Here is a 55,909-nt window from a genome sequence, read left to right on the forward strand (position 1 = left end):
TAACGGCCACAAACATCGCCAGCAGATGCTGACAGGCGGCAAACAAGGTCTGCGCCAGCGGCGGACGGTCTTCAAGACGGTAAATCAGTTCACTGTTTTGCGTCTGCGCAATCGGTTGCGCATCCTGCTGTTCAATGGCGTTAACGGACATCTGCTGCAAACCCCTGGAGGAAAAGCGGGCATTTTAGCCGAGTGGATGAGAAAAGCAAACGATTGCTAACAAAAAACGTTGATAAATTCACCCGTCCAGGACGGCTTTTTCTGTCCTGATGCGGCAAAGTTCATTACACTCCTGCTCCCGATTGCGCTTATAACACGCAAACGTTACAGGAAAACGCGCATGTTGATGGAGCACGTGCCTTAAAAGGAGCCCACTATGATTCATCTCAATACGTTGTCGACCCTCGTTGCGGCAACTCTCGTTTTACTGCTTGGCCGTAAACTGGTTCACAGCGTTCCCTTCCTCAGAAAATACACCATCCCGGAGCCCGTTGCGGGCGGATTGCTGGCCGCCATCGCGCTGCTGGTGCTGAAAAAAAGCATGGGCTGGGAAATCAACTTTGATATGACCTTAAAAGACCCGCTGATGCTGGCCTTTTTCGCCACTATCGGCCTGAACGCCAACCTCTCCAGCCTGCGGGCAGGCGGGAAGGTGCTTGGGGTGTTCTTAATTGTGGTGGTCGGTCTGCTGGTGATGCAGAACGCCATCGGCATCGGCATGGCGTCGCTGCTGGGGCTGGACCCACTGATGGGCCTGCTGGCCGGTTCGATTACCCTGTCGGGCGGTCACGGTACCGGCGCGGCCTGGAGCAAGCTGTTTGTTGAACGCTATGGCTTCCAGAATGCCACCGAAGTGGCAATGGCCTGCGCCACCTTCGGGCTGGTGTTGGGCGGCCTGATCGGCGGACCGGTCGCGCGCTTTCTGGTGAAGCGCTCCACCAACCCGAATGGCTGCCCGGACGATGAGTTGACGCCATCGGCATTTGAAAAGCCGGACGTCGGACGCATGATCACCTCCCTGGTGCTGATTGAAACCATCGCCCTGATCGCCATCTGCCTGACGGTGGGCAAGGTGATTGCGCAATTGCTGGCTGGCACCGTGCTGGAGCTGCCGGTCTTTGTCTGCGTATTGTTTGTGGGGGTGATCCTCAGCAACGGCCTGGCCCTGATGGGCTTTTATCGCGTCTTTGAGCGGGCGGTGTCGGTGTTGGGCAACGTCTGCCTGTCGCTGTTCCTGGCGATGGCGCTGATGAGCCTGAAGCTGTGGGAGCTGGCCTCGCTTGCGCTGCCAATGCTGGCGATCCTGATCGTGCAGGCCCTGTTTATGGCGCTGTACGCCATGTTCGTTACCTGGCGGATGATGGGTAAAAACTACGATGCGGCGGTGCTGGCGGCCGGCCATTGCGGCTTTGGTCTGGGGGCCACGCCGACGGCGATCGCCAACATGCAGGCCATTACCGAGCGTTTCGGTCCGTCGCATATGGCGTTTCTGGTGGTGCCGATGGTGGGGGCGTTCTTTATTGATATCGTCAACGCGATCGTGATTAAGCTCTATCTGATGCTGCCTATCTTCGGCTGATCAGGCGTTCGAGTAACGCCCGGTCTCTGGCATCCAGCGATCGATTAACGCTGCCGCCTGTTCGGGGTAGCGTTCATGAATATGGCGTGCCAGACGCTGAACTTCGGGGATCATGCCCTGATCGCGCATCAAATCTGCTACTTTAAACTCGGCGTTACCGGTCTGACGGGTGCCGAGCAACTCTCCCGGCCCACGGATCTCCAGATCCTGTTGCGCAATCACAAAGCCGTCATTGCTGTCGCGTAACACCTGCAAACGTTTTTGCGCTGTTTTCGACAGCGGGGCTTTATAGAGCAATACGCAGTGCGAGGCCACCGCGCCACGTCCGACGCGGCCACGCAGCTGGTGCAGCTGCGCCAGACCCAGACGTTCCGGGTTTTCGATGATCATCAGGCTGGCGTTAGGCACGTCCACCCCCACTTCAATCACCGTGGTGGCAATCAGCAGATGCAGTTCGCCCTGCTTGAAGGCCTGCATCACCGCCTGTTTTTCCGCAGGTTTCATCCGGCCATGCACCAGCCCGACGTTCAGCTCCGGCAGGGCCAGCTTTAACTCTTCCCACGTGGCTTCTGCCGCCTGTGCTTCCAGCAGATCGGACTCTTCAATCAGGGTACAGACCCAGTAGGCCTGACGCCCTTCCTGCAGGCAGGCGTTGCGCACGCGATCGATGATGTCGCTGCGGCGCGTATCCGGGATGGCGACAGTGGTTACCGGCGTACGGCCCGGGGGCAGCTCGTCGATAACGGAGGTGTCTAGATCGGCATAGGCGGTCATCGCCAGGGTACGGGGAATGGGCGTGGCGGTCATGATCAGCTGGTGCGGATGATAACCCTGCTGGAGACCTTTCTCCCACAGCGCCAGACGCTGATGCACACCAAAACGGTGCTGCTCATCAATGATCACCAGTGCCAGACCGTGGAACTGCACTTGCTCCTGGAAGATGGCATGGGTGCCGACAATCATCTGCACCTGACCGCTGGCAATGGCTTCCTGCTGCGCCTGTCGCGCTTTGCCTTTTTGCTTACCGGCAAGCCAGCCCACCTCCACGCCCAGCGGCGCAAACCAGGCGCGGAAATTGTTGGCGTGCTGCTCGGCCAGCAGTTCGGTAGGCGCCATCAGGGCGACCTGTCTGCCGTGGGCAATGGCGCGTAATGCGGCCAGGGCGGCCACCAGCGTTTTGCCCGAGCCTACGTCGCCCTGCACCAGGCGCATCATCGGCACGTCCAGCGCCATATCATGCTCGATCTCGGCGGTGACGCGGGCCTGCGCCCCGGTGGGTTTAAACGGCAGCGAGGCCAGAAGCCTCTCTTTTAATTCATTACGGGCCGGGAGCGGCAGGGCGTGAAAACGCTGTGCCCCGGCGCGCAGCGCCAGCATGCTCAGGTTGTGCGCCAGTAGCTCTTCGAGAATAAGACGTCGCTGCGCCGGGTGTTGCCCGCTCTCTAAATCGCTCAACAGCAGTGAGGGCGGCGGGCGATGGAGAGTACGCAACGCATCCGGCAGGCTCATCATCCCCTGCGCCAGCTCCGGCGGCAGAAGTTCGGCAATGGCACAGGTGTCCAGCAGCTCCAGCGCCTGATCGGTCAGCTTGCGCAGCGTCGCCTGCTTAACGCCTTCGGTGGTCGGGTAGACCGGCGTCAGCGTCTCCTGCATCTCCGGCGTGCTGAGATCGCCCTGCACGCGGTACTCCGGGTGGATCATCTCCGCGCCATATTTCCCGCGTTTGGCTTCGCCATAGGCCAGCACCCGTCGTCCAGTGGCGAGGCTGTTTTTCATTGCCGCATTGAAGTTAAAAAAGCGCATCGTCAGGATGCCGGAGCCGTCGCTGATCTGGCAGGTCATCATCCGGCGACCGCCGAAGGTGATGTTGCAGTTCAGGACTTCGCCTTCAACGGTGGCGTAAATGCCAGGCAGGAGTTCACCAATCTGATAAAGCTGAGTGCGGTCTTCGTAACGCAGGGGGAGGTGCAGGAGGAGATCCTGCACGGTATGCAGGCCAATTTTCGCCAGTTTGCTGCTCTGGGCTGCGCCAACACCCGTCAGGGAATTGAGCGGCACAGCATCCAGCAGACGGCCCTGCATAATTTACTTCGCCGCCTGCATCGTCGCCCACCACGTCGCATCGGCTTCAATCTCGCCCTGCAGATTCACGTGGGGGTACGGTAATTTTTTCTGCTTCGCCACTCTGGCCAGCACCGGATAACCGCCTTCAAACAGCAGGCGCTGCTGCTCATCGTCCGGCAGCATGCTGTTCTCGCGTTTGTACATCCCGGCATTTTGCCGCTGACGCTGGGCTTCATACAGAATGAGGGCGGAGGCCACGGAGACGTTCAGCGACTGCACCATGCCGATCATCGGAATGATGATGTCCTGATCCGCCAGATCTAAGGCTTCCTGAGTGATCCCCGTCTTCTCCTGACCCATCAGAATGCAGGTCGGGCGGGTGTAATCAATTTCACGGAAATCGACGGCTTTGTCGGAAAGGTGGGTCGCCAGAATCTGCATGCCTCGCCCTTTCAGATGCGAAATGGCTTCGCCAATAGTGTTGTGGGCTTTGACCTGTACCCAGCTGTTGCTGCCTGCGGCAGCCGAGGCCATAGGACGCATCCGCGTCCCCTTCCAGACGGCGTGCACTTCATGCACGCCGACGGCATCAGCGGTACGGACGATAGCAGCAACGTTATGAGGTTTATGCACCTGCTCCATGCACACCGTCAGATCGGGCTGACGCCTGGCAAGCATTTCGCAGATCCGGGCATAACGCGTTGAATTCATAAAACTAGTTTCGGTTACGGGTGACTTTAATGACGTCAGCCATCACGCGGATTTTACGCATGATATTCGCCAGATGCACACGGTCCCGCGCGGTCAGACGAATAAAGGCGCTGTAGACACGGCCATCCTTCTCTTCGGTATTCAGGCTATGAATATTGGAAGAGGCGGTATTGATCGCCGCGGTCAGGTTCGCCAGCGCGCCCTGGTGGTTGAACATATCTACCTTGATCTCGGTGATAAATTCCTGCTCGGTCTCTTTATCCCACTCGACCGCCATAAACTTCTCTGGCTCTTTCTGATAGCCGCGGATGTTACGACAGGATTCGTGATGGATAACCAGACCTTTACCCGGGCTGACGTGGGCGATAATTGGATCGCCAGGGATAGGGCGGCAGCACTTGGCAAAGGTGATCAGTACGCCGTCGGCGCCCTTGATCGGCAGGTGCCCATGGCTGGTTGATGACGGCTGCGGCACAGAGGTTTCGCCCTGCTGCAGGTTCTTCGCCACCACCACGCTCATCGCGTTGCCAAGACCGATCTCTGCCAGCAGGTCATCAAGCGAGGCGAGCTTCATACGCTCCAGCTCGTGCTGAATGCTCTCTTTCGGGATTTCAGCCAGCTTGCGGCTGCCACCCAACGCGTGGTTGAGCAGACGGCGACCCAGGCTGACGGAGTCATCGCGTTTGAGGTTCTTCAGCAGCTGACGGATCTTGGCGCGCGCTTTCGAGCTCACGACGAAGTTGAGCCACGCCGCGTTCGGACGCGCGCCTGGGGCAGTAATGATTTCCACCGTCTGGCCGCTGGTCAATGGCTGTGACAGCGGGTAAGGCTGCCTGTCGACACGTGCCCCCACGCAGGCATGACCGATATCGGTATGCACGGCGTAGGCGAAGTCGACCGGCGTGGCACCAGCAGGCAGCTCGACAATGCGCCCTTCTGGTGTGAAAACGTAAATCTCATCCGGGAAGAGATCGGATTTAACGCTCTCGATAAATTCAAACGAGCTACCGGCGCTCTGCTGCAGCTCCAGCAGGCTCTGCATCCAGCGCTGGGCGCGGATTTGCGCGGTAGTGCTGGTTTCGCCGTGCTCTTTGTAGGCCCAGTGCGCGGCAACACCCATCTCCGCCATCTGATCCATATCTTCGGTACGAATTTGCACCTCAACCGGCACGCCGTGCGGGCCAATCATCGAGGTGTGCAGAGACTGATATCCGTTCGCTTTTGGAATGGCGATATAGTCTTTCATTCGGCCCGGACGCGGCTTGTAGAGGCTGTGCATCTGACCGAGCACGCGATAACAGGTGTCGGCGTCATGAACGATCACGCGGAAGGCGTAGATATCCATGATCGAGTGAAAACGCTGCTCTTTAAGCACCATTTTGCAGTAGATGGAGTACAAATGCTTTTCGCGACCGCTGACGCGACAGGGAATACCGGCTTCCTGCAAACGCCCTTCGATTTCCGAGAGGATCTTCTGAATCATCTCCTTACGGTTGCCACGCGCGGCTTTCACCACCTCTTTGATCACACGGAAGCGGTTCGGGTACAACGCTTCAAAACCCAGCTCTTCCAGCTCGGTTTTAATGTGATGAATACCTAAACGGTGCGCCAGTGGGCTGTAGATTTCGAGGGTTTCACGGGCAATACGGCGACGTTTGTCCGGGCGAAGCGAGCCCAGCGTGCGCATATTGTGGGTACGGTCGGCAAGTTTGATCAGAATGACGCGGATATCCTGCACCATCGCCATGATCATCTTGCGAAAGTTTTCGGCCTGCGCCTCTTTCTTGTCGCGGAAATTCAGCTTGTCAAGCTTAGAGACCCCTTCCACCAGTTCGGCAACGCTTTTGCCAAACAGCTGTTCCATATCCTGGTAGGTGGCAGGGGTGTCTTCGATCACGTCATGCAGCAGGGCGGCCATCAGTGTTTCATAGTCGAGTTTCATCTCGGCCAGAATACAGGCCACCGCTACCGGGTGCGTGATATAGGGTTCACCGCTTGAACGTGTCTGACCCTCGTGAGCGTCACGTGCAACGAGATACGCCTGCTGGAGACGTTTAATCTGATCTACCGGCAGGTAGGTTTGAATCAGTTGATTCAGGCTTTCAAACAGATACAAGGGCGACCCGCAGGTTTAATTAACGACGACCTTCAGCAATGGCGGTAACGGCCTGCAGTTCTGCGGCTTCCTGCTCTTGCTGCTCCTGGCGCTCACGAACATCGAGGATCTGGCTGTTGATCAGGCCTTCTTCGATTTCGCGCAGTGCGATAACGGTAGTTTTATCGTTTTCTTCCGGTACCAGTGGATCTTTACCGCCTGACTGCATCTGACGAGCGCGACGCGCGGCGACCAGCACCAGGTCAAAACGGTTACCAATTTTCTCTACAGCGTCCTGAACAGTTACGCGTGCCATACTTAAAATGCTCCACAGATGAAGAAATGACTGGGCATGATACTGAATGTGGGTTCAGTCTGCCAACAGTTTGGTGATTAATGCGTCATGTCGCTGCTTCTGGCGGCTCATACGCAGACGTTCGGCGCGAAGGATAGTTTTGAGATCGCTCAGGGCGGCGTCAAAATCATCATTCACAATCAGGTAATCATATTCGGCGTAATGGCTCATTTCCGCAACTGCCTGGGCCATACGTTTTGCGATAACCTCTTCGCTATCCTGGCCGCGGCCACGGAGACGGCGATCCAGCTCATCTTTCGATGGCGGCAAAATAAAAATGCTGCGTGAATCGGGCATTTTCTGGCGAATCTGCTGCGCGCCCTGCCAGTCGATATCCAGGAATACGTTTACGCCGGTCGACAGCACTTGCTCGATGGTTTCACGCGAGGTGCCGTAATAGTTACCGAAGACCTCAGCGTGTTCAAGAAACGCATCTCTGCCAATCATCGTTCTGAATTCATCGTGATCGACAAAGAAATAGTGTTCACCGTGTACTTCACCCGGACGCGGCGCGCGCGTGGTGTGAGAAACAGAAACCTGCGTATCGTACAACGGTTGGGTTTTTAACAGCGCCTGAATCAGGCTGGATTTACCCGCGCCACTTGGGGCAGAAACAATATAAAGCGTGCCTTGAGCCATGAGAGTCTTTGTATGTTGATAGCGTTGAAGTCCTACATACGGGCTTATTATACACGTCGCCGCTTCGTGACGTAGCCTTTGTCACACTTTTTCCGCATTCCGGTTGATTTTTGCGTACCTTTTTCCGGTTTTATGGGGCGTTTGCTGCAACAAAGATTTAATTCTGAGATTGCCTCGTAAAGTCGTTTTTTGCCTCTCGCCTGCGGCTGTGCTTCGCGTTATACCCCCTGCAAAACAGGGAGGAGTGACGATGTGGCGATATTTTAGCGTGCTGTTAGCAATCTGGAGCAGTGCCGGTCAGGCGATATGCCCGGTCTGGTCGCCTACCCAGGCAGAGCAGGAGATAGCCAGGCTCAGCGCGCAAATAGCACGCTGGGATAAGGCGTACTGGCAACAGGGCACCAGCGACGTCAACGACGAAGTCTATGACCAGCTGGCGGCAAGGCTTAAACAGTGGCGGCACTGCTTTGGCGACGAACAGGCGGCAGACGTATCGGTGGCTGCGGGTGGTTCGGTCAGGCACCCGGTCGGCCACACTGGAGTCGCGAAGATAGCCGATAAAACAGCGCTCCGCCAGTGGATGCAGTCGCGTCGCGATCTCTGGATCCAGCCAAAAGTGGATGGTGTGGCGGTCACGCTGGTCTACCGCCAGGGTCAACTGGTGCAGGCCACCAGCCGTGGCGACGGACTTAAAGGCGAAGACTGGACGGAGAAAGTAAAACGCATCGCCTCGGTTCCCGGGCAGGTAAAAGGCCCGCTTGCCAACAGCGTGTTGCAGGGGGAGCTCTTTTTACTGCGCGATAACCATATCCAGAAGCAGATGGGTGGGATGAATGCGCGGGCAAAAGTCGCCGGGACGATGATGCGACACGATACCGGCGCAGGGCTGGATAAGATCGGTATTTTCATCTGGGCATGGCCGGACGGCCCCGCCTCGATGCCTGAACGGCTACAGGCATTAACCCAGGCAGGGTTCACCCTTACCGGGTTATGGACGCATAAAGTCAGTTCGCTGGAGTCAGCAGAAAAAATACGCGAACGCTGGTTTACATCGCCCCTGCCGTTTGTGACCGATGGGGTCATCATCCGCTCGGCGCAGGAGCCTCCGGGTCACCGCTGGCTTCCCGGCGAGGGCAGTTGGGTCGTGGCGTGGAAATATGCGCCGGTCGCCCGGGTTGCCGAAGTTCGGGCCATCAATTTCACCGTGGGGCGTACCGGCAGGATCGCGGTGGTTGCCATCCTGGAGCCCGTACAGCTTGATGATAAGCAGGTGCAGCGCGTAAACCTCGGGTCAGTGGGACGCTGGCAGGCGCTGGATATTGCGCCGGGGGATCAGATCCAAATTAGTCTGGCCGGGCAGGGGATCCCGCGCGTGGATAACGTCGTCTGGCGGGGGAGCGATCGCCGCAAACCCGTGCCGCCAGAAAGGCGTTTTACCCCGCTCACCTGTTTTTATGCCGCGCCGGAGTGCCACGGGCAGTTTATGGCCCGGCTGAAGTGGCTGAGTTCGTCGTCGGTGTTAAATATCGCCGGGCTGGGTGAGGCTGGCTGGCAGTCGCTGCATCAGGCGCACCACTTTGAACATCTCTTTTCCTGGCTGGCGCTCAGTCAGGAGCAGTTGCAACACACACCCGGCATAACGTCAGAGCGGGGCCTGCGGCTCTGGCATCAATTCAATCTGGTTCGCCGTCAGCCTTTTACCCGCTGGCTGGATGCGCTTGGCGTTCCCCTGCCGCGAAGGGCCCTGCGCGCGCTTAGCGATCGGCAGTGGCAGCAGTTACTGGAGAGAGATGCGTTACGCTGGCATCAGGTGCCGGGCATCGGCCCGGAAAAGGCGCTCAGGCTGGTGGATTTTGTTCATCATCCCACCGTTAACGCCCTGGCTTCCTGGCTGGGTGAACAGGGCGTAGAGGGCTTTTAGTGACTATCGTGGGTGTAATAAAAAACGGGTAATCCCAGTTTCAGACGCAGCGCCAGCATGCGGGCGGTAAAGCCAAATAAGAGCGTGGAGATGATCACCACATCCTGATTGCTCACGTAATGCTGCAAAGCGACATAGAGCACGGCGGAGGCGAAAGAGACGCCAGCGTAGAGTTCTTTCTGAAAGACCAGCGGGATGCGTTTACAGAACATATCGCGCAGCACGCCGCCAAAGACGCCGGTGATCACCGCCGCGATAGTGGCGATCACCGGGCCCTGGCCCATATCCAGCGCGACCTGGGCGCCAATAATGGAGAAGACGATCAGGCCGAGGGCATCCAGCACCAGAAACAGACGGCGCAGATGGGGCATAACCGGGGCGGCAATGGTGGTCAACACGGCGGCGACGGCCACAATAATCACATACTCAGGATGTTGGACCCAGCCGAGCGGATAGTGGCCCAGCAGGATATCCCGAACGGAGCCGCCACCCAGCGCCGTGGCAGTGGCAATAATAATGACGCCGAAGGTGTCCATACGACGACGTCCGGCGGCGAGGGCGCCGGTCATGGCTTCAGCGGTGATACCGATCAGATACAGGATATGCAGCAGCATGTTACCCCCAGAAATAAGAGCGTCAGGGTAACGTTTTGTGCTCTGGCTCACGATTTAGATTTTCTTGTGCGATCGAATATGCATTAGATTATCTAATGCCAATTTGGCTTAAAGAGGGCTATTACATGTTTTTAACATAGATATTGCATTAGATTAATTTGGCCTTTAACGCTGCTGGGGGCTAAAAATCTGCCGGAACATCGGCACCAGCATCTTATTCCCGGTTTCGCTGAGGTGGTTATCGTCGAAATACCATGGTTGTAAATTCTTACTGCCCATGCAGCGGCCCGCCGTACAGAGCCAGGCGGTGGGATCGAGCACCTGAACGCCACACTGTTTTGCCGCCCGCGCCTGCGCCTGCAAAATAACGGCGTTTTGTTTGGCGTAAGTCGCGACGGGTATGGATAAGTCGTGCGTGGTTTTCCCGGTCATCAGGCGATGAGATAACGTGCGGGGAACGTTTTGCGCCATCTCGGGGATCGGATTCACCAGATAAACAGGACGCGTACTGTTGAGCGAGCATGCCATATCAACGATGGCATCAGAGTACTGACGCAGGTAGTCCTGCTTGTTTTGCTGCCCGGCCCCGAAGGTGACAAGCTGCTTTTCGGCATAGTGCGTCAGGCGGTTCACAATCACCACCGGTACGTCCGGCGCGTAATCCTTCAGCCTTGAAGGGAGAGAGCGGTTAAATTCCCCGCATCGATTGCGCGCCCCCAGTTCGCCCCTTGCCAGCGTCGGACAGCCAGAGTAGGTGATCCCGATAACAGAGCCCCTACCTTGCGCCGCTTCTGCCAGCGCGGTTGCGGTGGCTTCCGCATGGCTGTCGCCAATGATGATGGCGACGGGCTTCCCTGTGCCATAGGCGCTCAGGTGCGTTTTAGGATTGGCAGCGTAGTTTTTGTTGGTGGCTTCCAGCGCGATTTTATTGACGAGCGGGTCGGGCTGGCTGACCACGATCTGGTTTTTCACCAGAAAGCTGAACAGCCAGGCGACACCTACGCAGGCAAAGAGGATCAACCAGAAAGCGCGGCTTGAACGCTGGCTAAGGTAATTTTTGCCGGGTTGCTCAATCAGCACCCACGACAGCCAGCCGATGGCGAAGGAGAGCGCAATCGCGCTCATGACCCACAGCCCGTTGTGCTGCTTTCCGCTGTAGAGCAGAACCACCGCCACAGGCCAGTGCCATAAATAGACGGAGTACGAGCTCAGCCCCGCCCAGCGAAAATTACGGTCGAACAGGCTCACCAGCGGCTGGTAGTCGCTGTAGATCACCAGCATCGCGCCCGCGATGGGCAGTAAGGTCAGCGGTCCTGGCCAGGCATGCTCAGCGGTGATGAAAAAGAGTGACAGCAGGATCAGCGCGTAACCCGCGATTGCCGCAACCGGGCGAAGCATCAACGGCATCGCAAAGCGCTGTGAGGCATACCACACCAGCCCACCGCATAACATCTCCCAGGCGCGATAAGGCATCAGGTAGAAGCTGGTGGCCGCAGCGTTGGGCGTGTGGGTGACACTCACGATAAACGACGCAACGGTGAGTATGGCCAGGCATAAACCGGTGTTCAGTTTTTTTCTGAGGGGATAGAGCCCCATCATAATGAAGGGTAACACCAGATAAAATTGCCATTCGACGGACAATGACCAGGTATGTAAAAACCAGTTCTCATGGGAGTCGGGAGCAAAATAGTCCCCGGACTCTTTGTTAAGTTTCAGATTGGATATAAATAAGGCAGCATAGCCAATATAATTTCCGAGTTTCTGGTACTCATTTGTTGGCAACCAGAAAAAGGTCGTCGCGGCGACAATCAGACACATCGCCAGCAGCGCGGGAATTATTCTTTTACAGCGCGCGGCATAAAACTGAATAAGGTTGAAGCTATTTCGCTCAAGGCCTGTGGCGATGATTTTGGTCATCAAGAAGCCGGAGATAACGAAAAACACATCCACACCAGCGAAACCGCCGGGCAGCAGGGTGGCAGTAAAGTGATAAAACACTACAGAAAGAATGGCTATTCCGCGCAGCAGGTTAATGTCCTGCCGGAAATCGCGGTCAACTGAGAGGCTGGAGGCTTCCTCTAAGGATAAGTTGATGTTTGCCATTATGTTTCCTGAGAGGAAAGATAAGAATATTGAGTGCGGCGTGCATTCTAACAAAAATAGGAAAGGAGTTCTTATATTCTGATGCGCAGGTGGGATTCAGGACATACTTAAAGCCGTTAATTGACAATGGTCCCTTAGCGGGACCATTAATTGCGAAAAACGCGCGCTAATGTTTATTCGATATTCTGAATCTGTTTATTGAGTAGGTGGGCTTAAGTCGCATGGTTACTGAATTTCATGTAATGCGTTTTTTCATTAGGTACACCCTTGTGTACACGGATTTTTAAAGTGCTCTGGTTTTTGAGCATCAACTGAGACCTATGTTTTATAGGTTTGGTATGAAGCCCTCTATCCTCAACGTAGTGATCACACCCCGGATGAGAAATGAGTTCGAAAACTTAGCTGTGTATGTCCTTGCGCCTTCTTCTATAGGTTGAAGCATCCCACGCTCGATCAGCTTACCAATCTGATAAGTTATCTGCGGCCCCTTAAGCTCTGGGAGAACATCCTTCAAATCGCCTGCTTTTATGGTGCCTTTTTCCACGGCTCTTTTTAGCACCTTCGCTTCAAGGTCATTAATAAGACCGCGTTCAACGGAATAATCTACAGCCGGGTATAAAATCTTCGAGCTGAGGAAGCTTAGGTTGGTTAACTGGTCAACTTTTTTTAGTTCTACAGATATCCCAGACAGTACATATAGGCACCATCTTTCCAGCCCGTCTTCTGTGCCTTTATCTGCCTCACCCAGCATGGTGTAGTAACGTTCTCGGTCGTTACAGAAGACTGCTGTAGGATTTAGCACCCGGCCACCAGCCTGCACATTAAAGCCGTACTTAATTAACAGTGCGTAGGTTAGTAAGCGGACTGTTCGACCATTACCATTCCCGAATGGGTGGATCCAACCAAAACGATGGTGAGCCAGAGCTATCTTCATCAGGTCATATTTTGGTTTATCTGCACGATTAATAAAGGCAGTCAATTCTTCCATGTACCCTGGCACCAGCATGTGTTCGGGTGGAAGGTGTGCCGATTGTGCGATACTTACGTTGTGTTGGCGATATGCTCCGGGGGTTTTGTCGCCCTCTCGATCCAGCCCCAATACAGCAAGACTGTGCAGCTCCCTGATAAAGTGCTCAGTTATTGGTTCACCGTTTTTAAAATGCTGGTCGATGAATTCCATCGCTTCTTCGATGTTGTAAATCTCTTTCAACTGGTCAGTGGAACTGCTGGTGCCCTCAACCTTACTTTCAACGTAATCGGCAAGAGTTGTGTGGTTCCCCTCGATACGGGCTGAGCCTAGACTTTCAAGCATGTGAAAAACATCTTTTAACTGGACGAACAAAATCGGGTGCACGTCAGTTTCAAGCCTTAGGTGCCTAAGTAGCTCCAGCTCAGTTAGAACGTCAACTAACGGTGAGTCGAATTCAGGATTTATCAGGCCAAGCTCGAAGTGATTGAAGGTCGCCATAGTTTAATTATCTAAAATGCCGTGTATGCGTTATCTCAAAATCTACACGAAAAAACCTTTTCTATCCACCAGTTGTGGGTCATATGTACATGTGGTTATCTCAAATAACGCATTGTGAACATCTCAAAAAAGAGGAAACTTGAGCTTGCTATTTTCGCTCTTATTGTATGATACCTCTATCCCACAATAAGGAATCAGCCAGCCATGAGAATGACCAACCGCAAAAAAGAGATACTCAGCTACTTTGAACCTGATAGCCTCGATTGGGTTACTGGTGAGATTGGTGCGCCGCCGTTCGATGTGTCGGGCGTGGCCTACCTTCTTCATGGCATGGCGTCGTTCGATAAGCGCCACCAGCACGAATCAACCCGGCGAACTCTTGAAAGTATGGTTGCTGGTGGGTTGCTTGAGCGTGTGACGGTGTATGAGTCTCGTCAGGTACGGCGTGGCGGTGAAACCAGCGCAACGGTCGTGCGCTACGGTTTACCGGGACAGTGTGCCGTTGTGCGAGATAGTGGCGGCGCTGATAACGCAATATCAGGTGAATACATGCGGGTCAGTTAAGAGCCTGCAATCTGTTGTTAATGTTGTCCAGGTCGTAAACCCGGCGTTCAATATCCAGCATCAGGAAATTGTGGATCTCGGCCTGCTCAGGATTATCAGACTCTCTGGCCTGTAATAGCAATTCATTGTATCCATGCAAGCCGCCTGAGTTTTCCGCCGGGGTGGTGCCTTTCCCACGCAGGCAGCTAATGGGCTGATTACTCGTATCGTGTGTTTGCTTCTCCAGCACAATGACGCAATCCCACCAGTCGCCAAAGTCATACGTGTAAACCAGCTTGTCACCCTCATTCTGGAGCGCTGCCCATAGTGGTGTGATTGCCGCGTTACCCATGCTTTCACCCTCACCCCATACGCGATACTCGCTACCTAGATCACCTTTACGGCCTTTCTCGAACATATACAGATGTTCGTCATTCCAGCCAAAAGCCAACTGGATCACCGCGTGAAGTTCACTAAAGGGGATTTGCTCTGGAACCAGCACACGCCGCCATATTGGTGGTTTGCTGTCTCGGATGGTTATCTTTAGCTGGTACATGCAAATCCTGAATAAATGCGAATCGGAAGGATAACGATACTGACGCACTCACAATTCTGTAAAGGTGAATAAAGGTAATTTGCTTAATACGCATAAGTTACATGTGGAATAATCCCATATCTACCTGCGCGGCGCTGGCTTCTTCCACTGGTAGGCAGGCGCTCGCATCATCTCCCCGAACCGTTTACGCCGGGCAATATCATCAGTGACGCTGCGCTGTATCTCTCTCTGGTCGGCTGCTGTAATGCTGTGGCCTGAATACTCCAGTTCTGCGACTGTCAGGGCGGCTATTTGCTGCGGGGTCATTGTGTGGCCTCTCCGTTCTGCTGCGTACCTACTGTGTACCTACTGCCAGCCAGTGAGTAAATCACGTTTACCCTGTCGTGATGTGCGTACCCCATTTTAACCCCGATTTGCATGGTAAGCCCCTGAATTACTGCGCCTCTGTACCTGAAAAAGTTTTCTAACCTGCGGCGGTGCAAAGGTAGGTTAGGCGGCGGTCCTTTATAGCGAGAGGTCTGAGCTCTTTACCCGCCCCTTGCCCTTGTTTGAATTTTATTTTTCGCGGGTATAAACATTCGATGAGGCGGGCAGTCCGTAAGGCTCAGGGTTGCAGAGATTTGGCCTCCCCCTCCCGATGATAGTTTATTGCTTGATGTGGACGGCTTGCTATATTGGCGGCGAATGCAAATTGTCGCAGAAGTCTATCCCGTTCCCTGACGCCCTTTGCGGGCGTTTTGCTTTTACAGAGTCAGGCCAATACCTTTGGCTGCTTTCCCCGTCTTACGCTCAATCACGCCCGTGATTCTATCTACTACCGGACTGAATGCCTGCCAGTAAGCCATTTCCATTGCTGACAACTCTGCCCGCTTCCTGTCAAACGTAGCCCAGCGCATCCCCTTTGGTTTCGGGAACATGCGAATGTCATTAAACAGATTATTGGTAAGGTCATTGTTGCCCCATATCGCGTATCGCTGCTGGCGTATCTTCATGCGCATCCTGTCCAGTCTGTCGGCGCTCTGGCTTTTATAGTGAAGTTTCCAGCACGCCCGGCAGCCAATATCTTTCTTGCCGATATACAGCTTTGCAGCCCGTTTCATACAGTGGGGACAAACGTACCATTCCCGGACGCCATACCCGGCCTTCGTGGTTGTGGTGCGAATAGCCCGCGTCACGCCGTTGATTGTCATGGCGTAGCTGTCGGCTTGCCTGAAGGTATACAACGTTCCGCTTTCGGTCTGGGTATAAAGCTGCGTACCCGGTTCAGCATCCGCCAGCCTGCTACGCATGTGCGAAAGGAATGGCAACCCTATGCGGGGCAGGTCGGTGGTATAGCTGCGCGTTCTGTCTCTCACTGGCTGGCCTCCTGCGAATTACTGCGCATTAACTGCGAACGGTGCGCAAATTGAATACGAAATAATATGCGTATTTTACTGTAAATTGCGCACCACTTTTGTAATTTCAAATCAATAAAGCCAGTAACCGCGCGGGGTTGAGGATGGTTTGCGAATTGGTATCCGTTTCGTTTTGCGCAGATTTTTTGTGAACTGCGCAATTCGCAATTTACTGCGCAATATTCGGGTTTCGTATTTGGAGGATTTTTCACTTTGCGTACTGCGTTCGACTGTAGAAACCCAGCGATAATGCGGCTTACCCGCTGGTACGCAACTGCGAATGGGTTTCGTATCACGCAGTTTTGCCGCGTACCTGACTGCGTACTGCGAACCAGTGGCGCGAACCAGAATATTTTGGACAATCTAAATCACATTCTGGCTTCCAGCCCGCAACTGGCGCGGGTTTAGCGCTACGAGGGTTTAAGATCCGTCCAGGACAGTCCAGGATTTACATCCGTTCTGGTGCGAACGTTACTGCGAACCATCGCCCCCGCTGGTGGGCTGTCGTTGCTTCTTGCCGCCATTTAACCGGAAGGCATTACCGTTCGGTTGCGCTATCCCCATGCGGTGCTGAGTTTCGGTGACAGCTTTATGCAGGTCGCCAAAGTCCTCAACCTTCACGGGCGGTCGCTTCACGTTATCCAGACACATATCACGGCGCTGCTTTACCCATTCCCTATCATCGTCCTCAGCACAAATCATCATGACTTCCTGCCAGCGTGTAGCTGCCCTGCGATACAGCCCCTTTGCTTCCAGTTCCTCGGCTTTCCTGTCGTTTACCATGCTTCTCTCCCTCAGAATTGCGCTTCATCGTCGAATGGCTGGCGCTGGTCAAAATCATCAGGGGTGTTATATATTTCCCATCCCGGCGCGGGTTGCGTGGTATGGCCTTTGTTGACTTCATTTTTGCTAGCTGACGCGCCACGCTTTCCGCCCGGCCTTGCTGTCCTCGCACTGATCACGCTGTCGGCTACTACCTGATACCCCTGCTGCGTTCCTCCATCCTTGCCCGTCCACTGATTGACCTGCATTGTTCCGGCAACACTGACTAAATCGCCTTTAACGTGTTCTGCCAGTGCGTCGGCCTGTTTGCCGAATGCCACCACGCCCAGCCAGAAAGTAACCTCTCCGCCCTCTACTGCATGGCAGGGGAGTGCCACCGCTAAACGCCCCATTGCCATGCTGGTTCCGCTGTTCGTCGTTCTGGTCTGGGGATCTGCCACCAGCCGCCCGTATGCTGATATCTGTGCTGTCATTGTTACCTCGATTATTAGTTTTGCTAATGAAGATTACCCGGCACTGTCTTATTGTGGGACACCTGCTGATTTTTTTCATAGTAAGCAAAAATAGTGTTGTCTCTGTTGTCTTTGTTGTCTCACGGCGCTACAGGCCGCGCCACGTCTGGATTTTGCCGAGACAACATTGATGATTTTGTGTTGTCTCACGCAGGGTAAATGTTGTCTCACTGCCAGCCAGGCAAAAAATCACACTTTCACTATGTTGTCTCAAAACAGCTAAATGTTGTCTCGCTGTTGTCTCAGAAAATGAAATAAAAACCTTATAAATCAATCAAATTTACAAACTGAGACAACAAAGACAACTGAGACAACACTAAAACTACGCATGTGAAAAAAGATCACTCCTCTGGCTGGCTGCTATCCTCTGCCATGAAGTTGAGCACATAAACGCGGATTTGCCTGCCATCCTCGCGCACACGTCCCTGATAACCTCTGCCGCTGGTCGGCGGGGTGAGCATCCCGACGCGTTTAAGTACCTCGGCAAACTGTTTGGCATTGAATCCCCGTGCGATCTCCTGCTCGAAGGTCGCCGGGAAGGTGTAAAAAATTATCGGGTCGCTGTCGTGGTTCCCCTTCTTCCTGTACCCAGCTAAATCACGGATCGGTAAATCACGGGGGTCATAACCCAGCGGCGCGTAGCGGCTCAGGCCATGAGCATTCAAAAACGCCTCCGTCTGCTCAATTATCTGCTGGTGCTCTTTGTTGCCCGTGCCGAACTCGCGCAGCCAGGCATTGTAGCTGTGCTGTATCGCATCACGGCACGTCTGATCGTCCCATCCGGTAACAACCTCACCCAGCAATAAAGCCGCCTCCAGAATGGCAAAACGTGCGGCCACGCGGTGTACCTGCTCGCCATAGTCAGCAGGAATAAGGCTGCGCCAGCGGGTTTCACAGTCACGAACGGTATCAATGGCCTGCTGCTGGTGGTCTGCCAGCCACCCGATCCACTCCCGCCCGGCAGCGCCGTGATGGTGCTGGTAAGCGTCTTTCAGCGCGTCGGCGTGCTGTTTGCCGTTCTGGTGGTCGTGGAAGCGCACCGCCTTACTCAGCGGGATATTCAGCAGGCGCACCAGTTGCCCGGCTTTGGTCTTGCGTCCTGCGGTGGCGATGAAGGTTTCCAAGTCCATTTCCCCGGTACTGATCGCCACGGTGCGCCAGCGTTTTAAATCCCGGTTTCCCCCTTCCTTCGCCCCCTGCAATTTCCCAACGCCATTAAACAGGGCATAGGCAGACTGTGACACGCTTACCGGGTCTGCCCCCTGTCCGACTTCATCCAGTGGCATCAGCCCGTCATTATGTGCGGCGGCTTCGTTCGCCAGCCCCAGCGCCGTGCCGTACCACGTCAGGCGTAGCAAGTCCGGGTTGCCGTATAAGCTGCTGGCGACGTTCGCTGTGGTGGTCTTACCCGCGCTCGACTGTTCATAGAAGTGAATGCCGAATCCGTCAGCGCCAGCCAGCCCGATTAACGGTGCTGCCAGTGCGGCGGCAATGCCTGTCATCATCGAGTAGTTACCGTATGCCAGACGCGCAACACTCTTACGCCAGCTCTCTGAGGTTCCCGCCACGGTGTACCCGGCAACGGCAGAACTGCGACCACTGAATAAAACGGGTTGCGCAGGTGCGCCGATTATCTCCCCGTCCGGCATGATGTATGCCCCGCACTGCCAGCCAGTAGCGTGAGCAACACGCCACAATTCACGTGAGCCGCTACGCTGTAGCCAGTCAGCCAGAATCGCCCGCAAGCTGCTTTTGGTGGTGACGTTAACCCCGCCCGCTTTCAGGGTGCGCCAGCCTTCGCGCTCCCCGATATCAGCCAGGGGGATAGCCGCTGTTGTCGGTATGCCTGCGCCAAAGGCCAGCCAGCGCAGTATCAGATACTGATCCTTGTCGTCCCGCCCGGTGCCGATAACGTCCATCGGTGAGGCCAGCCAGCTTTCATTGTTGATAATCTCGCCGCTTTCCTTGTCCACTTTAGGCGTGATCCAGTAAACGCCATCTTTGCGGCTCTCAATGCGGGGTTTTAGCGGGTCTTTCTCTGGCTGGTCAGTTTTACCGCCCTCAATGGCCTGTAGTTGTGGTTTCACGCATTCCCCCTGCGGCTGGTACATCGAATCGTTAAGCGCAGCCGTAGCGACTTCCAGCCCGTGTTGCTGGTGGTAGTCGTTCCAGTCAGCTTTGCTGTCAGTCGGTGGCAGCGATACCCAGCCAGCCACGGATAAAGCCGCTTTCTCTGCGGCCTCCTTCCCGATGTTGGTGGCTCCGGTTTCGGAGGCTGCTGTAGGGTGGTCGTTATCTGCGGCGATAATAATTTGCGACTGCGGGTGTTTCCGGCGCATTACTCCGGCAACGTGGATCAGGTTCCCGGCGTCAATTGCCGCCACTGTGAGCGCGTCAGGCCGCATCTGGTGAACGGACAGGGCGGTAGCCAGCCCCTCGGCAATTAAAACGCTCTGCGGCGATTCTGGCGCGTTTACGGCATGGTATGCCCCGCGCTTTGCTGAACCTGTCATAAGGCGCTTTTCTCCCTGTGGGGTGATGGTCTGTGCGGCTGCCACTGCGCCGGACTCATCCACCAGCTCAAGCAGGACTGAACCATCAGGCAATAGCGGGAAAGTGAACCCGTCCAGCCCCTTAGCAATCAGGTATTCAGATTCGCCCTGTGTGACGCTCTGGCGCATTCCGGCATACAGACGGGCAAACGTAGCCCTTCGCTGCTCTGCGTCCTCTGCTGCCTGTTTCTGGCGCTCCTGCTCGCGCTGCTGGCGCTCAGACTCCATTTGCTCCCGCCTCTGGCTCGCTGCCGTCGGGTCGGTTTCTGTCTCCCGGTAATCAATACCCAGCACATCAGCGGCAAGGTGCGCCGCCTCCGTGGTGTCGCAGTTGTTAACCCGCTTGATTAAATCCAGCCCGTCGCCCGCGCCGCACTGGTTGCAGATAAAGCTGCCGCGCCCGTTATCATCGAACCGGAAGCGATCCGTACCGCCACATGCAGGGCATGGGGAATGGCGGCGTGATGAATCAGGCACGTCGATAGACAGGCCAGCCAGCACATAAGGCCAGTTGCCAGCGGCGGCGGTGGTCACTTCGCGGATAAGGTCGATATTACGCATTGTGTCGCTCCCTCAGTGCGCCGCTGGCATTTCAGGCCAGCCGTTTTCATCCAGATCAGCAATGAAGTGATCGTGTAGCTCTGCCAGCGTTTCACGTCCGAACGGGGTCAGCTCACCGCGCTCCGTATCCAGCATGGCCTGATAGAACACAATGGCGTTCTCCGCCCCCTGCTCAGTGCCGTAGCGCTCAATCAGTGCGCCCTCAATGTTGTTTGCCATCGCAAGACGTTCCGCAAACGGGTAAACCACAATGCCCGCTGTGCCATTGGAGTAAATCGCTACCTGCGATGATGTGCCGTCAGACTCAGTAACGGAGGTTGTGCCGTTCTCGCGCTTCATTTCAGCAACGAAACAGGCCGCAATCAGCCAGCGCCACATAGTGACGTTATGCTGCGTGGTAAAGTCGAACCAGCCACGCGCCCCGCCATCAGCAACGGCAAAATGAATGGCGTAGCCGATATCTGGCGTATCGTCGTACTCTCCCGCATCCAGACGGCTTACAGCGCTCTCATAGGTGATAATGGCTACATGCTCATATATCCCGGCATCATTGCGGGTTATGATGTTCACGCCGTCCGGTGTGGCCTCTGCGCGGTGTAATATGTTCATGCTGCTAACTCCTGTTGTTTCTCACGCTGCTGAACAGCGGTGACTGCTCCCATACTCAATCCGTTGCCATGCACTTCGTCTCTCATACACTGAACGGCAATATCGGGCGTCTCGGCCTCGCCGTACCATGTGACCGGAATCGACGCTCCTGAACCATCAAAACAGGTTGCGGTAATTCGGAACTGTTTCATTTGTCCGCCTCCAGTCTCGCCTGGCAATCTTCAGCTCTTGTCACGGAGTGAATCTCAAACAACCACGCATACAGCTCGTCACGTTCCGCACTCGCTGTTATTCCGGGCATAATCTCCGTCAGCACATGGCAAAGGCCAGCACGTACACGCAAAAGGCGGGCGCGTGAAACATTCTCCGGGGTGTGTGGTTCGGTGATTTCACCGCAACCCAGCGCGGCACGAATGCGGTTACTTACTGCTGTTGCTTCCTCAATCTGGTCAGGTAACTGGCTCATGCTGCCACCTCCAGACGGATACGGCCTGCGAAGAAACAAACATGATCCCGCGCCAACGTGCGGCGAGCTTCGCGCTCAGTTTCAGCAGCAATGTGATAGATTTTGGCGGTAATTGTCGGCATATCGCGGCGAACGGCTGCGATTAACCAGATGGATGATGGTTTTTGGGTAGGGGTAGTAGCCATGATGGCAGCCTCTATACAGTGAATTTTGAATTCACCACCAAGAGACGCCAATCTCAGACTGGTGGTGAGCTGAACAAGGTTGGCGTAACCGGCCTGTATAGACACCGGCCTTCCTTTCGGAAGCCTCATCCAACCCACCATAATTTGGGTGCGCAGGAATTTTGCCGACAAAAAAACACGCTTAGTGCGTGTCGGCACTATACAGGTTATCGGGACGCCAATCCCGGCACCAGATTTTGCTGGTGCGCTATAACCATAAACCGGGTTGGCGATAGTCGGCAAGCCCTTTTTTCTGGACTTCAGAAACTCACCTTCACGCGTGCGCATACTGGTCTCGAAACTCTCCTCGTCACCACGACGAGAAAATGAGGAGCTGGCATTAGCTGGCACTGTTATGCCAGCTTTACCCTCATGCGTGTGTGCGATCCCGCGCAAGGTACACATCAGGCCAGCCAGGGGAAAGGCTTTATTCTGGACGGCGGCATTAAGCATGATTAGCCCCCAGATGTTTAGCTAACCAGCGCTGAGAGAGGCGGATTAGCTCGGCTTTACGCTGGTCATATCCCATACCCATATCAATCAGCGTAATGTTGGTACTCTCCAGGTAGGTGAGGTGTTCCAGTTGCCCGGCGTTCATGCTGTCGCGTGGTTCGCCAGTAATGCTATTCGCCTGCGCCCACTGCTTCGCCGTCATGCCACCCAAAACAATGCGGGCGATCATGTTGCTCTCGTTGCTGTAGTGGCGAGCCTGCGTCTGTTTACCCTGTTCTGCGCGGGCGCTTTCCAGCGCTACGCACATCGGTTTAAACAGGTTGGCGGCACCGATACGGGCTTTGAGCTGGCGGCGATACTGAGCGGCAATCTCTGGCACGCTGCGCTGTAGGGCTTCTTCACACTGAATAAAGTAACGGCGAACGGCGCGACCTTGTTCGTTTCGCTCTACCATTGCCAGTTCTTTAGCCATTCCCAGAGAAAGGCCATAATCTTTACTGCGACGGTCGCCGCCACGCTTTGTCACCCATCCGGGGCTACCCTGTTCAAAATTTGAACTTTGATTCCTGAAATATGAGGAATCAAAAACCACGTAATCAGCACTCAGGCTAAAGCCATATTCATCAATGCGTAGTTTGATCCAGGTTGAAAAATCGTTACCTACTCCGAGCGCTTTATGCAGTGCCTTAGCGCTAACAATACTGGCCTCACGCCCGCCAATTTGACCGGAAATAACGGGAACAATCGCGGCAAAGTCATTATTGCTATGTTCGCCCTGGCAAGCGTTGGATTGTGGGGCGGCCTCCGAATTGAATCGGCTTTTTTCGATAGTCATATTTTCGGCTCCGTTATGCGGCGTTAAACGCGTCCGGGTAGAGGTTCAGAATGTCGGTAATATCCTGCTGAGATAGCCCGTGATGTTCATTAATGGCGGCGTTATGGTTCACAAGATGGATCACCTTGAGAACGTCGCCACGGCAGGAAAAGCGGTAGCGCAGGTGTGCGCCGATACCATCCGGGTTTTTCTCGTCGATACGCTCCAGTTGAATATCAAGCTGGCGCTCCAGTTCAGACGCATAATTACGCCCGGATGAAAGACGGCAGTAGCGCAGGATGTCATTTTCTGTCCATCCCTCTACGCCAGTGCGCAGCATATAGACGCGGGCGCGGTGTTTCTTTGGGGTTCGCTTAGGTACTTGTACCGGGCTGGTGGTCGGCGTAATATCAGACGTGCGAATATCTGAGTTAGCCGCCTGCTGTACGGGGCGGTTTTTCTTTTCCATCAGGCCACCTTTCCCCGGCGCTCAGCCAGCCAGTTATTAATCTCTACCGCATCAAAGGCGGTCACATTATCGGTGAGTTTCACTGGGCGCGGCAGCGTGCCGTTCTTAACCCAGCGGTCAATGGTTGGCATGGAAACACCCAGAAGTTCCGGCATACGAAAACGGCGGATGTATCCAGTAGTGGGAAATGCTGATTGCGCTGCGTGGTGTACTGTCATATGTCCCGTAACTCCTGTGATAGCTGTTGTTACGGTATGAGGTTAGCGGCTAAAAAATGAGAGCATAAGGTACAGTAAGCTCACTGTACCCTTACACTAAATTAACTCTGCCCCTTCCCGTTGACTGAGGCTCTTAGATGTTTAAGGATCACATCACCATTGGTAATCATTAATGGTGGAATTTCATCTTTGTGTTCAAGTAAGCAGTCCCGCCATTTTTCAGGACTGACTTCTTTTCTTTCCCCTCGGCAGTCGTCAGGATATTTACTTAGGATATAAATAGCAGCTTTCAATAACCCCTCTCTATTGGAAGCATGTCTCTCAGCTTTTTTATTAACTGGTAGTGGTGAGGTGGATAAAATATTGGGGCTATTTCTTGTTGCAAGATCGGTTTCTGATGTGATTTCCTTGCCGCCATTGCATAGCAATTCAAGCTCATAACTGGTTATATACATATCCTTACTATGAACAGTATACCAGTCATCGAAATAAAATCGTCCAGCAACGTAGCCATCTCTAAACGTTGCGTTTTCGCATCTGGGCACATCAAGAGTATCGATAGTTATATCCCAATCATCCCAATAATCAGATAAATACCTCTCCTCTGCTTCGATGAACTCTTGAGGGATCGCCAGAAAACCACTCCATTTTTCAATAGATTTATTTCCTGAGTTCATATCATATTGCTCTGTAACAGAGAAATAATCTGACTTATAGCTAAATCTTAGGCAGTGTAGATCAGCATTAGGTTCAGGCTTAATATCATATTTTTCTTTTAAGTAATCGACAGGCAATATACTATCAGACTCAACATTAATTAACTTTACTTCCTCGTTCTCATTTTTTGGCGAGCTATCGAATAGAAATTCAATATGAGGCATCTTAATACAAAACTGTAATAAGCCTATTGAAGCAAAATGTATTAAATCAGACACTTCGCACTTAGTGATTTTGGCTACTTTTTCAAGCGAATAATATCTATGCTTTGGTAAGATCATCACGCTACCTTTCACGCTTTGCCTTTCACTTGATTGAGCCAGGCGGTAAGGCTTCCGCTTTTCATCCCGTCGGACTAGGCTCAATCTATTCTTACGATAGCTTATGCGTCTTTATAATAGGCGTCACGTTGTAATCCTCACCCTTCTCCAGTGCCACCAGCAAATCACACCACTGCGCCAGCGCCGCTTTACGCTCATCAAAATACTGGTGACGGTTATAGATACCCTCCACGCCCTTAATACGGTGATTCAGGCAGCGTTCAGCTACCACGGGATCCACACCTAACGCCGCAAGATGGGTGCGGGCAGTGCGCCGGAAGTCATGAATGGTGTAATTCGGTACGTCTGGCATTTCAGCGCGAACCTTTGCCAGCGCAACGGGTAGGGTGCTTTCCTGAATATGGGGAATCATCCGGCTTTGCATCTTTCTGGCTGGCAGCACCCATGCTGTATTACATGAGAATGTGTGAAGCTCACGTAGCCATGCTACGGCTGGTGGGGGGAGTGGTATGTCGATAGCATCGCCGTTTTTGCTGCGTTCTTCGGGTAAGTGCCAGATAGCCCCGTCTAAGTCGAACTCCTCCCAGCGGGCGGCGCATAACTCCATCTTACGCACACACAACGTCAGCAGTAGCTTGAAGGTAAGCTCGTTCTGACGGCTGAATCCCTTAGCCATACGCATAGCCTGAAACAGTCGGATTAGTTCGCCACGTGTTAACCAGCGGTCACGGGCAACTTCTTTCCCGCCAGCGTCTGACACCTCAAAGGCTGAACACGGGTTAATCTCCAGCGCGTGCCGTTTGATGCCGTAATCGAAAATGCGGCGCGTCCAGCGTAGAACGTCCGTTGCTATGGTAGGCGCTCCACGGTCAACAATACCTTTCAGCATGTCGTCGATATGGCGCGGCTTCACGTCCTCTACCTTCATGCTGCCAATGCAGGGGTTTATATCTTTGTCGATACGGCGGCGGAGTATATCGGGGTGCTTCCAGCGCGGCAGGATCTGACGCTCAAAGTATTCAGCGGCAAGTTCTGAAACGCGCATGGCGTTTCTCTCTGCTTCCATCTTCGCCAGCGCTTCGGCTTTCCGTTCCTGCTTCTCTCCCGCGACGTCATAACCCAGCGCAACACGCGCCGATAGCTCTTTGGCTGTCTCTCTGGCTTTTGATAGTGATAGCTCAGCATATGAGCCGATCATCATTGCGCGGGGTTTCCCAGCGAATTTATAGCGGAATCGCCAGACGGGGGTCTGGTAGTTTTCGCGGTATGAAAGATAAAGCCCGTTACCGTCAGAGCGTCCCTCGAATCGCTCCCCGGCCTTTATCCATGCGCGGATCTGCATGTCTGTGAGTTTTGGCATTTTGCGAATATCCAAACTATTCCAAACTTTTAATAAGGGGTGTACACCTAGTTGCGTACACCTAACGCCATGGGTACACCTAGGTGTACACCTTAACTATGCGCTTTGTTGCGTCTTTATGATAGCCCATGATAACAAAAAAGCCCGCTGGGTTGCGGGCTTGATGTGATTTATGTGTCTTTGTGAATCTTGCTGATAGCTTACTCGATATTCTGAATCTGTTCGCGCATCTGCTCAATAAGCACCTTCAGTTCAATCGCAGAGTTAGTGACTTCGGCGTTGATAGACTTGGACGCCAGCGTGTTCGACTCGCGGTTGAATTCCTGCATCATAAAGTCGAGACGACGGCCCACGGCCTCTTTCTTCTTCAGGATGTTGTAGGTCTCTTTGACGTGCGCTTCCAGACGATCCAGCTCTTCCGCCACATCGATACGCTGGGCCATCAGCACCAGCTCCTGTTCGAGACGGTTGTTTTCCAGCTGGACTTCGGCATCTTCCAGTTTGGCGACCAGACGCTCACGCTGCCACTGCAGAATCTCCGGCATATGGGCGCGGACTTTCGCCACTTCACCGCTAACGCCTTCCAGGCGTTGCTCGATCAGCGCTTTCAACGCCTGACCTTCGGTTTCACGGGCTAAAATGAAATCGTCCAGCGTGCTGTCCAGCGCGGTAAGGATCTCAGCGGTAATGGCGTCCAGATCCTGTTCGCCTGCCGCCATCACGCCAGGCCAGCGCAGAATATCCACCGGGTTAATTTCGCCTTCGTCGCTCTGCATTTTGACCCAGTTAGCGGCGTTCACCAGCTGTTTAGCCAGTTTCTCGTTCAGGATCAGCTCACCTTGCGCGCTCGCATCGGGCTCAAAACGCAGGTTGCATTCAATCTTTCCGCGGGTCAGGCGAGCGCGGATACGCTCACGAACGACAGGCTCAAGGCTGCGGAACTGTTCTGGCATACGGAAATAGGTTTCAAGATAGCGTTGGTTTACCGAGCGCATTTCCCAGGTAGCGCTGCCCCAGCTACCCTTGATTTCACGGCGGGCGTAGGCGGTCATACTGCGGATCATAGACTTTTCCGTTTTCAGAGGAGAGATGGGGGGATTATAGCTTTCGGGGCTTTCTCAGGATAGGAATAAGCGCGTTTAATCCGTATAATGCGCAGCCACATTCGTTTCAAGCCGGAGATATCATCATGCGTCCATCAGGTCGTAGCGCCAACCAGGTGCGCCCCGTCACCCTGACCCGTAACTATACAAAACACGCTGAAGGTTCCGTGCTTGTTGAATTTGGTGACACCAAAGTCCTGTGCACCGCCTCCATTGAAGAGGGCGTACCGCGCTTTCTGAAAGGCCAGGGACAGGGCTGGATCACTGCCGAATATGGCATGCTGCCACGCTCCACCCACACCCGTAACGCCCGCGAAGCGGCGAAGGGCAAGCAGGGCGGTCGCACCATGGAGATCCAGCGTCTGATCGCGCGTGCGCTGCGCGCCGCTGTTGATCTGAAAACCCTGGGCGAGTTCACCATCACCCTGGACTGCGACGTGATCCAGGCGGACGGCGGCACCCGTACTGCCTCTATTACCGGAGCCTGTGTGGCGCTGGCCGATGCCCTGAACAAACTGGTTGCGGCCGGTAAACTGAAAGCGAACCCGCTGAAAGGCATGGTGGCGGCGGTATCAGTAGGTATCGTCAATGGCGAAGCGCTGTGCGATCTGGAGTACGTTGAAGACTCCGCGGCAGAGACCGACATGAACGTGGTGATGACCGAAGATGGTCGCATCATCGAGGTGCAGGGCACGGCAGAAGGTGAGCCGTTTACCCACGAAGAGCTGCTCTCTCTGCTGGCGTTGGCCCGAGAGGGGATCGAATCTATCGTAACGACGCAGAAGGCGGCGTTAGAAAATTGATTTTAAAGGCGACTGATGAGTCGCCTTTTTTTTGCCTGTAAGAGAGAAAAGAGAAAGGAGCGAATCCATGAAACCGTATCAGCGCCAGTTTATTGAGTTTGCGCTTAGCAAGCAGGTACTTAAGTTTGGCGAATTTACGCTGAAATCCGGGCGCAAGAGCCCCTATTTCTTTAACGCCGGGCTGTTTAATACCGGGCGCGATCTGGCACTGTTAGGCCGCTTCTATGCCGAAGCGCTGGTGGATTCCGGGATCGAATTCGACCTGCTGTTTGGCCCGGCGTACAAAGGTATTCCGATTGCGACCACCACCGCCGTGGCACTGGCGGAGCATCACGATCGCGATGTGCCGTACTGCTTTAACCGCAAAGAGGCTAAAACTCACGGTGAAGGCGGTAACCTGGTCGGTAGCGCGTTGCAAGGTCGGGTGATGCTGGTAGACGATGTGATCACCGCAGGCACCGCCATCCGTGAATCGATGGAGATTATCCAGGCGAATAACGCCACGCTGGCGGGCGTGCTGATCTCGCTGGACCGCCAGGAGCGCGGACGTGGCGATATCTCCGCCATTCAGGAAGTGGAGCGTGACTACAACTGCAAAGTGACCTCAATCATCACCCTGAAAGATCTGATTGCCTGGATGGAAGAGAAGCCGGAGATGGCAGAGAGCCTGGCGGCAGTGCGCGCCTATCGCGAAGCGTACGGCGTATAAGTCAATGGCCCGGTGGCGCGACGCTTACCGGGCCTACGAAAACCGTAGGCCGGATAAACAGGGTTACTGCAACTGCGCGGCCACGAGCGGCCAGCGGGCATCAAAATCGTCCGTCGGACGATATTTGAATTCACTGCGCACAAAGCGGGAGAGCATCCCTTCACAGAAGGCCAGAACTTGCCCGGCAAGCAGTGATTCATCCGTGGTGAAGCCTTCCCCTTCGCGCATTTTCTTTTCGCGTAATACCTGGCGCAGCTGCGCCTCAATACGTTCGAAAAGCTGGTTAATACGCCCCTGCAATCTGTCCTGTTCAAACATCAGCGCGTGGCCGGTCAGGATACGGGTTAACCCCGGATTGCGCTCGCCGAAACCGAGGATCAGCAGGACAATCAGACGCAGCCGTGCGGTGGTGTCTTTTTCATCCTTCAGAATCAGGTTGATACGCGTAATCAGGCTATCTTCGATAAACTCGATCAGGCTGTCGAACATCCGCGTTTTGCTGGGAAAATGACGGTACAGCGCCGCTTCCGACACGCCCACAGAGGCGGCCAGTTTTGCGGTGGTGATGCGTTGACTGCCATCGCTGGATTCAAGCATCAGAGCCAGAGATTGAAGTATTTCTTCGCGACGATTCCTTTTCGCTGTTTGTTTTTCTGCCATGTTACAAAATACCCCTGAAAATAATCACTAGTCAGGCTGACGTCCACACAACGACCGCAAACGGCTGTTTGCGGTTTGTTATTACGTTATACGTTGTGGGATGCGTATAGCCGGGTTTATTTACGCCCGGAATGGCCGAAGCCGCCTTCGCCGCGATCGGTCGCGTCGAAATCTTCTACCAGATTAAATTCAGCCTGTACCACCGGGACGAACACCATCTGGGCGACACGCTCGCCGGGTTGAATGGTGAAGCTCTCCTGGCCACGGTTCCAGACAGAAACCATCAGTTGACCCTGATAGTCAGAATCGATAAGACCCACCAGGTTGCCCAGCACGATACCATGCTTATGACCCAGGCCGGAACGCGGCAGGATCACCGCCGCCAGAGAGGCGTCGGCAATGTGGATCGCAAGGCCGGTCGGCAGCAGCGTGGTAGCGCCGGGTGCCAGTTCTACGGCGTCGTCGAGGCAGGCACGCAGGTCAAGACCGGCAGAGCCGGAAGTGGCATAGGTCGGCAGTGGAAATTGCTGACCAACACGCGGGTCCAGAATCTTAACGTCGATTTTTTTCATCATAACGGGTAACGATCTCGTCCAGTAATTGTTGGCCCAGGAGTTCCTTGCGCTCAAGCGGTAAGACTTTATCTCCATCCTGCCAGAAAAGGTGCAATGCGTTGCTGTCGCTGTTGAATCCTTGTGAGGCCAGCGATACGTCGTTCGCGCAAATCAAATCGAGGTTTTTGCGGGTACGTTTTTGCCGGGCATATTCTTCCACATTATTCGTTTCAGCGGCAAACCCAACGACGTAAGGGCGGCGATCTTTTAATGCCGCGACCCCGGCTACGATATCGGGGTTTTTCACCATTTTTATCGTGATTTCATCGCCTTGCTTTTTGATTTTCTCATCGGCTATGGCGGCAGCACGATAGTCCGCCACGGCAGCACAGCCGATAAAAATCTGCTGCTGCTGCGCATGGGCCTGAACCGCGGCGTCCATTTCCAGCGCGGTAGTGACGTCGATGCGCTGCACCCCTGGAGACGTTGGCAGCGAAACCGGGCCGCTCACCAGCGTCACCTTTGCCCCGCGCGACGCAGCGGCGGCGGCAATCGCAAAGCCCATCTTGCCGGAGCTTTGGTTGGTGATATAGCGCACCGGATCCAGCGGTTCACGCGTCGGACCCGCGGTAATCATGATGTTGAGATGTTGCAGATCGTTGACAGGTGAAAAATGACTCGCGGCCAGATCCACAATCGCCAGCGGATCCAGCATGCGGCCCGGACCCACATCGCCACAGGCCTGGCTACCGCTATCCGGCCCCCAGATTAACAGCCCGCGAGAGGCGAGGGTCGCCAGGTTATGCTGCGTTGCCGCGTTGCGGTACATCTGCTGGTTCATGGCCGGGACCACGGCAACGGGCGCCGGAGTGGCCAGGCAAATAGTGGTAACCAGGTCGTTAGCCATGCCGGCGGCAACGCGGGCGATGAGATCGGCGGTGGCGGGGGCGAGGATGACTAAATCGGCCCATTTACCCAGCTCAATATGGCCCATTGCGGCTTCTGCCGCCGGATCGAGCAGGCTGTCCGACACTGGGTAGCCTGAAACGGCCTGCAGGCTCAGCGGCGTAATGAACGCTTTGCCCCCTTCGGTTATTGCCACCCGCACGTCCGCCCCGCGCTCGCGTAAACGGCGCACCAGTTCCGGCGTTTTATAGGCTGCAATGCCGCCGCTCACGCCAAGAACGATTTTTTTACCGGCCAGGCTCATCATGATTCTTTCCTGTTGGGTTCAGCTGAGAGGCGGGCATTTTATCACAATCCGAAAAGCATCGTGCTGTTGTCCATCCGCCACTTTGCGAGGCGCTACGCAATACGAAAAACAGAGCCTCGTGAGGCGACAGGTGCTGTGGCAGCATAGCGTGGTGATGGAGAAGGAGAGGGTATGGAGACACTATCCCCGCTGCTGCCGCGGGAGAAAATGCTACGGGATGGCGCGACACTGCTGACGGACGAAGAGCTGCTGGCGCTCTTCCTGCGTACCGGGACGCGGAGTAAAAACGTGTTTGCGCTTGCCAGAGATCTGTTGCAGCATTTCGGCTCGCTGCACGGTTTGTTATCCGCAGAGCTGAAGGATTTCAGGCGGGTCGAGGGAATTGGCCTGGCGACATTCGCCCAGCTGAAAGGGATTGCGGAGCTTGCCCGCCGTTATTACTGCTCGGGGATTCGGAGCATCAATCCGCTAAAAGACCCGCAGATGACCCGGGAGTTTGTGCGCAGCCAACTGGCGGAAGAGGAGCGCGAGATCTTTATGGTTATCTTCCTTGATAACCAAAACCGGGTGCTGAGCCACAGCCGGTTATTTTCGGGAACCCTGCGCCACGTTGAGGTGCATCCCCGGGAAATTGTGCGCGAAGCGATAAAAGTGAATGCCGCGGGCGTGATCCTCGCGCATAATCACCCCTCAGGGCGCGCCGAACCGAGCAAAGCCGACAGAGACGTGACCGCACGCATCATTAAATGCTGTCAATTCATGGACATTTGTGTTCTTGATCATCTGGTCATTGGCCGCGGAGAGTACGTTTCGTTTGCCGAACGTGGGTGGATTTAAGCCATTTCTCGCGATCCATCGGGATCTTTGTCTGTTCGGGACTTGAGCACATCCGCGAGTCAGCGTATACTACGCCACCTTTGAGAATCTCGGGTTTGGCAATTGGGCCTGGCAATCGATGGTTCACTAAGAACTACGCGATGACCGGGCTGTAAAGCCTGACGAGGCGCCGATACCCCATACGAAGCTCGAGCTAATTTGATTTTTGGAGAATAGACATGTCCCGAGTCTGCCAAGTTACTGGCAAGCGTCCGGTGACCGGTAACAACCGTTCCCACGCACTGAACGCGACTAAACGCCGTTTCCTGCCGAACCTGCACTCTCACCGTTTCTGGGTTGAGAGCGAGAAGCGTTTTGTCACCCTGCGCGTATCTGCTAAAGGTATGCGTGTAATTGATAAGAAAGGCATCGATACAGTTCTGTCTGAACTGCGTGCCCGTGGCGAAAAGTACTAAGTACTTAAAGAGGAAATAAATCATGGCTAAAGGTATTCGCGAGAAAATCAAGCTGGTTTCTTCTGCTGGTACAGGTCACTTCTACACCACCACGAAGAACAAACGTACTAAGCCGGAAAAACTGGAACTGAAAAAGTTCGATCCAGTTGTACGCCAGCACGTTATGTACAAAGAAGCTAAAATCAAATAATTTTAGATTCCTTGTATTGAAAAACCCCGCATCTGCGGGGTTTTTTGCATTCTGCATCTCAACGGAGGAACCATGCCTGAATTACCTGAGGTAGAGACCAGCCGCCGTGGCATTGAGCCTCATCTGGTCGGTGCGACCATTCTTCACGCTGTTGTCCGTAACGGTCGTCTTCGCTGGCCGGTCTCTGACGAGATCCATGCGCTAAGCGATAAACCGGTTCTCAGCGTACAGCGCCGCGCAAAGTACCTGCTGCTTGAGTTGCCTGACGGTTGGATCATCATCCATCTGGGCATGTCCGGGAGCCTGCGCATCCTCAGCGAAGAGTTGCCCGCAGAAAAACATGACCATGTCGATCTGGTGATGAGCAACGGCAAAGTGCTGCGCTATACCGATCCGCGTCGTTTTGGTGCCTGGCTGTGGACCAAAGAGCTGGAAGGGCATAATGTGCTGGCGCACCTCGGGCCGGAGCCACTCTCTGACGCGTTTAACGCGGAGTACCTGAAGGCGAAGTGCGCGAAGAAGAAAACCGCCATTAAACCCTGGCTGATGGATAACAAGCTGGTGGTCGGCGTGGGCAATATCTACGCCAGCGAATCGCTGTTTGCCGCCGGGATCCATCCCGATCGGTTAGCCTCATCTCTGTCGTCGCAGGAGTGCGAGCTGCTGGTGCGGGTGATCAAAGCCGTACTGCTGCGTTCGATTGAGCAGGGCGGAACTACCCTGAAAGACTTCCTACAAAGCGACGGCAAGCCGGGCTACTTTGCTCAGGAGCTACAGGTCTATGGCCGTAAAGATGAGCCGTGTCGGGTCTGTGGCACACCGATTGTGGCAACGAAGCATGCCCAGCGGGCAACGTTCTATTGCCGTCAGTGCCAGAAATGATGCGGAGGCCCGGTAAGCGCAGCGCCACCGGGCAAAACATTTATTTCAGCTTGTCCATCAGCGCCTGATGCACGCTGGCGGGTAAGAAATGGGTGACGTCACCTGCGTGGCGCGCCACCTCTTTGACCAGCGAAGAGGAGATAAACGACCACTCTTTGGACGGCATCAGAAAGACACTTTCCAGTTCAGGCATCAGATGGCGGTTCATATGCGCCAGCTGCATCTCATATTCAAAATCGGCCACCGCGCGCAGTCCGCGAATCAGGATATTGGCCTGTTGAGCGCGGGCAAAGTTCGCCATCAGATCGCTAAAGCCCACGACCTCCACATTGGGTAAGTGCGCGGTCGCGGCTTTCGCCAGCGCAACCCGCTCATCGAGATCGAACAGGGGCTTTTTGCTGGGGCTGGCGGCAATCGCCAGAATCACCGTATCAAACATGCTTGCGGCACGCGTGACGATATCGATATGGCCGTTGGTGACAGGATCAAAGGTACCCGGATAAATCGCTTTTGTGCTCATGGCTCACGCTTTCTCAGAGTAGCCGCGGCTCAGCGCCCACAGCTCGGTGTATTTATTAAAAGTATACTGGGCATTAACCACCGCCAGTAACCAGCCCTGTTTACCGTCCAGCACGCCGCCACGTAGCACCAGCGTCTTCAGAAACGCGCCGACGGTGTGGCTGAAAATCCCAGCCAGCGAGGTCTTCTTGCCGCGCTGATGGCGCTCCCGGGCCCACGCCGTGGCGTAATTAAGCTGTTTACGCTGAAAGCTGGCGAAATCACGGCAGGTCAGATGCAGGAGGTCGCCGTCAAGGGCAGTCACCGGCGCACCGTCGCAGGCCAGCGACTCATGAACCAGGTTATCGTTGTACTGATAGCGCGTCCGCGGATAAAAACGCATAACGCGATCGGGATACCAGCCGCTGTGACGCATAAAGCGGCCAAGGAAATAGTTTCGCCGGGCGATGCTGTAGACAACATCAGGCTGAGGGGCCGCCAGTACGCGCTGGATGGCCTGTTTAAGCTCTGGGGTTACACGCTCGTCGGTGTCGAGCATCAGGACATAATCGCCGGTGGCGTACTGCTGCGCCCGCTGGCGCTGAATACCATAACCCTGCCAGTCGGCATCGATATGGACCTGTACGCCGGCTGCGCGGGCGATGTTAACCGTGTCGTCGCTACTGCCGGAGTCGAGCAGGATCAGCTCATCGGCCCATGCCACAGAGGCGAGGCAATCCGGCAGCAGGTCAGCGGCGTTTTTGGCGATCATCACCACCGACAGACGCGCAGACATCAGTGGCTCCGCAGGGGCAGGTAAGGTTGCAGCAGCTGCAGCAGGCGGGTCAGCGCCCCCTGGTTCTGATGCAGCACTTCGACAGCGTGACGGCCATACCACAGACGATAATCTTCGTCGGTCAGCAGGTTTGAAACCTCTTTTTCGATGGCGTTCGCATCGGTGACAGTAATCAGCCCGTCCGCCTGCTGCAGTTTGGCGCAGATATCTTTGAAGTTGAAGGTATGCGGCCCCATCAGCACCGGGATGGCGTGCGCTGCGGGCTCCAGCGGGTTATGCCCGCCACGCTCCACGAGGCTGCCACCCACAAAGGCCAGATCGGCAATACCGTAAAGCAGCATCAGCTCACCCATGGTATCGCCAATCACTACCTGGGTGCTGGCGGACGGGATCTCACCGCTGCTGCGCATCGTGAAGCTGAATCCGCCCTTTTGCACCATCTCGCGGGCATCTTTAAACCGTTCAGGATGACGAGGCACGAGGATCAGCAGCAGGTCCGGGAAGCGTTCAAGAAGCTGGCGGTGCGCCTGCAGGATAATTTCTTCTTCACCGTCGTGGGTACTGGTGGCGATCCACACTTTGCGGCGCGGCGCCCACTGGCGACGCAATGTGACTGCCCGGGCAGCCAGCTCCGGGGTAACAGAAATATCAAACTTCAGGCTGCCGGTGACCGCCAGCTGGTTGCGCTTCAGGCCCAGCGACAGGAATCGCGCGCCATCTTCTTCGTTTTGTGCCGCAATCAGGGTGATCTTGCTCAGCAGGCGGCGCATAAAGTTGCCCAGCTTGCCGTAGCCCTTCGCGGAGCGTTCTGACAGGCGAGCGTTAGCCACCACCAGGGGAATTTTGCGGGCGTGCAGGGCAGAAATCATGTTCGGCCACAGTTCGGTTTCCATTACGATCACCAGCTTAGGGCGAACGGTGTTAAGGAAACGGTTCATGGCACAGGGTAAATCATACGGCAGATAGACGTGATGCACATCTTTGCCAAAAGCGGACATGGCGCGTTCGGAACCGGTAGGCGTCATGGTGGTGACGGTGATCGGCAGCGACGGATAGCGGTGGCGCAGGGCGCGGACCAGCGGAATGGCGGCCAGCGTTTCACCCACCGAAACGGAATGGAGCAGGATACCGTCCGGCGCAACTTTGTTGCGGCAATAACCATAGCGTTCAGCCCAGCGTTTACGGTAGGCAGGCGCTTTACGGCTACGCAGCAGCAGTCGTAGCCACACCAGTGGCTGAATAATATAGAGCAGAGCGGTATACAACAATTCCAAGCGATTATCCGTTTTTTCAGTTTCGGCGGGCAAATTCTAAGCATTTAGGCCGTTTAAAGCTATCCCTTTGGCGCGTTTGCTCAGCCATTTGCCTGCGTTACGTGCGTTCACAGATAAAAAAACGGGCATTCGCTGCCCGTTTTTTTGTTTCTGCTTAACGTTCCGCTTCCGGCAACGCGTTCAGGTGGTAGGTGACACGCTCCGACAGTCCCCGAATATCACCCCCGGTGATGAAGTAGCTGTCGTCTTTCTGGTTCGGATTACTGACCGTATACCCCAGCATTTTGTTGATCAGCGTCGCCATCTGGTAATGGTTGAGCGGCATCTGCGGGCTGATGGCGCTCATCGCATACGCCGGATCGTTACTGAAGTAGAGGAACGGCACCTGGGCAATCGGCATCTCGACGATGGAGTGGCCGAACAGACCGCCATCACCCACGCGCTCCCCGTGATCCGAGGTGATAAAGACCAGCACCGGCAGCTTTGATTTCGCCATGGCGGTACGGATCGCCGAAGCCAGCTCTCTGTCGTACAGGCGAACGGCATCATCGTACTCGTTTTTCTTCTGCGCCACGTCGTCATCGAGACGTGGGGTAGAGAATTTGGCGAAGCCTTGCGGGATGTTGCGCTCGTAAGGGATGTGCGGCGCACGGCTGTTCAGCACCATCAGGAACGGTTTGTTCCAGTCCAGCTTAGCCTGCTCAACCGAAGGGGTCAGCACCACATCGGCACCCACGTCCGGCGCCGGGCGGATCTGCGTATCTTCCCACAGGTCAATGTCGTGAATACCGATCCAGTTGCTCAATCCTTCCAGGCCTTGGGCGGAGATAAACGCCGTCTGGTAGCCCTGTTTTTTGGCATTAGTGAAGATATTGGTCGACTTCGACTTATAGGCGCCGTAGTTATCCGGCTCACGCAGGTTGTTCACCAGCATCGGGATTGCCACGCGGGTCGAGACCGCGTTAGAGACGATCAGACGCCCGGTCCCCTGATACTGCTGCATCAGCGCTTTCAGCTCCGGGGTGGTGTCACGTTCATAGCCCAGGGCGCTGACGTGGTGCGGGTTCAGGCTCTCACCAATCGCCAGGATGATGGAGTATTTCCCGGCCTGACTACCCTCAACCGGCGTGACCTTATAGGGCGCATAATGCGTGAGGCTCTGGTTTTCGCCGGAAATGGCTTCCGGGATCAGACGAATGGCACTGAAGCTCATGGCGGACAGACCGTTACGCAGTAAGGAGTGGCGCAGATCCGGGTTGAATTTATACATCTGCCCGTCGATGGCTTTATAGAACTGGCCGACAAACATCACCATGATAGCCAGCAGGCAAGGCATGGCGACCCACTTATGCCACTGCGGCGCGAGGCGGCGGGTAAAGACCAGCGCAAAGAGCACCGCGACGGCCATGATGATAAAGTAAATCCCAAGCGATCCGAGGCTGTCCGTAATGCCGCTGGCGATATCTTTGGTTTCGACAAAGGCCAGCCATACTTCGCTCGGGCCGTAAAACTGACCGTAGAACTGGTAATAGACCGCTTCCGATATCTGGACGATAAAGGTGACGGCCAGCAGTAGCCGGGTCAGGAAGAAGCGGGCGCTAATGGCCGCCAGCAGGGAGATAATCAGGTACAGCGACATGTCGCTGGATTTCGGCTGATAAACATGGTCTTTCAGCAGGATGATGATTTCACAGAGTGAAAACAGCACCAGGAAAACCAGGGTTAACACCACGGTGCGCAGGATATTGCGGCGCGGCGTGAGGGGCGAGAGTAAGGATGCTTTAAACATGAACGGACTCAATGTAACTCAAAACTTTTTAGTGAGCGGGCGAATGGCTTTACCAAAACCAAAACGCAGGGCGCGGATCAGAGTAGGGCGTTTATGCAGTCCTTTACGCCAGATATCCTCAAACAGATTAAACCAACGCGCGGCGACCGCTTCGCGGGAATAAACCTGCAGACGTTTATCGCCCTGTTCACGCATCTGACGATAGAGTTCAGGGGTATTCTTCAGGCGCATAATGGCCTCGAAGGCTTCATCAGGCGTTTTGGCGATCAGGTAATCAAGCTCACTTTCGCGGATAGCACGGTACGAGGGTTCGTCATCGCAGATCATTACCGTTTTGCCGAGCCAGTTGTTAATCAGCTTGCTGGCAGGTTTACGCGTCAGCTTATGGTCATGGGATTTACGGAAGCTGATACAGACGTCGACGTCCTGATAGTTGGTCCAGTTATCGAAGGAGATGCGCAGGTCGATGCCCTGTTCAGCAAGGCGCTGCTTAAATTCGTCGCTACGGAAGGCCTCCGGGAAGCTGTCCACGCGGCCAAAAAAGGCCACGGTTTTGACAGTTTCATCGGTACGTTCGCGCGGTTTCACGCCGGGTTGCGGCCAGTAGGGTACAAAGACGCCATTGCTGCGGTTGCCCGCTTCCGGATTCTGATCCACCACCACGTCGGCGCCAATCACCGGTGGACGATCGGCACGGGCGACGACGGTGACGCCACGCCAGGGTTTAACGCGCGATCCAAAATCATCGTTATGCATCAGGTTGATGGCATCCGGGCGACACTCTGAGCCAAAAGAACACTCAATATCGTCGCCGTAATAGTGCTTCAGCGCCAGGGTGGTCTGGAACGTCCAGCCGCCGCGCCCGCCGCAGTAAAAGCGCTCCGGGATGGTGTCCGGGTTCACGCGGTTATCCAGCAGCGTCTGGAAATCTGCGTAGTTTTTAGCGATGAAATCAGCGCGGGAGACTGCGTGTAATTTAAGTTTGCTCATAATATCCGTTAGCCGATGATTTTCTTAAGGCGGAAGTAACGACGTCCCAGACGCCAGCGCTGGCGTAAGCCGCGCGCGTTTTGCCAGATCATCGACCAGATGCCGCGATCGAACAGTTCCTGAGTAATTTCGCGTTTCTTCGCGCTGTCTTCGATATTGTTAATACTGTGCAAAATACCCAAACCCTCTTTGGCGATTTGCCACTGACAGGCCGGGACACGCTTTACCTGCTCCGGGTAGCGCTTATTGATGGCGTCCAGCATTTCGAGGATCTTCATATAGTGACGTGACGAACGCATGCGGGTGTCGTCGGTACCTGGCGTATGGGAGACCGATGCAGAGTGGATCAGATAGTCGTAATAGACTTCGTCAATGTATTGCACCCGTTTCGCGGTCAGCAGTACTTCCGTGGTCCAGGGGATATCCTGATGGCGCAGGCCATGTTCGAAGGTAAAACCCTGTGCCTTGATAAAGGCGTGGCGATAAATATTCAGCCAGGTGACATGCAGGAATTTGCGCGAGGCCAGCGCCATCTGCAACCATTCGGGGCCATCCAGTACGCCAGTGGAGGCCAGCTTATCGGACGGGAAAATTTTTTTCGACGGACGGCCATCGTCATAAATATAGGTGCCGTTGCAGGTCGCGACATCCAGCTGGCCCGCAAAGGCGATCTCCAGCAGGCGCGGGTACATGCCAGGGTAAATAACGTCATCAATATCCGGGAAGGCAACGTATTCGCCGGCCGCCGCGGCCAGACCGGTGTTGCGCGCGGCTGATACGCCGCCATTAGCCTGGTCGATAACCTTAAAATGGGTAAATTCGTTGGCGTAGCGGGAAATAATTTCAGCTGAGCGATCCGTCGATCCGTCATTAACAATAATCAATTCCAGACTGGATAAATTCTGCTGTTTAATGCTGTCAAAAAAAGCGCTCAGGAATTTTTCGCCGTTATAAACGGCAACGATGAGGCTTAATTGAGGCGTTTCAGACATGCTTTCTCCGTAAAAATACGCAACAATAAAAGGGTATAACCATCACATGCAACGGCATTTCGACAGCCGGCAGGCTAAAGCGTTCCACGCCAGGGTGTTAAACACCGCTGGCGTGACGTCTTCATCAGGATGTTAACTTCTCGGTCGGTGCAGGGCGTAGGGCGCACATACCAACCAGCAGGCCGGTCAGCAGCATATACTGCTCAAGGTAGTGATCTTTAAGGTTGTGATCGACCATGGTCCGGCAGAAGAAGCCGACGGTAAAGAGCAGCAGGAACATCCCCACCATCATGTTGCCGCGACGAAACTCCCGCCAGCCGATATACCAGCAGCCCACCAGCAGGATCAGCCAGCCGGCGATACCTATCACACCATTCTGAATACCAAATTCGATCAGGCCGTAGTGGCTATGGGGGATATTAATACGGTTATCCTGGGTATCCCGGCGTAATACATAACGGAAGGCCTCTTTTCTGGCCCCCATGCCTGCCGGGTGTTCGGCAATCAGTTTCCAGCCCTGATGGAAGAAGCTGGCCCGACAACCATTGGAATGGTTCATAGGTACACCGAGACTGTTAACCGGTACCGTTCCGTCTGTTTTATTGTAACAAAAGCTAGTAAAGGGAGCGTTCCAGCCCGCTATGGCATCACTTTCCAGATTTTGCCAGCGTGGGTCTGTTTTCCAGGAAGCGTAACCGAGTAACACCGAGGCAATAGTAATGCCCACAAGAATACCACCTGTAACGATAACCCGGCTGCGCCGCATGTTGTGCATGCTCAGCAGGATAAAGGTAGAGAAAATGCTGCCGACCAGACCGATGGTGCCCCAGCGGGTGTCCACCAGTGCGGTACACACCAGATTACTTAACAGCATTAACGCCAGTACTGAGGTTTTCAGGCGCAGGAAGCGTTGATGCAACAGACCACGCGCCAGCAACTCGGCCATCAAAAAGCCGGTGATCATATTGACCTGGAAGCTCATGCGGGTGCGGTTATAAACAATCCGTGTTTCACCCCAGTGTATATAGCCGTCGCGCCAGTAGAGCCAGAGTGAATCCAGCAAATGAACGCAGACCACGCCCCAGAAAAAGAGGATCACCAGCGTAAAGAAGCGGGCGGCGGTCATGGAGGGATAGGTTCTTTGGATCGCTGGTAATAATACCAGCCCTGCACAGAACAGTAATACCGGGCGTAGCCACTGACCGCTCCAGGCAGAAACCATCTCTTTAATATCTGGTGCGACAAAAAAACCATTAATCACAATAAAGAAAGTTAACGCCCATACCACGATAAGAACGAACTTAATTTTGCTTAAATTCAGCCGTTGTCTGGTTGCGTTATTGCTAAAAAAGAGACCAAGAGCGACCGCGACAATGGGATAAATCAAACCATTACGATGAAACGGCAGCTGATCGTTAGGAATAGGCCAGACAAAACATAAGGCCAGTACAGCAAGGACTAACAGGCCTGTCAGAATGTTACGAGTATTTGTCATATTTTTTGGGCTGGTTAAGGATTTTTCGGTTCTTGACCGGCTGGTTAACAATGCAGTGAGTGATTTCCACGGTTTTTCAGTGGGAAATAAAAAGCCAGAGAAAATTATCACAAATACCTGACCTACAGAAGGACAATGTTTGTAAGCAAGAATAATCCATATCACGCTTTCCAGTGCCTGGGCTTTATGTATTACCGGGGCTGTAACGTATATAATTTGTTGTTATGCCAGCTAATGCACAATAACCAGGAAAAGTATGCATATTGTTCACACTGAAGCAGACGGGGGTAAGGGCGGCCAGCCGTTACGCATTATTAATGAGTCCCTTGGGATGATTCAGCGTGGCCATCAGGTGACCATACTTTGCCCGGAGAGTGCGCCGCTGCACGGCCTGGCGCGCGATGCCGGGTTAACGGTGGTCACCATGCCGCTTCGGCGCAAGAACCTTCAGAACCTGCAGCAGCTGCGTGGCTGGCTGAAAGAGAACCGTTCATCCATTGATGTCATAAATAGTCATAATTCCGCCGATACCTGGCTGGTGGCGCTGGCCAATCTTACCCTCTCAAACCCGGTGCCGCTGGTGCGTACCCGCCATGCTTCCGGCGTGCCGCGCAACAACTGGACTACCCGCTGGCTGTTTCGTAAAGCCTGTTCGCATATCGTCACTACCGGGGAGGCGCTGCGCCAGCAGATGGCCGACATCGGCGTGCCGATGAACCAAAGTACATCTGTACCGAGTGGCGTAGATACGCAGCGTTTTCATCCGGCGGATAAGCAACAGGCCCGCGCATACTGCGGCCTGTCGCAGGGGGATTTCTGGCTGGGGGTGGTGTCACATCTGCGGCCTAATAAAGGCCATAGCGTACTGCTACGCGCCCTGGCCGCCATTGATCATCCGCAGATCAAACTGGCGATAGTGGGAGAGGGGCCGCATAAAGCGACGCTGGAGCAGGAGATTATCGACCTGGGATTACAGGCGCGCGTAGTGATGGCGGGGCACCGGAGCGATCCTGAGCGCTGGTTCCCGGCGTTTGATGTTGCGCTTAGCCCGTCGCACGATATGGAAGGCGTCCCGCAGGGGGTGCTGCAGTCGCTGGCCTCGCGGATCGCCACCATCGCCACCGATGCGGGCGGCACGGCAGATGCCGTGATCGACGGCAAAACCGGTATTTTGATCGCCCAGCGCGATGAAACGGCGCTGCGCGAGGCGATTGTGAAACTGTATGAGGATGCTTTGCTGCGCCAAACGCTGGCGCAGCAGGGCTATGATTACCTGTGCCGCCATTTCACTCGTGAATGTATGCTTGCCTCAATGGAAAAGGTCTTTTCCAACGCGGCTCAACGCAGCAGTTCGCGATAGAGCGCCTGCAGCGCTTTCGCCATCCGCTCCAGGGTATAAGGCTCAGCAGTAGCGCGTGCTGCTGCTGAATAATCCACACCCTGGTCACGGCCCTGAAGCCAGAGGCTTATCGCCTGCTGATATCCGTCACTGTCGAGCGCGTCGCGCACCCAGCCGTTCACCCCTTCTTCAATCCACTCTGCCGCGCCGCAGCCATGGCTGGTGAGCAGCGGCAGGCCGCAGGCCAGCGCTTCGACACAGACATTCGGGAAGGGATCGTAGAGCGTCGGCAGGATCAGCGCGTCGGCGGTGCCGTAGACCTGGCGCACATCGGCGACCGGCCCCAGAAAACGCACCCGGGAAGCGACGCCGAGCGTCTGCGCCAGCTTTTCGAATTTGTGGGCGTGCTTGTCCCGCCCGGCAACCAGCAGCCAGACCTCAGGGTGAGGCACAATGGCGCGCAGCGCCGTCGCCACCCCTTTACGGCTGAAGCCGGAGCCGACATAGGCCAGAACCGGCGCATGCTGCGGAATACCCAGGACGTCCCGCTGGGAGAGCGTGCGCACATCCGGGCTGAAGTGGGTCGTATCCACACCGTTGTAGATCACCGTCAGCTTGTCATCGGCCAGGCCAAAACGGCGGGCGATATCGTCCCGCACCATTTTCGAGTTGCAGATCACTTTGCGCAGCGCAGGATGGGTAAACATCTGCGCTTCCGCCCGCAAAATATAGCGATGGTAGCGGCTCAGGGACTGCGCCCAGCGCGCCAGCGGCGACTGGATGCGGTTGTACTGCTCAAGCCAGGTTGCGTGTACGCCATCCCCGGCGCGGAAGATGGTCGCCCCGGGAATACGTTCGTGGCTCTGCACGATATCGAACTGCGTAAACTGCGCCGCCGCGGCGTCGGCAAAACCCGACTCGCGATCGAGACGGTTACGGAATGATGGATTAACCGTCAGCGTTTTCCAGCCGGCGGCATCCTCCCACTGGCGGGCGATCAGCGTGACGTCGAGAGCCGTATCCTGCGCCAGCACGTTCAGCGCGCGGGAGACGAAGCGCTCCGCGCCGCCGTTGGGGTTATAGGTCTGTCGGACGATAGCGAGCTTCATGCCGGGTTTTCCAGCAGCAGCGTATCGATGGCGCTCAGCACCATTTGCGGGGTGATCGCCGTAATGCAGTCGGAGACGCCGCTGTCGCCGCAGCCCGCTTTACCGCACGGCTGGCAGGTAAACCCAGCCACAATCACGCGGTAGTTCACTCCCCACGGCGCCCACTTAATCGCTCCGGTCGGGCCGAAGATGGCGACGGTCGGTGTGCCCACCGCGCTGGCGAGGTGCATCGGCATGGAGTCAACGCCGAAGTAGATCCGCGCGTGCTTCATCAGCGCGCCCAGCTCTTTCAGGTTTAGCTGACCGCTTAAATCAAACACCGGCTGGGTGAGCGCAGCCCGCAGCGCATCCATATAGTCGGTCTCTTCTTTTGACGGCGCGGCGGAGAGGATAACCGGCAGGCCGCGGGCCGCCAGGTTATCAATGGTCGCCGCCAGCTTTTGGATATCCCAGGCCTTAAACATCCAGCGCGACGTGGGGTGCACCAGAATGTAAGAGCCGCTGCTCAGCCCAAAGCCGGCCAGTTTTTCGGCAATCGACGCTTCCGCCGCATCGCCCGGTACAAACAGGGTGTGCTTGTCTGCATCGGTCTGGGGATGGATGCCGATCCGCCGCAGCGCATCGAGATTCACCTCCACCATATGGCGGCTGTTATCCTGGATCGCCGGGTAGAGGGTGGTGAAGGATTTCACCCAGCGGCGACGCGCCAGTCCGCCGCGTTTATCGGGCTTAAAGCCGACGGAGACGCGCGGCTTCAGACGGCGCGCCAGACGCGCGCCGTGCCAGTGTTCGGTGAGGTTGATCAGCACGTCATACTGACGCGCTTTCAGGGTCTTCAGCAGCGCACGATACAGACGGAACTGCGCGAACCAGCCCTTTTTACGCCAGTTACGCCCGATGGTATGCACCTGGTCGATAAACGGATGGCTGGTGAGCATCGCCTGGGTGTCGTCATACACCAGGGCATCCACTTCCACATCGGGATAGTTCGTTTTCAGTACCGTAAAGACCGGCGAGGTCAGCAGGACGTCACCGTGGTGACGCAGCTTTACGATCAGCACGCGCTTCGGTGGGCGCTCCGCTGAGAAAAAATCAGACATAGGCTCTCTCTGCTGCCAGCAACGGCTCTAATTGCGCAAAAACCGCAGCGGCGGAAAGGTCGCTCAGCTGCGATGAATGTTCCGGGCGGCAGATATATTGATTTTTGCCATAGCCGCCAATCAGACCCGGGTCCGTCGGGCCGTAAAGCGTAATATTAGGACGATCCAGCGCCGCCGTCAGGTGGCTGAGACCGGTATCCACCGACACCACCGCCGTCGCGCCCGCCAGCTGCTGCGCTACGCCATCCAGCCTCATCCGGGGCAGCACGTCCACGTAATCAAAGCCTTCCGCCAGACGCTTCGCCCGCGCCTCTTCGTGCGGGGCGCCCCACGGCAGCCTGATGCGCAGGCCCGCACTGCTCAGCAGGCCGATAAGATCGCGCCAGTGGGCTTCCGGCCAGTGTTTGTCATCCCGGGTGGTGGCGTGCAGGAAGATAAGATAAGGTGCGTGTGGCTTTGCATCGTGCAGGAAATGCTGCGAAATGGCGTAATCCCCCTGCAGTTGCGGTTTTGCATAGCCAAGGCTCTTTGCGAACAGCTCCCGGGTGCGCTCCACGGCATGCTGCTGCTTCGCGATCGCGTGGCGACGATTGTAGAACAGGCTCGCCAGCGGTTCACGGGCGCTCTGCCAGTCCATACCGTGCTTTATGCCGTGGGCCAACCGGGTGACCAGCGCCGCGCTTTTTACCAGCCCCTGGGCGTCGATGATCGCATCGTAATGGTGGGCCTGCAGCGCGTCGCGAAAGGCCTTACGCTCGGCCTTAATCGGTGCGGAAAACCACGCTTTGCGCCAGCGGCGGATCGCCACCGGTATAACCCGATCTACGGCAGCATGCCAGGTGGGGATCTGGGCGAAACCCTCTTCCACCACCCAGTCGAAACGGATACCCGGAATAGCCTGCATGGCGTCAGTGAGCGAGGGCAGGGTATGCAGCACATCGCCCATTGAGGAGGTTTTAACGATCAATACCCGCATCCGTTATCCTTCTTCGCTCAACAGCAGTTCGTTAAGCTCGTCGAGGACACGCTGCGGAGTGATGTCGATCAGGCTCTGGTGGTAGCCTTCAGCGGCGTCACCTTTACGGACTTTGTGGTAGCCGGTGATCAGGCGGATCACGCGCGCTTTATGCGACAGCGGCGGCGTGAAGTCCGGGCTGCTCGGGCCGTACAGCGCCACCAGCGGGCGGTTCAGCGCTGCGGCAACGTGCATCAGGCCGGAGTCGTTCGTGACCACTGCCTTACAGGCTGCCAGCAGGATCACCGCCTGCTCCAGCTGGGTCTCCCCGGCCAGATTGCGGCACCAGGCCTGCTGCTCGATGCTCAGCGCGGCGAGGATTTCATTGCCCACCTCGTGATCTTTCGCCGAGCCGAACAGCACAATCTGATAGCCTTCGTCGATCAGCTGCTTCGCCAGCTCAGCGTAGTGATAGTGCGGCCAGCGCTTCGCCGGGCCGAACTCCGCGCCCGGGCAGAAGCCGATGATCGGGCGATCGGCCTGCAGGCCAAAAGTATTGCAGATCTGGGATTTCTCACCCTCGTTAACCTGAAGCTGCGGCCACAGCAGCGGCTGCGGCAGGTCTTTCGCGCTGCGCATCACCCCTTTGTCGTAGGCCAGCGCCACGTAGCGCTCTACCATCAGCGGCCAGGCCTCTTTGTCCAGTACCCGCGCGTCATTCAGCAGGCCGTAGCGCATCTCGCCGCGCCAGCCGGTGCGGTGCGGAACGCCCGCAAAGAAGGGAACCAGGGCAGATTTAAAGGAATTCGGCAGTACATAAGCGCGATCGTAGCGCTTGTCGCGAAGGCTATGGCCGAGCTTGCGGCGTTCGCCAATTTCCAGCGCCCCGTGGCCGAGCGGCATCGGGATCGCTTCGTTCACTTCCGGCATCCGCGATAACAGCGGACGACACCACGCGGGTGCCATCACGTCAATTATCGCCTGGGGATAGCGCGCCTTGAGCGTGCGATAGAGACTTTGCGACATCATCATGTCGCCCACCCATGACGGGCCTACCACCAAAATTTTCATACTTACGCGTCGCGGTTCAGCCAGGCCATATATTCCGTTACGCCTTCGGCAACGGTCTTGAACGGCTTGTCATAGCCAGCGGCACGCAGGTTGGTCAGATCCGCCTGGGTGAATGCCTGATAGCGGCCTTTCAGCTTGTCCGGGAACGGGATGTACTCAATGGTGCCTTTCTGGTGATACGCCAGCGCGGCGTCAGCCACCGCCTGGAAGGATTCCGCGCGGCCAGTGCCCAGGTTGAAGATCCCGGAGACACCGTTTTCCCAGAACCACAGGTTCACTGCCGCCACATCGCCCACATAGACGAAGTCACGCTTGAAGCCATCGCTGCCTTCGAACAGTTTCGGACTTTCGCCATTATTCAGCTGGGTGTTGAGGTGGAATGCCACGCTCGCCATGCTGCCTTTGTGACCTTCGCGCGGTCCGTAAACGTTGAAGTAGCGGAAACCGACGATCTGGGAGTTCGCTTCTGGCAGGACCTGGCGTACATATTCGTCGAACAGGAACTTGGAGTAGCCGTAGACGTTCAGCGGCTGCTCATATTCGCGGGACTCGATAAAGTCTGAGGTGCGCCCGCCGTAGGTCGCCGCGGAAGAGGCGTACAGGAACGGAATTTCGCGCTCCAGGCAGTAGTGCAGGATCTCTTTGGAGTACTGATAGTTGTTGTCCATCATGTACTTGCCGTCCCACTCGGTGGTGGAGGAGCAAGCACCTTCATGGAAGATTGCGTCGATATCGCCGAACTCTTCGCCCGCCATAATCTGGATCAGAAAATCTTCTTTATCCATGTAGTCGGCAATGTTCAGATCCACCAGGTTAACGAACTTGGTGCCGTCTTTCAGGTTATCCACCACCAGGATGTCGGTGATGCCTTTGTCATTGAGAGCCTTAACAATATTGCTGCCGATAAAGCCCGCGCCGCCGGTAACGATGATCATAACTGTAACCTTTGAAGTGTGGAGCCCGGGGACAATCCCGGGCGCTGATATTCATATCATATCATTAGTATGACCACCCTTCAGCCATTCACCGACTTAGCGCAGGGGTACACGTGATTTATGCTGCAAAAACGATAACTGTTAAAGCGTCATCTCGTATCGGGGTATAGCTTTGGGTAATATGTGCCGAAATTTGCCGAGTCTGGAGAATTGCAATGCGTGGTGATTTTTATAAACAGTTAAACAGTGACCTGGAAACCGCGCGGGCGGAAGGGTTGTTCAAAGAAGAGCGAATCATTACCTCCGCTCAGCAGGCAGATATCACCGTTGCCGACGGCGGCCAGGTGATTAACTTCTGCGCCAACAACTACCTGGGTCTTGCGAATCACCCTGAGCTGATTGCCGCGGCGAAGGCGGGCATGGACACCCACGGTTTTGGCATGGCCTCCGTGCGTTTCATCTGCGGTACCCAGGACAGCCATAAGGCGCTGGAGAGCAAGCTGGCCGCCTTCCTCGGAATGGAAGATGCCATTCTGTACTCCTCCTGCTTTGACGCCAATGGCGGTCTGTTTGAGACCCTGCTCGGCGCGGAAGATGCCATTATCTCCGACGCCCTGAACCACGCTTCCATCATCGACGGCGTGCGTCTGTGCAAAGCGAAGCGTTTCCGCTACGCCAACAACGACATGGTTGAGCTGGAAGCCCGTCTGAAAGAGGCCCGCGAGGCTGGCGCGCGTCATGTGCTGATCGCCACCGACGGCGTCTTCTCGATGGACGGCGTGATCGCTAACCTGAAAGGCGTCTGCGACCTGGCGGACAAATACGATGCGCTGGTGATGGTCGATGACTCCCACGCCGTCGGCTTTGTCGGCGAAAACGGTCGCGGCTCCCACGAATACTGCGACGTCATGGGCCGCGTGGATATCATCACAGGTACGCTGGGTAAAGCGCTGGGTGGTGCCTCCGGCGGCTACACCGCCGCGCGTAAAGAGGTGGTGGAGTGGCTGCGTCAGCGTTCCCGTCCGTACCTGTTCTCCAACTCCCTGGCGCCAGCCATCGTTTCCGCCTCCATTAAAGTGCTGGAGATGGTGGAGTCCGGCGCCGATCTGCGCGACAAACTGTGGGCTAACGCCCGTCTGTTCCGTGAAAAAATGACCGCCGCAGGCTTTACCCTGGCCGGTGCCGATCACGCCATTATCCCGGTGATGTTGGGCGATGCCGTCGTGGCGCAGAACTTTGCCCGTGAGCTGCAGAAAGAGGGGATTTACGTCACCGGTTTCTTCTTCCCGGTGGTGCCAAAAGGTCAGGCGCGTATCCGCACCCAGATGTCTGCGGCGCATTCCCCTGAACAAATTGAGCGTGCGGTGGAAGCCTTTACCCGCATCGGCAAACAACTGGGCGTGATTGCCTGAGGACGCATAATGAAAGCACTATCCAAACTGAAAGCGGAAGAAGGCATCTGGATGACCGACGTTCCAGAGCCGGAAGTCGGTCATAACGATCTGCTGATTAAAATCCGTAAAACCGCCATCTGCGGCACTGACGTGCATATCTACAACTGGGACCAGTGGTCGCAGAAAACTATCCCCGTGCCGATGGTAGTGGGCCACGAATATGTTGGCGAAGTGGTAGGCATTGGCCAGGAAGTAAAAGGCTTCAAAATTGGCGATCGCGTCTCTGGCGAAGGCCATATCACCTGCGGCCACTGCCGTAACTGCCGCGGTGGCCGTACCCACCTGTGCCGCAACACCGTAGGTGTGGGCGTCAACCGTCCGGGCTGCTTCGCAGAATACCTGGTGATCCCGGCGTTCAACGCCTTCAAAATCCCGGACAATATCTCTGACGATCTCGCCTCCATCTTCGACCCGTTCGGTAATGCGGTACACACCGCGCTCTCCTTTGACCTGGTAGGCGAAGATGTGCTGGTGTCTGGTGCAGGCCCAATCGGCATCATGGCAGCAGCCGTGGCGAAGCACGTCGGTGCGCGTAACGTGGTGATCACCGACGTGAACGAATACCGTCTGTCGCTGGCGCGTAAAATGGGCGTTACCCGTGCGGTGGATGTCTCTAAAGAGAGCCTGAACGACGTGATGGAAGAGCTGGGCATGACCGAAGGCTTTGACGTCGGTCTGGAGATGTCCGGTGCGCCACCGGCGTTCCGCACTATGCTCGACACCATGAACCACGGTGGCCGTATCGCGATGCTGGGTATTCCGCCGTCGGATATGTCCATCGACTGGAATAAAGTGATCTTCAAGGGGCTGTTCATCAAAGGTATTTATGGCCGTGAGATGTTCGAAACCTGGTACAAGATGGCAGCGCTGATCCAGTCGGGTCTGGATCTCTCTCCGATTATCACCCATCGTTTCTCCATCGATGAGTTCCAGCAGGGCTTTGACGCGATGCGTTCCGGCCAGTCAGGAAAAGTTATTCTGAGCTGGGATTAATTTAGAAAGCGCCTGCGGGCGCTTTTTTTCGCTGGTTTCACGTTTTTACGTCCACAAACGGATTGATACTAACTTTTCTTCGCTTTTTTCGCCCTGCGCTTATAGAGTTGGCTAAGGTTTACTTAACTTTACAGCGCATATGTTCAAGCTCACCGTTTGTTTGTTGACCTGTAATTCCGCCCGGCTGCTCCGTGAAGTGCTGCCTCCGTTGATCGTCGTCGCCGATGAAATCATTGTTCTCGACTCAGGCAGTCACGACGGCACATTAGCGATTTGCCAGGAGTATGGCATCACCCCTCATCACCACCCCTATGCCATGCATGGCGTACAGATGAATCACGCCATCGATCTGGCGAGCAATGACTGGGTGTTATGCATGGATAGCGATGAAATTCTGGATGCGGAGACCGTGGATTTTATCCTGCGTCTGAAAGCAGGTGATGAACCCCACCCACAGCTGGCATGGCGTATCGCCCGCTACTGGCATGTGCTGGGGGAAGAGGTGCGCACCATTTATCCCATCTCCTCGCCTGATTTCCCGGTGCGGCTGTTTAACCGGACTCAGGCGCGTTTTAATCAGCGTCCGGTGGATGACAAAGTGGAAGGGGTGATCCAGTCGGCGAAAATACCGGGCCGCGTTCGGCATGACACCTTCTATTCCCTGCATGAGGTGTTCAACAAGCTCAACAGCTACACCAGCCGTCTGGTGAAGTACCAGACCATAAGGCCATCGATTGCCCGTGGCGTCATCAGCGCCATCGGCGCGTTCTTTAAGTGGTATCTGTTTAGCGGCGCGTGGCGTCAGGGAAGAGTGGGGGTGGTGACCGGTCTCTACGCTACCTTTTATAGCTTCCTGAAATATTTCAAAGCCTGGTATCAACACCAGGAGCAAAAAGCGTCCGCGGACAAAAAAAAGCCCGCGGACTCTCGTGTCATTGAGTAGGCCATCCCGCCTGAGGCGGGATTAGCTTTTCTTACCCCAGCCCTGCCACTGCAACTGAACATATTTCACCAGCGTGCTCTGGCTGATGCTTTCGCTAATCACCGAGAAGTAGCGGGTGACGTAAACCGGCTCTGGCGGCTGTTTAGGCGCACAGAGCGTCACGCCACGGAAAGGGTTACGCGGTTTTGTGCCAGGCGCAGCGCCAGCGGGCGGCGTGCTGACCGGTCGGGAGGTATCCACCTGCGGCTCATTGAGCAGGCTGCTCGCCGGTACCAGGGTAATATCCGCAGGCAGGTTGGGCAGCATCTGCTGCAACACGCGAACGGTGGACGGGTGAGGATGTCCGATGGCGATCGCCGAACCCGATCGGCGGGCCACCTGCACGGCACGGTTAAACTGGAAGCGGATATCGGCTTCGTTTTGCGTATCGTCCAGGAACACTTTGCGCTTAATCACCTTCACGCCGGTGCCCTGCGCGGCGCGCATCGCCTGGCTGTTGCCAATGGTCATGCTGTCCAGGAAATAGAGGTTATAGCGCGCCAGCGACTGCATCACTTTCTGCATGCCAAACAGGCTGGAGGTCATGGCGCTGCCCATATGGTTATTCAGTCCTACGGCGTAGGGGACTTTGCCATAGGCTTCGCGGATGATGCGTTCGATCTCGTCGCTGGTCATCTCCGGGCGCAGCGTATCTTTTTCCAGCGGCTGTTTACTGAGCGGCGCCATGGGCAGGTGGATCAGCACTTCATGCCCGCTGTTATGGGCTTTGGTGGCCATTTCATGCGCGTGAGGCGCGTTCGGCAGGACGGCGACAGAGATGGCGGAGGGCATCGCCAGGACCTGATTTTCTGTGTGTGGACGATAACCGAAGTCATCGATAACGATAGCGAGTTTACCTGCGTAAACCGGCATCGCCAGCGCCAGTGCGCTGACGAGGGGAAAAACCATACGACGAAATTGAAGCAAAACTTATCTTCCCAACCACGGCTGTGGATTGACCGCCTGACCCTGGCGACGAATCTCGAAATAGAGTGACGGGCGGCCCTGACCGCCACTGCTGCCCACAAGGGCGATAGCCTGACCGGCCCGCACCTGGGTACCAACGCTGACCAGCGCGCTCTGGTTGTAGCCGTAAAGACTCATGTCGCCTTTACCGTGCTCTACCACCACCACCAGGCCGTAGCCCTGTAGCCAGTCGGCGAGGATCACCCGGCCATCGGCGATAGCTTTGACTTCGCTGCCTTCCGATGCACCGATCACAATCCCCTTCCAACGTAGCTCACCCTGCAGCTGTTCGCCATAGCGATGCAGAATAGAACCGCGTACCGGCCAGTAGGCCTGGCCGCGCGGTGAGCCTAAGCCGCCGGTGCGGGACATCAGCGAACGTTCGTTTTCGGTCGGTTTATAGGTGGTGCCTTTGCGGGAGGCTTCCTGCTGCTTGTCACGCACGGCCTGCGCTTCGCGGGCCTCTCTTTCGGCGCGCGCTTTCGCTGCTGCCTCTGCACGGGCGATGCTGTTGCGCAATTTCGATTCGTTAGCGCGCATTTCGCTCAGCTGGCTCTGACCTTCCTGAATGGAGGATTCGAGACCGGCAAGGGTTTTCTTACGTTCGTTGCGCGCCTGCTCCAGCTTGGCTTGCTGCGCCTGCTGATCGTAGAGCAGGGTCTGCTGCTGGCTCTGTTTCTCTTCCAGCTCCGCTTTCTGCGTGGTGACCTCTTCGCGCGTCTGCTTCAACTGGGCGATGGTCTCCTGGCGGGACTGGTTGAGGTAACCGAAATAGGCCTGCAGGCGCTGGCCGCGCTGGCTCTCTTCGCCGCTGAGGATCAGCTGAACGCCGGTGTGTTCGCCCTGGCGAAAGGCTGCGTCTAACTGCGCCGCAAGGTTGCGCTCCTGAGCCGCGCGCTGGCGCTCAAGTTTGGCGATAGACGCATTCATCTCGTCTATTTGTTTATTGAGCTGGGCGAGGGTGTTCTGGGTTTCACGTAGCTGACGTGCGGCCGCGGAGATGGCCTCTTCCTGCTTTTTGAGTTGCGCAAGCAGCGACGAGCGTTGCTGCTGCTGTTGGCGTACCGCCCGCTCTTTAGCAGCGATATCCGCCTGAATGCTTTTGAGCTGATCGCGCTCGTCCGCCTGGGCGGATGCCGCGCACAACAATACGCCAGCGCTGAGTGCGCTGGCGTACAGTAAAGGCCTGACTGATAACCGTAACGGCTTCACGACCCATGTGAATGAAACAATCGCCTTTCCCCTCATGGGGAGGGATTATTCCACGATGAACAGCGGCTTGCCAGTCATCTCTTGCGGGATTTCCATGCCCATCAGGGTCAGCATGGTCGGGGCGATGTCCGAAAGCTTACCGCCATCAACGGATTTCACGGATTTATCACCGACATAAATCAGTGGTACCGGCAGGTTAGTATGCGCGGTATGCGCCTGGCCGGTGGCCGGATCGCGCATCTGCTCGGCGTTACCGTGGTCAGCGGTGATCAGCATCTGGCCGCCTGCGGCTTCCACTGCTTTGGTAACCTGTTTAATGCACAGATCCAGCGCTTCAATGGCTTTGATTGCCGCTTCCATTACGCCGGTATGGCCCACCATGTCGCCGTTCGGGTAGTTACAGATGATGGCGTCGTATTTGCCGCTTTCGATAGCAGCAACCAGCTTCTCGGTCAGCTCGGCGGAGCTCATCTCTGGCTGCAGATCGTAGGTCGCCACTTTCGGGGAGTTGATCAGGATGCGCTCTTCGCCTTTGAAGGACTCTTCTACGCCGCCGTTAAAGAAGAAGGTAACGTGGGCATATTTCTCGGTCTCGGAGATGCGCAGCTGGGTCTTGTCGTGCTTCGCCATCCACTCGCCGAAGGTGTTCGCCAGGGAAGAGGGCGGATAAGCGCATGGCGCTTTAATGTCGGCGGCATATTCGGTCAGCATCACGAAATCGCCGAGCTTAACCTCTTTTTTACGGGCGAAGCCGTCGAAATCGGCATTCACGAAGGCGCGAGTGATTTCGCGGGCGCGGTCAGCACGGAAGTTCATGAAAATCAGCGCATCGCCATCTTCCATCGCGGCATCAGCCTGGCCTTCAGCACGGATCACGGTCGCTTTCACGAATTCGTCGTTTTCATCGCGGGCATATGCGGCTGCCAGCGCGGCAACGGCGGTATCTGCCTGGAACTCGCCTTTGGCTTCTACCAGCAGATTGTAGGCCTGCTCTACGCGATCCCAACGGTTGTCGCGGTCCATGGCGTAGTAGCGGCCAATGATAGAGGCTACGCGGCCTTTGCCCAGTGCGGCAAACTTCTCTTCAAAGGCTTTCAGGGAGGATTCAGCGCTGCGTGGTGGGGTATCGCGGCCATCCAGGAAGGCGTGCAGATAGATTTTGTCTGCTCCTTTCTCTGCTGCCAGCTCCACCATCGCCATGATGTGATCTTCATGGCTGTGAACGCCGCCCGCGGAGAGCAGACCCATAATATGCACCGCTTTGCCCGCGGCCGCCGCTTTCTCAACCGCGCCAGTCAGCACCGGGTTAGCAAAGAAGGTGCGTTCTTTAATTTCAACATCCAGACGGGTCAGGTCCTGATAAACAATGCGGCCTGCGCCCAGGTTGACGTGTCCAACTTCGGAGTTGCCCATCTGGCGATCGGGCAGACCCACTTCCAGGCCGGAAGCATCAATCAGGGTGTGCGGACGTTTTGCCCACAGCGCATCCATGACCGGGGTTTTAGCGTTGAAAATGGCGTTATCCTGCTGATCTTCGCGATAGCCATAGCCGTCAAGAATCACCAGTACCATAGGTTTTTTAGAAACCGACATTGCGACAACCTCTTTGCTCAAAAGACAAAAAATTTGCGTAATTTTACTACAGCTGAATCGATCAAATAGCCGCAGAAGATCAAAGAAACCGCGGGGGCAGGGCTAAGGTTAGGCCATTTTTGCTCTTTTTTTTCGTGGCAGTACGCAGAAAATGGATTAGCTTATTGTCGCTGGCTGTATTTGCCACAACGCACAGGTATACTCCTGTCCTGGTTTTTTATTCACTCAGTCGGGAGTCGTTACCCCCCATGCAAGAAATTATGCAATTTGTCAGCCGCCACCCCATACTTTGTATCGCGTGGATTGGTCTACTGGCGGCAGTACTTTTCACCACGTTCAAAGGCCTCACCTCGAAAGTGAAGGTGATCAACCGCGGCGAAGCAACGCGTCTTATCAACAAAGAAGATGCAGTGGTTGTCGATCTGCGTCAGCGCGATGATTTCCGCAAAGGCCATATTGCAGGGGCGATTAACCTGCTGCCGACCGACATCAAAGCTAATAACCTTGGCGAACTGGAAAAGCATAAAGATAAACCGATTATTGTCGTTGACGGCACCGGTATGCAGGCTCAGGAGCCCGCAAACACGCTCGTCAAAGCTGGCTTTGAGAAAGTCACTGTCCTGAAGGACGGTATCTCTGGCTGGAGCGGCGAAAATCTGCCTCTGGTTCGCGGTAAGTAAACAGGAGTCTGAACATGGCCAATATCGAGATCTACACCAAAGCGACCTGTCCGTTCTGCCATCGTGCAAAAGCGCTGCTGGACAGCAAAGGCGTTACCTTCCAGGAACTGCCGATTGATGGCGACGCTGCAAAGCGTGAAGAGATGATTAAACGTAGTGGCCGTACGACGGTTCCGCAGATTTTTATCGATGCGCAGCACATTGGTGGCTGTGATGACT

57 protein-coding genes (2 of these 57 cut by a window edge) are annotated in these 55,909 nt (G+C 55.6%); 15 read left to right on the plus strand and 42 right to left on the minus strand.

Going from position 1 to position 55,909, the window contains the following annotated elements; translation table 11 throughout:
• A protein-coding gene (locus C2U54_RS05245; RefSeq protein WP_103177692.1) for a nucleobase:cation symporter-2 family protein crosses the window boundary here: on the minus strand, positions 1-151 show its start. The gene continues 1,241 nt to the left of window position 1, outside the view; the window shows 151 of its 1,392 coding nt (coding positions 1-151); its start codon is at positions 149-151; its stop codon lies off the left edge, out of view.
• A gap of 225 nt (positions 152-376) precedes the next feature.
• Between C2U54_RS05245 and gltS the strand changes: the two genes are divergently transcribed.
• The gene (gene gltS, locus C2U54_RS05250; protein WP_103177693.1) at positions 377-1,579 is read left to right on the plus strand and encodes a sodium/glutamate symporter; all 1,203 of its coding nucleotides are present in this window, start codon (positions 377-379) and stop codon (positions 1,577-1,579) included.
• On the opposite strand, the gene recG is transcribed toward gltS, so the two are convergent.
• From recG to gmk, 5 genes are read right to left on the minus strand one after another with little or no spacing between them, the layout of a single operon-like run.
• Complete coding sequence (recG, locus tag C2U54_RS05255; protein WP_103177694.1) at positions 1,580-3,661, minus strand: ATP-dependent DNA helicase RecG; 2,082 nt, start codon at positions 3,659-3,661, stop codon at positions 1,580-1,582.
• 3 nt (positions 3,662-3,664) lie between these two features.
• On the minus strand, positions 3,665-4,354 hold the full coding sequence (trmH, locus tag C2U54_RS05260; RefSeq protein ID WP_103177695.1) for a tRNA (guanosine(18)-2'-O)-methyltransferase TrmH: 690 nt from the start codon (positions 4,352-4,354) through the stop codon (positions 3,665-3,667).
• A 4-nt stretch (positions 4,355-4,358) separates the two neighbouring features.
• Complete coding sequence (gene spoT, locus C2U54_RS05265) at positions 4,359-6,470, minus strand: bifunctional GTP diphosphokinase/guanosine-3',5'-bis pyrophosphate 3'-pyrophosphohydrolase (protein WP_103177696.1); 2,112 nt, start codon at positions 6,468-6,470, stop codon at positions 4,359-4,361.
• A gap of 19 nt (positions 6,471-6,489) precedes the next feature.
• Positions 6,490-6,765, minus strand: a complete 276-nt coding sequence (rpoZ, locus tag C2U54_RS05270) for a DNA-directed RNA polymerase subunit omega (RefSeq protein ID WP_039030179.1) — start codon at positions 6,763-6,765, stop codon at positions 6,490-6,492.
• 54 nt (positions 6,766-6,819) lie between these two features.
• Positions 6,820-7,443, minus strand: a complete 624-nt coding sequence (gmk, locus tag C2U54_RS05275) for a guanylate kinase (RefSeq protein WP_103177697.1) — start codon at positions 7,441-7,443, stop codon at positions 6,820-6,822.
• A 250-nt stretch (positions 7,444-7,693) separates the two neighbouring features.
• On the opposite strand from gmk, the gene ligB reads away from it, so the two are divergent.
• Positions 7,694-9,364, plus strand: coding sequence for an NAD-dependent DNA ligase LigB (ligB, locus tag C2U54_RS05280; protein ID WP_103177698.1), 1,671 nt, complete (start codon positions 7,694-7,696; stop codon positions 9,362-9,364).
• On the opposite strand, the gene C2U54_RS05285 is transcribed toward ligB, so the two are convergent.
• The 3 genes from C2U54_RS05285 to C2U54_RS05295 form a co-directional block, all read right to left on the minus strand.
• A complete protein-coding gene (locus C2U54_RS05285; protein ID WP_103177699.1) occupies positions 9,361-9,978 on the minus strand; it encodes a trimeric intracellular cation channel family protein in 618 nt (205 codons plus the stop codon). The two genes, ligB and C2U54_RS05285, sit on opposite strands and share 4 nt — an antisense overlap.
• Positions 9,979-10,143: 165 nt before the next feature.
• Entirely contained in the window at positions 10,144-12,081 is a 1,938-nt protein-coding gene (locus C2U54_RS05290; RefSeq protein ID WP_103177700.1) for an acyltransferase family protein, read from the minus strand.
• Positions 12,082-12,406: 325 nt separating this feature from the next.
• Complete coding sequence (locus C2U54_RS05295; RefSeq protein ID WP_103177701.1) at positions 12,407-13,549, minus strand: Fic family protein; 1,143 nt, start codon at positions 13,547-13,549, stop codon at positions 12,407-12,409.
• Between the two features lie 204 nt (positions 13,550-13,753).
• Here C2U54_RS05295 and C2U54_RS05300 point away from each other — a divergent pair, with 204 nt between their 5' ends.
• Positions 13,754-14,113, plus strand: coding sequence for a hypothetical protein (locus C2U54_RS05300; protein WP_103177702.1), 360 nt, complete (start codon positions 13,754-13,756; stop codon positions 14,111-14,113).
• Here C2U54_RS05300 and C2U54_RS05305 read toward each other — a convergent pair.
• From C2U54_RS05305 to C2U54_RS05380, 15 genes are all read right to left on the minus strand, one after another.
• Complete coding sequence (locus C2U54_RS05305) at positions 14,106-14,648, minus strand: plasmid pRiA4b ORF-3 family protein (RefSeq protein WP_103177703.1); 543 nt, start codon at positions 14,646-14,648, stop codon at positions 14,106-14,108. The genes C2U54_RS05300 and C2U54_RS05305 overlap by 8 nt on opposite strands.
• Positions 14,649-15,391: 743 nt before the next feature.
• Positions 15,392-16,003: a hypothetical protein gene (locus C2U54_RS05315; protein WP_103177704.1), complete on the minus strand. Its 612-nt coding sequence runs from the start codon at positions 16,001-16,003 to the stop codon at positions 15,392-15,394.
• A 510-nt stretch (positions 16,004-16,513) separates the two neighbouring features.
• Positions 16,514-16,825 (minus strand): PerC family transcriptional regulator, encoded by a 312-nt coding sequence (locus tag C2U54_RS05320; RefSeq protein ID WP_103177705.1) that lies wholly within the window; start codon positions 16,823-16,825, stop codon positions 16,514-16,516.
• Between the two features lie 11 nt (positions 16,826-16,836).
• Positions 16,837-17,298, minus strand: a complete 462-nt coding sequence (locus C2U54_RS05325; RefSeq protein ID WP_045620588.1) for a single-stranded DNA-binding protein — start codon at positions 17,296-17,298, stop codon at positions 16,837-16,839.
• 380 nt (positions 17,299-17,678) lie between these two features.
• Positions 17,679-20,450 carry a TOPRIM and DUF927 domain-containing protein gene (locus C2U54_RS05330; protein ID WP_103177706.1) on the minus strand — a complete coding sequence of 924 codons (2,772 nt, stop codon included), beginning with the start codon at positions 20,448-20,450 and terminating at the stop codon, positions 17,679-17,681.
• A 12-nt stretch (positions 20,451-20,462) separates the two neighbouring features.
• On the minus strand, positions 20,463-21,059 hold the full coding sequence (locus C2U54_RS05335; protein ID WP_103177707.1) for a hypothetical protein: 597 nt from the start codon (positions 21,057-21,059) through the stop codon (positions 20,463-20,465).
• Positions 21,056-21,250: a hypothetical protein gene (locus C2U54_RS05340; RefSeq protein ID WP_103177708.1), complete on the minus strand. Its 195-nt coding sequence runs from the start codon at positions 21,248-21,250 to the stop codon at positions 21,056-21,058. The genes C2U54_RS05335 and C2U54_RS05340 overlap by 4 nt, the downstream gene beginning before the upstream one ends.
• A complete protein-coding gene (locus tag C2U54_RS05345; protein WP_053059858.1) occupies positions 21,247-21,525 on the minus strand; it encodes a hypothetical protein in 279 nt (92 codons plus the stop codon). The genes C2U54_RS05340 and C2U54_RS05345 overlap by 4 nt, the downstream gene beginning before the upstream one ends.
• Positions 21,522-22,202 (minus strand): host cell division inhibitor Icd-like protein, encoded by a 681-nt coding sequence (locus C2U54_RS05350; RefSeq protein ID WP_233210495.1) that lies wholly within the window; start codon positions 22,200-22,202, stop codon positions 21,522-21,524. The genes C2U54_RS05345 and C2U54_RS05350 overlap by 4 nt, the downstream gene beginning before the upstream one ends.
• A complete protein-coding gene (locus C2U54_RS05355; protein WP_103177709.1) occupies positions 22,195-23,037 on the minus strand; it encodes an antA/AntB antirepressor family protein in 843 nt (280 codons plus the stop codon). The genes C2U54_RS05350 and C2U54_RS05355 overlap by 8 nt, the downstream gene beginning before the upstream one ends.
• A 13-nt stretch (positions 23,038-23,050) precedes the next feature.
• Positions 23,051-23,485 carry a hypothetical protein gene (locus tag C2U54_RS05360; RefSeq protein ID WP_103177710.1) on the minus strand — a complete coding sequence of 145 codons (435 nt, stop codon included), beginning with the start codon at positions 23,483-23,485 and terminating at the stop codon, positions 23,051-23,053.
• A complete protein-coding gene (locus C2U54_RS05365) occupies positions 23,485-23,703 on the minus strand; it encodes a helix-turn-helix transcriptional regulator (RefSeq protein ID WP_047026876.1) in 219 nt (72 codons plus the stop codon). Before C2U54_RS05365 ends, C2U54_RS05360 begins: the two co-directional genes overlap by 1 nt.
• 101 nt (positions 23,704-23,804) lie before the next feature.
• A complete protein-coding gene (locus C2U54_RS05370) occupies positions 23,805-24,701 on the minus strand; it encodes a hypothetical protein (protein WP_103177711.1) in 897 nt (298 codons plus the stop codon).
• A 91-nt stretch (positions 24,702-24,792) separates the two neighbouring features.
• Positions 24,793-26,061 (minus strand): tyrosine-type recombinase/integrase, encoded by a 1,269-nt coding sequence (locus tag C2U54_RS05375; protein ID WP_103177712.1) that lies wholly within the window; start codon positions 26,059-26,061, stop codon positions 24,793-24,795.
• A 200-nt stretch (positions 26,062-26,261) separates the two neighbouring features.
• Complete coding sequence (locus C2U54_RS05380; RefSeq protein WP_103177713.1) at positions 26,262-27,125, minus strand: YicC/YloC family endoribonuclease; 864 nt, start codon at positions 27,123-27,125, stop codon at positions 26,262-26,264.
• 125 nt (positions 27,126-27,250) lie between these two features.
• On the opposite strand from C2U54_RS05380, the gene rph reads away from it, so the two are divergent.
• Together rph and pyrE are read left to right on the plus strand one after the other, a co-directional pair.
• Positions 27,251-27,967, plus strand: coding sequence for a ribonuclease PH (gene rph, locus C2U54_RS05385; RefSeq protein ID WP_103177714.1), 717 nt, complete (start codon positions 27,251-27,253; stop codon positions 27,965-27,967).
• Positions 27,968-28,034: 67 nt separating this feature from the next.
• Positions 28,035-28,676: an orotate phosphoribosyltransferase gene (pyrE, locus tag C2U54_RS05390; RefSeq protein WP_103177715.1), complete on the plus strand. Its 642-nt coding sequence runs from the start codon at positions 28,035-28,037 to the stop codon at positions 28,674-28,676.
• Positions 28,677-28,739: 63 nt separating this feature from the next.
• Here pyrE and slmA read toward each other — a convergent pair whose 3' ends face one another.
• From slmA to coaBC, 3 genes are all read right to left on the minus strand, one after another.
• Entirely contained in the window at positions 28,740-29,336 is a 597-nt protein-coding gene (gene slmA, locus C2U54_RS05395) for a nucleoid occlusion factor SlmA (RefSeq protein ID WP_103177716.1), read from the minus strand.
• Between the two features lie 116 nt (positions 29,337-29,452).
• Positions 29,453-29,911 carry a dUTP diphosphatase gene (gene dut / locus C2U54_RS05400; RefSeq protein WP_168191994.1) on the minus strand — a complete coding sequence of 153 codons (459 nt, stop codon included), beginning with the start codon at positions 29,909-29,911 and terminating at the stop codon, positions 29,453-29,455.
• The gene (gene coaBC, locus C2U54_RS05405; protein ID WP_103181011.1) at positions 29,889-31,100 is read right to left on the minus strand and encodes a bifunctional phosphopantothenoylcysteine decarboxylase/phosphopantothenate--cysteine ligase CoaBC; all 1,212 of its coding nucleotides are present in this window, start codon (positions 31,098-31,100) and stop codon (positions 29,889-29,891) included. Before coaBC ends, dut begins: the two co-directional genes overlap by 23 nt.
• 174 nt (positions 31,101-31,274) lie before the next feature.
• Between coaBC and radC the strand changes: the two genes are divergently transcribed.
• From radC to mutM, 4 genes are all read left to right on the plus strand, one after another.
• Positions 31,275-31,940 (plus strand): RadC family protein, encoded by a 666-nt coding sequence (gene radC, locus C2U54_RS05410; RefSeq protein WP_103177717.1) that lies wholly within the window; start codon positions 31,275-31,277, stop codon positions 31,938-31,940.
• 218 nt (positions 31,941-32,158) lie between these two features.
• Complete coding sequence (gene rpmB / locus C2U54_RS05415) at positions 32,159-32,395, plus strand: 50S ribosomal protein L28 (protein ID WP_002436699.1); 237 nt, start codon at positions 32,159-32,161, stop codon at positions 32,393-32,395.
• 22 nt (positions 32,396-32,417) lie between these two features.
• Entirely contained in the window at positions 32,418-32,585 is a 168-nt protein-coding gene (gene rpmG / locus C2U54_RS05420; protein ID WP_013094893.1) for a 50S ribosomal protein L33, read from the plus strand.
• A gap of 72 nt (positions 32,586-32,657) precedes the next feature.
• The gene (gene mutM / locus C2U54_RS05425; RefSeq protein ID WP_103177718.1) at positions 32,658-33,467 is read left to right on the plus strand and encodes a bifunctional DNA-formamidopyrimidine glycosylase/DNA-(apurinic or apyrimidinic site) lyase; all 810 of its coding nucleotides are present in this window, start codon (positions 32,658-32,660) and stop codon (positions 33,465-33,467) included.
• Between the two features lie 40 nt (positions 33,468-33,507).
• Here the strand turns inward: mutM and coaD are convergent, their stop codons facing one another.
• The 7 genes from coaD to C2U54_RS05460 all read right to left on the minus strand — a co-directional run bounded on the left by coaD (position 33,508) and on the right by C2U54_RS05460 (position 41,301).
• Positions 33,508-33,987, minus strand: a complete 480-nt coding sequence (gene coaD, locus C2U54_RS05430; protein ID WP_103177719.1) for a pantetheine-phosphate adenylyltransferase — start codon at positions 33,985-33,987, stop codon at positions 33,508-33,510.
• Between the two features lie 3 nt (positions 33,988-33,990).
• A complete protein-coding gene (locus C2U54_RS05435; RefSeq protein ID WP_103177720.1) occupies positions 33,991-34,761 on the minus strand; it encodes a glycosyltransferase family 2 protein in 771 nt (256 codons plus the stop codon).
• Positions 34,761-36,035 (minus strand): lipid IV(A) 3-deoxy-D-manno-octulosonic acid transferase, encoded by a 1,275-nt coding sequence (gene waaA / locus C2U54_RS05440; protein WP_103181012.1) that lies wholly within the window; start codon positions 36,033-36,035, stop codon positions 34,761-34,763. Before waaA ends, C2U54_RS05435 begins: the two co-directional genes overlap by 1 nt.
• Before the next feature lie 154 nt (positions 36,036-36,189).
• Positions 36,190-37,824, minus strand: a complete 1,635-nt coding sequence (locus tag C2U54_RS05445; RefSeq protein ID WP_103177721.1) for a sulfatase-like hydrolase/transferase — start codon at positions 37,822-37,824, stop codon at positions 36,190-36,192.
• 18 nt (positions 37,825-37,842) lie between these two features.
• A complete protein-coding gene (locus C2U54_RS05450) occupies positions 37,843-38,814 on the minus strand; it encodes a glycosyltransferase (protein WP_103177722.1) in 972 nt (323 codons plus the stop codon).
• Between the two features lie 8 nt (positions 38,815-38,822).
• Positions 38,823-39,806 carry a glycosyltransferase gene (locus C2U54_RS05455; RefSeq protein ID WP_103177723.1) on the minus strand — a complete coding sequence of 328 codons (984 nt, stop codon included), beginning with the start codon at positions 39,804-39,806 and terminating at the stop codon, positions 38,823-38,825.
• Between the two features lie 124 nt (positions 39,807-39,930).
• Positions 39,931-41,301 (minus strand): O-antigen ligase family protein, encoded by a 1,371-nt coding sequence (locus C2U54_RS05460; RefSeq protein WP_103177724.1) that lies wholly within the window; start codon positions 41,299-41,301, stop codon positions 39,931-39,933.
• 256 nt (positions 41,302-41,557) lie between these two features.
• Here C2U54_RS05460 and C2U54_RS05465 point away from each other — a divergent pair, with 256 nt between their 5' ends.
• The gene (locus tag C2U54_RS05465) at positions 41,558-42,661 is read left to right on the plus strand and encodes a glycosyltransferase family 4 protein (RefSeq protein ID WP_103177725.1); all 1,104 of its coding nucleotides are present in this window, start codon (positions 41,558-41,560) and stop codon (positions 42,659-42,661) included.
• Here C2U54_RS05465 and C2U54_RS05470 read toward each other — a convergent pair.
• Genes C2U54_RS05470 through rfaD form a run of 5 tightly spaced genes read right to left on the minus strand, consistent with a single transcriptional unit; the run spans position 42,640 to position 47,810 of the window.
• A complete protein-coding gene (locus C2U54_RS05470) occupies positions 42,640-43,749 on the minus strand; it encodes a glycosyltransferase family 4 protein (protein ID WP_103177726.1) in 1,110 nt (369 codons plus the stop codon). The genes C2U54_RS05465 and C2U54_RS05470 overlap by 22 nt on opposite strands.
• On the minus strand, positions 43,746-44,849 hold the full coding sequence (gene rfaQ / locus C2U54_RS05475) for a putative lipopolysaccharide heptosyltransferase III (RefSeq protein WP_103177727.1): 1,104 nt from the start codon (positions 44,847-44,849) through the stop codon (positions 43,746-43,748). The genes C2U54_RS05470 and rfaQ overlap by 4 nt, the downstream gene beginning before the upstream one ends.
• Positions 44,842-45,825: a lipopolysaccharide heptosyltransferase RfaC gene (rfaC, locus tag C2U54_RS05480; protein WP_103177728.1), complete on the minus strand. Its 984-nt coding sequence runs from the start codon at positions 45,823-45,825 to the stop codon at positions 44,842-44,844. Before rfaC ends, rfaQ begins: the two co-directional genes overlap by 8 nt.
• A gap of 3 nt (positions 45,826-45,828) precedes the next feature.
• Positions 45,829-46,875 (minus strand): ADP-heptose--LPS heptosyltransferase RfaF, encoded by a 1,047-nt coding sequence (gene rfaF / locus C2U54_RS05485; RefSeq protein ID WP_103177729.1) that lies wholly within the window; start codon positions 46,873-46,875, stop codon positions 45,829-45,831.
• Between the two features lie 2 nt (positions 46,876-46,877).
• Positions 46,878-47,810, minus strand: coding sequence for an ADP-glyceromanno-heptose 6-epimerase (gene rfaD, locus C2U54_RS05490; RefSeq protein ID WP_103177730.1), 933 nt, complete (start codon positions 47,808-47,810; stop codon positions 46,878-46,880).
• 215 nt (positions 47,811-48,025) lie between these two features.
• Between rfaD and kbl the strand changes: the two genes are divergently transcribed.
• The 3 genes from kbl (at position 48,026) to C2U54_RS05505 (ending at position 51,200) form a co-directional block, all read left to right on the plus strand.
• Complete coding sequence (gene kbl, locus C2U54_RS05495) at positions 48,026-49,222, plus strand: glycine C-acetyltransferase (protein ID WP_103177731.1); 1,197 nt, start codon at positions 48,026-48,028, stop codon at positions 49,220-49,222.
• Positions 49,223-49,231: 9 nt separating this feature from the next.
• Positions 49,232-50,257: an L-threonine 3-dehydrogenase gene (tdh, locus tag C2U54_RS05500; RefSeq protein WP_103177732.1), complete on the plus strand. Its 1,026-nt coding sequence runs from the start codon at positions 49,232-49,234 to the stop codon at positions 50,255-50,257.
• Between the two features lie 139 nt (positions 50,258-50,396).
• A complete protein-coding gene (locus C2U54_RS05505; protein ID WP_103177733.1) occupies positions 50,397-51,200 on the plus strand; it encodes a glycosyltransferase family 2 protein in 804 nt (267 codons plus the stop codon).
• A 21-nt stretch (positions 51,201-51,221) separates the two neighbouring features.
• Here the strand turns inward: C2U54_RS05505 and C2U54_RS05510 are convergent, their stop codons facing one another.
• The 3 genes from C2U54_RS05510 to gpmM are packed head-to-tail and all read right to left on the minus strand — an operon-like array spanning position 51,222 to position 55,010.
• Positions 51,222-52,166 (minus strand): divergent polysaccharide deacetylase family protein, encoded by a 945-nt coding sequence (locus C2U54_RS05510; protein WP_103177734.1) that lies wholly within the window; start codon positions 52,164-52,166, stop codon positions 51,222-51,224.
• A 3-nt stretch (positions 52,167-52,169) separates the two neighbouring features.
• Complete coding sequence (envC, locus tag C2U54_RS05515) at positions 52,170-53,453, minus strand: murein hydrolase activator EnvC (RefSeq protein WP_103177735.1); 1,284 nt, start codon at positions 53,451-53,453, stop codon at positions 52,170-52,172.
• A 9-nt stretch (positions 53,454-53,462) separates the two neighbouring features.
• On the minus strand, positions 53,463-55,010 hold the full coding sequence (gpmM, locus tag C2U54_RS05520; protein WP_103177736.1) for a 2,3-bisphosphoglycerate-independent phosphoglycerate mutase: 1,548 nt from the start codon (positions 55,008-55,010) through the stop codon (positions 53,463-53,465).
• A 248-nt stretch (positions 55,011-55,258) separates the two neighbouring features.
• Between gpmM and C2U54_RS05525 the strand changes: the two genes are divergently transcribed.
• The gene (locus C2U54_RS05525) at positions 55,259-55,690 is read left to right on the plus strand and encodes a rhodanese-like domain-containing protein (RefSeq protein ID WP_103177737.1); all 432 of its coding nucleotides are present in this window, start codon (positions 55,259-55,261) and stop codon (positions 55,688-55,690) included.
• A gap of 14 nt (positions 55,691-55,704) precedes the next feature.
• A protein-coding gene (gene grxC / locus C2U54_RS05530; RefSeq protein ID WP_103177738.1) for a glutaredoxin 3 crosses the window boundary here: on the plus strand, positions 55,705-55,909 show its 5' portion. 47 nt of this gene lie beyond the right edge of the window; only the first 205 of its 252 coding nucleotides appear in the window; it begins with the start codon at positions 55,705-55,707; its stop codon lies off the right edge, out of view.

The sequence above is a fragment of the Leclercia sp. LSNIH1 genome, assembly GCF_002902985.1.
GTDB lineage: Bacteria > Pseudomonadota > Gammaproteobacteria > Enterobacterales > Enterobacteriaceae > Enterobacter.

Excerpts from the sequence above, each read along its gene's own strand:
- rpmG (WP_013094893.1), top strand. The coding sequence starts at position 32,418 with ATGGCTAAAGGTATTCGCGAGAAAATCAAGCTGGTTTCTTCTGCTGGT.
- C2U54_RS05375 (WP_103177712.1), bottom strand. The coding sequence starts at position 26,061 with ATGCCAAAACTCACAGACATGCAGATCCGCGCATGGATAAAGGCCGGG.
- C2U54_RS05355 (WP_103177709.1), bottom strand. The coding sequence starts at position 23,037 with ATGACTATCGAAAAAAGCCGATTCAATTCGGAGGCCGCCCCACAATCC.
- ligB (WP_103177698.1), top strand. The coding sequence starts at position 7,694 with ATGTGGCGATATTTTAGCGTGCTGTTAGCAATCTGGAGCAGTGCCGGT.
- dut (WP_168191994.1), bottom strand. The coding sequence starts at position 29,911 with ATGATGAAAAAAATCGACGTTAAGATTCTGGACCCGCGTGTTGGTCAG.
- C2U54_RS05290 (WP_103177700.1), bottom strand. The coding sequence starts at position 12,081 with ATGGCAAACATCAACTTATCCTTAGAGGAAGCCTCCAGCCTCTCAGTT.
- C2U54_RS05470 (WP_103177726.1), bottom strand. The coding sequence starts at position 43,749 with ATGAAGCTCGCTATCGTCCGACAGACCTATAACCCCAACGGCGGCGCG.
- C2U54_RS05305 (WP_103177703.1), bottom strand. The coding sequence starts at position 14,648 with ATGTACCAGCTAAAGATAACCATCCGAGACAGCAAACCACCAATATGG.
- coaBC (WP_103181011.1), bottom strand. The coding sequence starts at position 31,100 with ATGAGCCTGGCCGGTAAAAAAATCGTTCTTGGCGTGAGCGGCGGCATT.
- C2U54_RS05285 (WP_103177699.1), bottom strand. The coding sequence starts at position 9,978 with ATGCTGCTGCATATCCTGTATCTGATCGGTATCACCGCTGAAGCCATG.
- tdh (WP_103177732.1), top strand. The coding sequence starts at position 49,232 with ATGAAAGCACTATCCAAACTGAAAGCGGAAGAAGGCATCTGGATGACC.
- C2U54_RS05360 (WP_103177710.1), bottom strand. The coding sequence starts at position 23,485 with ATGGAAAAGAAAAACCGCCCCGTACAGCAGGCGGCTAACTCAGATATT.
- slmA (WP_103177716.1), bottom strand. The coding sequence starts at position 29,336 with ATGGCAGAAAAACAAACAGCGAAAAGGAATCGTCGCGAAGAAATACTT.
- C2U54_RS05380 (WP_103177713.1), bottom strand. The coding sequence starts at position 27,125 with ATGATCCGCAGTATGACCGCCTACGCCCGCCGTGAAATCAAGGGTAGC.
- C2U54_RS05460 (WP_103177724.1), bottom strand. The coding sequence starts at position 41,301 with ATGACAAATACTCGTAACATTCTGACAGGCCTGTTAGTCCTTGCTGTA.
- C2U54_RS05450 (WP_103177722.1), bottom strand. The coding sequence starts at position 38,814 with ATGAGCAAACTTAAATTACACGCAGTCTCCCGCGCTGATTTCATCGCT.
- C2U54_RS05455 (WP_103177723.1), bottom strand. The coding sequence starts at position 39,806 with ATGTCTGAAACGCCTCAATTAAGCCTCATCGTTGCCGTTTATAACGGC.
- rfaC (WP_103177728.1), bottom strand. The coding sequence starts at position 45,825 with ATGCGGGTATTGATCGTTAAAACCTCCTCAATGGGCGATGTGCTGCAT.
- C2U54_RS05320 (WP_103177705.1), bottom strand. The coding sequence starts at position 16,825 with ATGGTAAACGACAGGAAAGCCGAGGAACTGGAAGCAAAGGGGCTGTAT.
- C2U54_RS05365 (WP_047026876.1), bottom strand. The coding sequence starts at position 23,703 with ATGACAGTACACCACGCAGCGCAATCAGCATTTCCCACTACTGGATAC.
- C2U54_RS05325 (WP_045620588.1), bottom strand. The coding sequence starts at position 17,298 with ATGACAGCACAGATATCAGCATACGGGCGGCTGGTGGCAGATCCCCAG.
- C2U54_RS05300 (WP_103177702.1), top strand. The coding sequence starts at position 13,754 with ATGAGAATGACCAACCGCAAAAAAGAGATACTCAGCTACTTTGAACCT.
- C2U54_RS05370 (WP_103177711.1), bottom strand. The coding sequence starts at position 24,701 with ATGATCTTACCAAAGCATAGATATTATTCGCTTGAAAAAGTAGCCAAA.
- C2U54_RS05335 (WP_103177707.1), bottom strand. The coding sequence starts at position 21,059 with ATGAACATATTACACCGCGCAGAGGCCACACCGGACGGCGTGAACATC.
- C2U54_RS05295 (WP_103177701.1), bottom strand. The coding sequence starts at position 13,549 with ATGGCGACCTTCAATCACTTCGAGCTTGGCCTGATAAATCCTGAATTC.
- rpoZ (WP_039030179.1), bottom strand. The coding sequence starts at position 6,765 with ATGGCACGCGTAACTGTTCAGGACGCTGTAGAGAAAATTGGTAACCGT.
- rfaQ (WP_103177727.1), bottom strand. The coding sequence starts at position 44,849 with ATGTCTGATTTTTTCTCAGCGGAGCGCCCACCGAAGCGCGTGCTGATC.
- C2U54_RS05350 (WP_233210495.1), bottom strand. The coding sequence starts at position 22,202 with ATGCTTAATGCCGCCGTCCAGAATAAAGCCTTTCCCCTGGCTGGCCTG.
- rfaF (WP_103177729.1), bottom strand. The coding sequence starts at position 46,875 with ATGAAAATTTTGGTGGTAGGCCCGTCATGGGTGGGCGACATGATGATG.
- C2U54_RS05435 (WP_103177720.1), bottom strand. The coding sequence starts at position 34,761 with ATGTCTGCGCGTCTGTCGGTGGTGATGATCGCCAAAAACGCCGCTGAC.
- C2U54_RS05445 (WP_103177721.1), bottom strand. The coding sequence starts at position 37,824 with ATGTTTAAAGCATCCTTACTCTCGCCCCTCACGCCGCGCCGCAATATC.
- C2U54_RS05330 (WP_103177706.1), bottom strand. The coding sequence starts at position 20,450 with ATGCGTAATATCGACCTTATCCGCGAAGTGACCACCGCCGCCGCTGGC.
- C2U54_RS05525 (WP_103177737.1), top strand. The coding sequence starts at position 55,259 with ATGCAAGAAATTATGCAATTTGTCAGCCGCCACCCCATACTTTGTATC.
- coaD (WP_103177719.1), bottom strand. The coding sequence starts at position 33,987 with ATGAGCACAAAAGCGATTTATCCGGGTACCTTTGATCCTGTCACCAAC.
- C2U54_RS05340 (WP_103177708.1), bottom strand. The coding sequence starts at position 21,250 with ATGAAACAGTTCCGAATTACCGCAACCTGTTTTGATGGTTCAGGAGCG.
- radC (WP_103177717.1), top strand. The coding sequence starts at position 31,275 with ATGGAGACACTATCCCCGCTGCTGCCGCGGGAGAAAATGCTACGGGAT.
- recG (WP_103177694.1), bottom strand. The coding sequence starts at position 3,661 with ATGCAGGGCCGTCTGCTGGATGCTGTGCCGCTCAATTCCCTGACGGGT.
- pyrE (WP_103177715.1), top strand. The coding sequence starts at position 28,035 with ATGAAACCGTATCAGCGCCAGTTTATTGAGTTTGCGCTTAGCAAGCAG.
- trmH (WP_103177695.1), bottom strand. The coding sequence starts at position 4,354 with ATGAATTCAACGCGTTATGCCCGGATCTGCGAAATGCTTGCCAGGCGT.
- envC (WP_103177735.1), bottom strand. The coding sequence starts at position 53,453 with ATGAGGGGAAAGGCGATTGTTTCATTCACATGGGTCGTGAAGCCGTTA.
- rph (WP_103177714.1), top strand. The coding sequence starts at position 27,251 with ATGCGTCCATCAGGTCGTAGCGCCAACCAGGTGCGCCCCGTCACCCTG.
- rfaD (WP_103177730.1), bottom strand. The coding sequence starts at position 47,810 with ATGATCATCGTTACCGGCGGCGCGGGCTTTATCGGCAGCAATATTGTT.
- C2U54_RS05465 (WP_103177725.1), top strand. The coding sequence starts at position 41,558 with ATGCATATTGTTCACACTGAAGCAGACGGGGGTAAGGGCGGCCAGCCG.
- rpmB (WP_002436699.1), top strand. The coding sequence starts at position 32,159 with ATGTCCCGAGTCTGCCAAGTTACTGGCAAGCGTCCGGTGACCGGTAAC.
- gltS (WP_103177693.1), top strand. The coding sequence starts at position 377 with ATGATTCATCTCAATACGTTGTCGACCCTCGTTGCGGCAACTCTCGTT.
- C2U54_RS05505 (WP_103177733.1), top strand. The coding sequence starts at position 50,397 with ATGTTCAAGCTCACCGTTTGTTTGTTGACCTGTAATTCCGCCCGGCTG.
- mutM (WP_103177718.1), top strand. The coding sequence starts at position 32,658 with ATGCCTGAATTACCTGAGGTAGAGACCAGCCGCCGTGGCATTGAGCCT.
- gmk (WP_103177697.1), bottom strand. The coding sequence starts at position 7,443 with ATGGCTCAAGGCACGCTTTATATTGTTTCTGCCCCAAGTGGCGCGGGT.
- C2U54_RS05345 (WP_053059858.1), bottom strand. The coding sequence starts at position 21,525 with ATGAGCCAGTTACCTGACCAGATTGAGGAAGCAACAGCAGTAAGTAAC.
- kbl (WP_103177731.1), top strand. The coding sequence starts at position 48,026 with ATGCGTGGTGATTTTTATAAACAGTTAAACAGTGACCTGGAAACCGCG.
- gpmM (WP_103177736.1), bottom strand. The coding sequence starts at position 55,010 with ATGTCGGTTTCTAAAAAACCTATGGTACTGGTGATTCTTGACGGCTAT.